Here is a 57,671-nt window from a genome sequence, read left to right as displayed (position 1 = left end):
ACAAGAGAATAAAAATCGTTTCGTAATTTTTCCGATCAAACATCATGATATTTGGGAGTTTTACAAATCAATGGAAGCTAGTTTTTGGACTGCTGAGGAAATTGACTTATCTCAGGATTTAAATGACTGGAATAATAAACTGAATGATGATGAAAGATATTTTATCAAACATATTCTTGCATTTTTTGCTGCTTCTGATGGAATTGTAAATGAAAACTTGGCTGAGAATTTTGTGAATGAAGTACAATATGCTGAAGCTAAATTTTTCTATGGTTTCCAAATCATGATGGAAAATATTCATAGTGAAACCTATTCATTATTGATCGATACTTATGTAAAAGACGAAGCGGAGAAAGATGATTTGTTTAATGCATTGGAAGTTTTTCCTGCTATTAAGAAAAAAGCAGACTGGGCACTACAATGGATAGAGTCTGATTCATTTGCTGAGCGTTTAATTGCTTTTGCAGCCGTGGAAGGGATTTTCTTTTCAGGAGCATTTTGTTCTATTTATTGGTTAAAGAAACGTGGTTTAATGCCAGGATTGACATTTTCTAATGAATTGATTTCTCGTGACGAAGGTGTTCACTGTGATTTTGCAGTGCATTTACACAACCATCACTTGGTAAACAAAGTGCCAAAAGAAAGAATTAGAAGCATTATCGTAGATGCTTTAAATATAGAAAGAGAATTTATTACAGAATCACTTCCAGTAAGCTTAATAGGAATGAATGCTGTATTAATGACACAATATTTAGAATTTGTTGCAGATCGATTATTAGTTGAATTGGGATGTAACAGAGAATATAACACTACAAATCCATTTGATTTTATGGATATGATTTCGCTTCAAGGAAAAACTAATTTCTTCGAAAAGAAAGTAGCGGAATACCAAAAATCAGGAGTTATGAATACTGATGGCGATGCTCAAAAAATATCTTTTGACGCTGACTTTTAGTGGTCTTGTCGTAAAAGTGACTAGTCAATAATACTAAGTTGGCTTTCATAGCGAATAAGATTAACAAAAACTTTGAGTTTTCCTGCCTTCCAATTGTTCGTGGAAGGGCAATAAACATATTTTAAAGCATAAAAAACTTTGTGCCTTAGCGCCTTCCGATGTATTTTGGAAATGGCAAAAAACAGATGCTGAAATGATTTCAGCATTAACAAATAACAAAAAACAGTGAAGGGATTCTCTGTTTTAAAACCAATAAAAATTATGTACGTAGTAAAAAGAGACGGCCGCAAAGAGCCAGTAATGTTCGACAAAATCACAGATAGAATTAAAAAACTATGCTATGGTTTGAATGATTTGGTGGATGCTGTGAAAGTGGCAATGCGAGTAATTGAAGGACTTTACGATGGAGTTTCTACGTCAGAATTAGATAATTTAGCAGCTGAAACAGCAGCTTCGATGACTATTGCACATCCAGATTATGCACAATTGGCAGCGAGAATTGCAATTTCAAATTTGCATTCGAATACAACAAAATCATTTTCGGAAACAATGACCGAAATGTTTGAATATGTGAATCCAAGAAATGGACAATACGCTCCATTAATTGCTGATGATGTTTACAAAGTAATTCAAGAAAATGCTGAGTTTTTAGACTCACATATCATTTATAATAGAGATTTTAACTACGATTATTTCGGATTTAAAACATTAGAACGTTCTTATTTGCTAAAGATAAATGGGAAAATTGTAGAGAGACCACAACATATGTTAATGCGTGTTTCTGTTGGGATTCACTTAGATGATTTAGAGTCGGTTTTAGAAACGTATGACTTAATGTCTAAGAAATTCTTTACGCATGCAACACCAACATTGTTTAACTCAGGAACTCCAAAACCTCAGATGTCCTCTTGTTTCCTATTAGCGATGCAAGATGATAGTATTGATGGAATTTACGATACACTCAAACAAACGGCAAAAATCTCGCAATCAGCGGGTGGAGTAGGGCTTTCTATTCATAATGTTCGCGCAACAGGATCTTACATTCGTGGTACAAACGGAACGTCAAACGGAATTGTTCCTATGTTGAGAGTGTTTAACGATACGGCTCGTTACGTAGATCAAGGTGGAGGAAAACGTAAAGGTAGTTTTGCTATTTATATCGAAACTTGGCATGCGGATATCTTTGACTTCTTAGACTTAAAGAAAAATACAGGAAAAGAAGAGATGCGTGCAAGAGATTTATTCTTTGCCATGTGGACTTCTGATTTGTTTATGAAAAGAGTTCAGGAAGACGGGAATTGGACATTGATGTGTCCAAACGAATGTCCTGGATTGTATGATGTGTACGGTGAAGAATTTGAGAAAATGTACACTGATTATGAAAAAGCAGGTAAAGGAAGAAAAACAATTAAAGCACATGAATTGTGGGAGAAAATTCTAGAATCTCAAATCGAGACTGGAACTCCTTATATGTTATACAAAGATGCAGCTAACCGTAAATCAAATCAAAAGAATTTAGGGACAATACGTTCTTCTAACTTGTGTACTGAAATTATGGAGTACACATCTGCTGATGAGGTAGCGGTTTGTAATCTTGCATCACTTTCATTACCAATGTTTGTTGAAAATGGTAAATTTGATCACCAAGCATTTTATAATGTAACAAAACGTGTGACGAAAAACTTGAATAAAGTTATCGATAGAAATTACTATCCAGTAAAAGAAGCTGAAAATTCTAACATGCGTCACAGACCAATTGGTCTTGGAGTACAAGGACTAGCAGATGCTTTTATTATGTTGCGATTGCCTTTTACATCGGATGAAGCTAAAAAGCTGAATCAAGAAATTTTTGAAACCTTATACTTTGCTGCTGTAACCGCCTCTATGGAAATGGCAAAAGTAGAAGGGCCATATTCAACATTTAAAGGATCGCCAATCTCTCAAGGAGAATTTCAACATAATCTTTGGAATATTAAAGACGAAGAATTGTCAGGCCGTTGGGACTGGGCATCATTGAGAAAAGAAGTAATGGAGCACGGAGTTCGTAATTCATTATTAGTTGCGCCAATGCCTACTGCTTCGACTTCTCAAATTTTAGGAAACAACGAAGCTTTCGAACCATATACTTCTAATATTTACACACGTCGTGTATTGTCTGGGGAATTCATTGTAGTAAACAAGCATTTATTGCATGATTTAGTGGAACTTGGTTTGTGGAACGAAACCTTAAAACAAGAATTAATGAGAAATAATGGTTCTGTTCAAGATCTAAATATTCCTCAAAACTTGAAAGAATTATACAAAACAGTATGGGAAATGTCGATGAAAGACATTATCGATATGTCTCGTCAACGTGGGTATTTTGTAGATCAATCGCAATCATTGAACTTGTTTATGCAAAACGCCAATTATTCGAAACTAACTTCTATGCACTTTTATGCATGGCAGTCTGGACTGAAAACTGGAATGTATTACTTGAGAACAAAAGCGGCTGTTGATGCAATTAAGTTCACATTGAACAATGATAAAAAAGCAGAACCAATCGAAGTAATGTCTATACCTGCTCCGGCATTGGCTCCAGCAGCGGTAGAGATGAGTGCCGAAGAGTACAGAGCAATGATCGAATTAGCTAAAAACGCTGGTCCAGACGATTGCGAAATGTGTGGTTCTTGATTTAATCAATGAGAAGAATGAAGCAATAACATTGTCAATAATATTTAAAAACAGCTATCAATTATTTGGTAGCTGTTTTTTTTTTTACTTTACTTATTTTAGTGTTTGGAGCTATTTCCTGCTTTCCGTTATAATCTTTTTATTTTAAAGAAAAAATAAAAAGGATTTTCACTTCAATCAGGGCTATGAATATAGTTGTTAAAATTGTTTTTAACGACCAATAGCTACCTCGTAATAATGAATGTTTCAATAAATATTTTAAGATTAAATCCTTATATTTGAATAGGTTAATGTGTCGTTTGTTCTTTTTAGTCTCCACGAAAAACTGATAATATGAAAAATACTTCCTTTGCAATTACAGCAGACTTACTCGCTAGTCGTGGTCAACGTTTTCTTAATTTTTGTTTTGATTTAGTATTTCTGTATATTATAATACTGAGCATAGGAACATCAATTATTCTGATCGCTGAAGTGGCAAACGAATTTACTGTATCTGCCTGGGTCGAAAATCTCTCAAATGGTGAAATCGCCTTTTATAGTGTATTAATTATGCTACTCTATTATAGTCTAACGGAAATTTATTTCTCGAGAACTATCGCGCAACTGATTACCAAAACGGTTGTGGTTAATAAGGATGGTACAAAACCCGATATTAAAATGTTAGTGATTCGCAGTCTTTGTCGGTTTATTCCATTCGAACCTTTTTCTTTTTTAGGAACAAATCCACGTGGTTGGCATGATACTTTTTCAAATACCTATGTGGTCAAAAAGAAGAAACTAGCTAAAAACGTACGGGTTTTTAATGATCAAGAAGAATTTGCACAATCAATATAATAAAGAACCCTAGTAGGGATGAAGTACTAGGGTTTTGTTATGGTATTTAATTATAGAGTTGCTGTATTATGAACTGCTACTCGCATTTGCTTAGCAGCTTTAACCATTTCGATTAATGCTTTTTTAGTTTCGTCCCAATGGCGGGTTTTTAAACCACAATCAGGATTTACCCACAATTGATCTATCGGGATAACTGCCGCCGCTTTTTCTAATAAATCTACCATTTCCTGACTTGAAGGAACACGTGGTGAGTGTATGTCATAAACTCCAGGTCCTATTTCGTTCGGATATTTGAAATCAGCAAAAGCATCTAGTAATTCCATTTGGGAACGAGAACATTCAATTGTAATTACATCGGCATCCATGTCTGCAATGTTCTGAATAATGTCATTAAATTCGCTATAGCACATGTGTGTATGGATTTGTGTATCATCACTCACACCACTTGCTGAAATTCTAAAAGCTCTAATCGCCCATTCTAAGTAAGTAGCCCATTCTTCTTTACGTAATGGCAACCCTTCTCTAATGGCAGGTTCGTCAATTTGGATGATTTTAATTCCTGCTTTTTCAAGATCGACCACTTCATCACGAATCGCTAATGCAATTTGCGTGCAGGTTACGGATCTTGGTTGATCATTACGAACAAACGACCATTGCAAGATCGTCACTGGTCCAGTAAGCATTCCTTTAACCCATTTTGAAGTCACTGATTGTGCAAACTGCGCCCATTTTACGGTCATAGGATTTGGTCTAGAAACATCTCCGTAAATAACGGGTGGTTTTACACAACGGCTACCATAACTTTGCACCCAACCATTTTTTGTAAAGGCAAATCCGTCTAATTGTTCTCCAAAGTATTCTACCATGTCATTGCGTTCGAACTCACCATGAACTAAAACATCTATTCCAGACTCTTCTTGAAAACGAATTGTTTCCTCCGTTTCTTTTTGTAATAAAGCGTCGTATTCTATCGGAGACAATTCGCCTTTTTTAAACTTAGCTCTCCAGCTTCGAACTTCAGGAGTTTGAGGAAAAGAACCAATAGTTGTTGTAGGAAATAATGGTAGTTTCAAGGCGTCTATTTGTTGTTGACGACGAATGGAAAACGGACTATTTCTCTTAGAGTCTTTCTCAACAATCGCAGCAACTCTGTTTTTTACAGCATCATTATGAATTATGGTCGCTTTTTTTCTATTTATATTAGCCAGGGTATTTTCCTCGAAAAGAGCTTGGTCGTTCTCTGTAATTTCATTTGTAGCAAGGTTGCGAAGTGTTACTACTTCGTCTATTTTTTGTTTGGCGAAAGCCAGCCATTGCTTAATTTCAGGCGTGAGCGTTTCTTCATTAGTTTCTAAGTCCAAATCGCAGGGTGAATGAATTAAAGAACAGGATGGTGCAATCCAAACACGATCAGTTCCTAAAGCGTCAGTTGCTTTCTGAATTAATGTTAATGAGTTTTTAAAATCATTTTTCCATATATTTCTCCCGTCAACAACTCCTAGAGAAAGGATCGTGTTTTTAGTTAATAAGTTGGATTCTAAAATATCGTCCAACTGCAAAGGACAACGCACTAAATCTATGTGAAAAGCGTGGACGGGAAGGGATAAGGCTGTAGCCAAATTTTCGCCAAAGCAATCAAAATAATTCGCAAGTATGATTTTGAGGTTAGGAAACTTCTCGTTGATTTGAGTGTAAGTTTGTACTAAAGCTGCGCGCTCAACATCAGAAAGGTTTAAAGCTAAAAATGGCTCGTCAAACTGAATGTATGCCACGTTCTGGTCTTGCAGTTTTTGCAAAATGTCAAAATAAACAGGAAGTAATTTATCGATAAGGTCAATTCGGTGAAACCCTTCCTGTTTTTCTTTTCCTAAAAGTAAGTAAGAAACCGGGCCTATGATTACCGGTTTTGTTTCATATCCCGCTACTTTAGCTTCTTTATACTCGTCAATTATTTTTTCTGACAACAAACTGAATTCTTGGTTTTTTGTAAATTCAGGAACGATGTAATGGTAATTCGTATCAAACCATTTGGTCATTTCCATGGCAACAACATCTTGACCTCCTTTTTGAGCGCCTCGAGCCATAGCAAAATATAGGTCGAGAACCAAATTCTCTTTGGCGAAAGCAGCATACTGTTCTGGGATAACACCAAGGGTTAGCGATAAATCAAGTACTTGATCATAAAAAGAAAAGTCGTTTGACGGAATTAAATCGATTCCGGCTTCCCTCTGTATCGCCCAGTTTTCTTTACGAATGTTTTTTCCAATTGCTATAAGTTCCTCTGCTGTAATATTACCTGACCAGTATAGTTCACTCGCTTTTTTTAACTCTCTGTTGCTGCCTATTCTTGGATAACCTAAGTTGTTTGTTTTCATTTTTTTAGTATTTATTTCTAGGCAAAGTTATTTGGTTAGTATTTAATACTATAATTTGTTAATTAATTAAGTAATAATAACTACGTTTACGTGGATAAACAGAGTTTTATTTTGCGCAGTGTTTTAAAAAATAACTTTAACAGTAATTTATCCTATGGAAAATTTAGATTCAACCGACATACAAATCCTTAAGCACCTTCAAGAAGACGCACATATTAACATAAAAGACTTGGCGAGCAAGTTGTTTTTGACATCCACTCCTGTTTATGAACGTATAAAAAGATTGGAAAGAGAAGGTTACATTATGAAATATGTTGCTTTGCTAAATAAAGAAAAAATGAATTTAGGAATGATTGTTTTTTGCAACGTGCGCTTAAAAGAGCACGCTCGCAACGTAGGAAGCAATTTTGTGAAAGACATTGTGGCACTTCCTGAAATCATTGAGTCTTATAATATTGCTGGAGATTATGATTTTATGTTGAAAATATTAGTCAAAGACATGGCTAGTTATCAGGACTTCGTAATGAATAAATTATCAACTATTGAAAACATAGGAAATACCCAAACGATTTTTGTAATGGGCGAAATTAAACACAGTACGGCTTTGAATTTTTAGAAACAGACTAAAGAAGGTATAAAAAAAAGGAGGTAATATGTGTCTCCTTTTAAATTAGTATTCTACTGTAAATATTACAACGTTGTAAAAGGATTTATATCATTATTAATCGCTTCAATGGATTGTCCTGTTTTTACATTTGTGAGTTTCACATCAAGTAAGCCTTTATGAGTTGTAGCAATTTTTAGATTGTTTGGGAATGTTTTCCAGTCTTCCCAACTGGTTTCAAAGCCGCCTACTGGAATAATGCTAACCCACATTCTCCATGCTTTTGGAATATAATTTTCATCCACTAACCAAACATACGAATCTCCAGGAGTACTGCCGCCAGAAGCGTAAGTAACCATCAGGGCTTCTCGATTGTCTTGCATGACAATGCTTCGAGTGGTTCCGGCGTCGCGTAGTTTGAACGGAGCAATAAGCCAGAATGAATCATTATTAAAGTAATCATTCGCTGTTTTTATAGCTTCTGTTTTATCAGTATCGTTTAGTTTTTTGTCATTTTTATAAGCAACGCCTTCGAAAGTTTGATTGTTATAAATTACTTTTTTATCACCCCATTGCACTTGAACTAAGTTGCGTTTTTTGTCCCAAAGATAATGGTGATTTCCCATGAACGTAAAAGCAACTGCAGCGGTAGAATCCCATGCTTTTTGATTAATAGCGTCCTGGATTTTATCAGTAAGTGCTTCGGCTTTTATTCCTTTTTCTCCTTGCGGTAGTGGTTTACTAGTGTAATATAAAAATGCTGCCAGCGTGATGACTATAATAAGAAAAATTGAAACAATTATTTTGAGGACCTTTTTCATTAATTGAATTGTTTTGTGATAGTTTTATCAAAAGTAATAAAATAAGATCATTGCTTTAGAATAACTACTGACTTGTTAGTTCATAATGTTTGATATGTAAAGACTAGTTTTTGCGTTCCAAATTTTGTTTTCATATATCGTTTTAGAAATCAAGCGAAAGCTATTTTATGTTATCGCTATTTCTTTATCTTTGAAAAATAATGCAATTATTCAAATTCGAAAAATACAGTATGAACTGGGAACAACTTTTATCACTAAAACGCCAAGGCGACACAAGCAAAAGATTACGTATTGAACAAGACGATACCCGTTTGGGGTTTGAAGTAGATTATGATCGTATTATTTTCTCTGCGGCCTTTAGAAGCTTACAGGATAAAACACAGGTAATTCCGCTTTCTAAAACTGATTTTGTGCATACTCGATTAACGCACAGTTTAGAAGTTTCGGTGGTGGGGCGTTCTCTAGGGCGTTTAGTTGGAAAAAAGATCATTGAGAAATATCCACATTTAAAAGAAGTGCATGGCTTTCACATGAATGATTTTGGTGCTATTGTAGCAGCTGCTTCGCTCGCACACGACATCGGGAATCCACCTTTTGGACATTCGGGTGAAAAAGCGATTGGTGAGTATTTTTCTATTGGAAAGGGAAAAAAATACCAAGATAAATTGTCGAAAAAACAATGGCAGGATTTAATTGATTTTGAAGGAAATGCAAATGGATTTTCAGTGTTGACAGCAAGTCGACCTGGAATTGAGGGTGGTCTTCGAATCTCTTACGCTACTCTTGGGGCTTTTATGAAGTACCCAAAAGAGAGCTTGCCTAAAAAACCAACTAAAAACATAGCAGATAAAAAATACGGTTTCTTTCAAACGGACAAAAAGTTCTTTGAAGAAGCTGCAAAAGATATGGGATTAATCCCAAATAAATCCGGAAGCGACATTGGTTTTGAAAGGCATCCGCTTGCTTATTTAGTAGAAGCTGCAGATGATATTTGCTATACTATTATTGATTTTGAAGACGGAATTAATCTTGGTTTAGTCTCGGAAGATTTTGCTTTGGAATACCTAATTAAGTTGGTAAAAGACAGCATTGATAGCTCAAAATATAAAACGTTAACTACAAAGGAAGACCGTATCAGTTATTTACGTGCTTTGGCAATTGGCAGTTTAATTAATGATGCGGTAAAAGTTTTTATCGAAAATGAAGAAGCAATTTTAAATGGGAAATTTCCTTTTGCTTTAACGGATAAAAGTAAGTACAAAGCACAAATGGATGATATCATTAGTATTAGTGTGAATAATATCTATCAGAGTCGGGAAGTAATCGAGAAAGAGATTGTAGGCTATCAGATTATTCAAACATTATTGGATAAATTTATTACGGCTTACGATAATACATATAATGGAAATGCGTCTAATTATGACAATCTAATTCTAAAATTACTACCGGAGAAACACCAATTTGAAAAAGAAGATTTGTATGAAAGATTGCTGCATATCTGTCATTTTGTTTCTTTACTAACAGACGGAAATGCCTTGGAGTTATTTGAAACAATCAACGGCAAGAAAAAGGATTAACTAACCTAGAAATTGTAAACGAGTCCTACACCTAAAACTTGTTTTAATTGTGTTTTTGGACCTACAGTGACTTGTTCTCCGTCAATATTATCTTTGGCTTTAATATCATCGTCATAGATGACGCGGACGCCTATATTAGTTTTAACATAAGCATTTACCTTTAATTCAATAGACATGTCATAATCAATATCAATATTACCAAATCTATTTATATAGTCTGAGTACATGCTCAGTCGATTTTCCATAGTGACGTTTTTCATGATTTCCTTTTTATAAAAACCAGTCAATAAAAAACCAAGTTCCATTTTTAACTTTTCTCCTTCAATGATTAAGTTTCCGTCTGCATCATAAACGGCTTTTTTAACACCAAAAGAACCTTTGTCAGCTAATCGTTGGTCTAAAACCATTGTAGTTTTGCCAGTAAAAGGAGACAAGTAAAGTAATCTTTGTTTGTCTTTTGATGCATATTCTGCTCCCATTCCTAGAAAGATATAAGCGGGCGCGAAAGTTCTTGAAATGGCGATATCTTTATTAGGGTACGAATAACCATCTGTGAATTGGGTAGCGAAATTAAATTTAGCGGTATGGAACCAGTGGGAGGATTTGTCTTGTCGATATCCTAAAGCTGAGTTAAGCTGAAAAACATCCTCTGATTTTCTCAACTCGATTCCATCTTGTTTGTTTAAGCCGTAACGTACAATCAGTTCACTGGTCCAATTGTAGTTTTCTGTAGTGTAAACACGATTAAACTTCCCTTTAAGAAGTCCAGAAATAGAACTGGTTCCTCCAGCATTCCAATTGACAAAAGCAATTTCCGAAATATCAAAACCGATGCTGTTTTTTTTAACCCAATTAGAAATGGAATCTGGTGCTATTTTCTTAGGGACATCTATCGTCGTAATGATTTTCTGGGAATTCATATTTACAGAAAGAAGTAGGATAAAAAGTAGGAGGATCGAAGAAGATAATTTCATTATAGGCTCAAAGTTTTTAGTGATGCAAAATAATTATTATTATTCAATTGAAAAAAGTATTTCTAAACTTTTAACGTCTATATTGTTATATTGTTGTTGTTGTTCAACAGTTCCATGTTCTATGAACTCATCAACAATGCCTAATAATTGTATTTTTACATTGTAATTATTTCTAGCGGCAAACTCTAGAATTGCACTTCCAAAACCTCCATTTGTAGCTCCGTCTTCGATTGTAATAATCTTTTTGAAGGTGCTTGAAATAGAATGTAATTTTTTTTCATCCAAGGGCTTTACGAATGCAAAATCATAATGGGCGATATTTTTTGGATTGTTTATATTGGTTATAGCCAAAGAAACGTTTTTACCTATCGGACCATTTGACAACACCGCAATTTCAGTGCCATGTTTTAAGCAATTGGCTCGACCTATTTCAATTTTTTCATAATTACCAAAGTATTTTGATTGCCAATCCGGAAGTACACCTCGACCACGTGGATAGCGGATAGCTATAGGGTGGTTTAAACCTAATTGAGCGGTGTAAAGTATGTTTTGCAGCCCTATTTCATTCAGGGGCGAGTATATGATCATATTGGGAACACAACGCAGGTAAGCCAAGTCGAAAGCGCCGTGATGTGTTGCTCCGTCTTCGCCCACAAGTCCGGCTCTGTCTAAACAAAAGATTACAGGCAAGTTTTGCAAGGCTACATCGTGAATTACTTGGTCATAGGCTCTTTGTAAAAAAGTGGAGTAGATGTTGCAAAAAACCATCATTCCCTGTGTCGCCATTCCAGCAGCAAAGGTAACGGCATGCTGCTCTGCAATTCCAACGTCAAATGCACGCTCAGGCAAAGCTTCCATCATAAATTTTAAGGAACTTCCTGAAGGCATAGCTGGAGTAATTCCTATAATTTTTTTGTTTTTTCGGGCTAGATCTAATATGGTTAAACCAAAGACATCTTGGTATTTAGGAGGAAGGTTTTCTTCTAGTTTTTTATGGATTTCTCCAGTAGTAGCATCAAATTTTCCTGGCGCATGGTATTTAACTTGATCTTCTTCTGCTTGTTTTAGGCCTTTCCCTTTTGTGGTAATAACATGCAGGAATTTAGGTCCTTTTATCTTTTGTAAACGTTTGAGTTCTTTGATTACAGCAAAAATATCATGTCCGTCAATAGGACCAGAGTAGTCGATATTTAAGGATTTGATCATATTATTTTGCCTCGGATTTTTCCCTGTTTTTACTGCTGTGAGATAGTTTTTCAAAGCGCCAACACTCGGGTCAATACCGATAGCGTTGTCGTTTAAGATTACTAGTAAATTTGCGTCAGTGACTCCGGCATGATTTAGTCCTTCAAATGCCATTCCAGAAGCAATTGAGGCGTCGCCAATAACTGCAATGTGTTGTTTGTCAAAATCTCCTTTCAAATTCGAAGCAATTGCCATTCCCAAAGCAGCAGAAATAGAAGTAGAGGAGTGGCCCACGCCAAAAGTGTCATATATACTCTCGCTTCTTTTTGGGAAACCAGATATGCCGTTTAATTGTCTGTTAGTGTGGAAATTGTCTCTCCTTCCTGTTAGAATTTTATGTCCGTAAGCCTGATGGCCTACATCCCAAATCAATAAATCATCGGGCGTATTAAAAACATAATGTAAAGCAATAGTTAGTTCTACAACACCTAAACTAGCGCCGAGATGTCCTTCTTTTACAGAAACCACATCGATGATAAAATTGCGTAATTCTTGAGCTAGCTGAGGGAGCTGAGTCTGCTCAAGTTGACGTAAATCATTGGGATTATTGATGTTTAAAAGTATATTTTCAGGCATAAAGCAAATGTACGAATTGAAATTGTATTTTTACAATCGATAAAATAAGTTGTTTCGCAAAGATTCATAAAAAAAAAGAAGGTCCACCAAGATTTTAAAATTTGCAAATTCACGTTAAATACTATGATAAACCCTTTTACCGACGAGTATTTTATGAAGAAAGCTTTGCAAGAAGCTGAGATGGCTTTTGAAAAAGGCGAAATTCCTGTGGGAGCTATAATTGTTGTTAATAACACTGTAATTGCACGAAGTCATAATCTAACAGAATTGTTAAACGACGTTACCGCTCATGCGGAAATGCAAGCGATTACCGCTGCGGCTAATTATTTAGGTGGAAAATACTTAAAAGATTGTGCGCTTTATGTCACACTGGAACCTTGCCAAATGTGTGCCGGCGCCTTGTATTGGAGTCAGATATCGAAAATGGTTTTTGGAGCAAGCGATGAGCACCGTGGTTACCAGAAATTGGGTACGCAACTACATCCAAAAACGGTTGTGAAAAGAGGTGTTTTGGCCCATGAAGCTTCAGAATTGATGCGACGTTTTTTTGCTGAGAAACGAAAATAACTGATTTTTAGGTACCGCTAATGGGTGATCCAAAAATACCAACTGCTAGTTCTGTCCAAATGAGAATGAGAATTATCAGTAAGCTTAAGCAGATTGCAATTCGGTATTTCGATTTAGGAATTTTTCTTAATGTCAACTCGCACAGAAGTCCAGCACCAAGAAGTAATACTCCTGCTGCAACAAAATCAAACGGAGTCCAATTTACTTCGGTTGTAAACTGCATCGCAGTTAAGGGAATTAGCAAAAGAATTGTAGTCGCGATAATGATATAACCTTTATTTTTCATGTAGATATGTTTTTTAGCCCTGATGGGAGCGGCATCCTTTTCTTGTCTCTTTTGTTTTGAGACAAGAAAAGATATAGTGTACAGCAGGAATTAGCTCCATAAAAATAGAACTTTTCCCTGAAAAAAAAGCCAAAAAAAAACTCCTCAATTTCTTGAGGAGTTTCTGATTTATTCTTTTATAACATTTCCCGTTTTGTCGTAGAAATGATATTCTAAATACGTGTAAGCGTCACGCGGTATGATTTTTACCCATTTTTTATGTTCAAAATACCATTTTGAACGTAATGATGGAAAACCTTTTGTAAGGTATGCTGCTACAAAGGGGTGTACGTTAAGTACAACATCTTTGTTAGTTTTTAAAATTCTTTCTAAATCAGAATTGATTCTGTCGATAATTAAGATTGGCGCTTCAATTTCGCCATTCACATCGTTTGGATCTTCTTCTCTAGTTTTAATGTTTACTTCAGGTCTTACCCTTTGTCTTGTAATTTGAACTAGTCCAAATTTACTAGGAGGTAAGATCTTGTGTTTCGCTTTATCATCGCTCATTTCTTCTCTCAAGAAGTCGAACAATATTTTACGGTTTTCAGGATTAGACAAGTCGATAAAATCAATAACGATAATACCACCCATATCACGTAGACGCAATTGTCTGGCGATCTCGGCGGCGGCAATCATGTTAACTTCCATGGCAGTATCTTCCTGGTTAGATGCCTTATTAGAACGGTTTCCGCTGTTAACGTCAATGACGTGTAAGGCTTCAGTATGTTCGATAATAAGATAAGCACCTTTACTCATGGACACTGTTTTCCCGAATGAAGTCTTGATTTGTCTCTCTATGTTGTATTTCTCAAAAATAGGCGTATCATTTGATTGATAAAACTTAACTATTGATTGTTTTGAAGGTGCAATTTCTTGCAAATAATCCTTCGTTTGGTTGTACAACTCTTCATCATCAATTTGTATACTAGTGAAAGTATCATTAAAAACGTCTCTTAAAATAGAGGAAGCTCTGTTGAGTTCTCCTAAAATTTTTGACGGATGATGAGCGGTCGGTAATTTTTTACACATTGCATCCCATCTGCTAAGCAGGTTCTGCATGTCTTTTTCTAATTCGGCTGTATTTTTGCCTTCGGCTACTGTGCGAACAATAACACCAAATCCTTTTGGCTTGATGGATTGTACAAGTTTTTTAAGTCTGTCTTTTTCTTTCTTGTCTTCTATTTTTTGAGAAATAGACACACGGTCAGAAAACGGAACTAAAACAATAAATCTTCCGGCAAGAGAAAGCTCAGCGCTAATTCTGGGTCCTTTGGTAGATATTGGTTCTTTTACAACTTGTACTAAGATCGACTGATTTGCATTTATTACATCTGTAATGATGCCATCTTTGTCTATCTCTTTATCAAACTGAAAGTTTTTTAGGGAGAAATCTTTTATTTTACCTGCGCTTACAAGTTTTATGAATTTCAGTTGGGAAGTTAAGTTAGGGCCTAAATCGTGATAATGTAAAAAGGCGTCTTTTTCGAAGCCTACATTTACAAAAGCAGCGTTAAGTCCGGCAACTGGTTTTCTTATTTTGGCGATAAAGATATCACCTACTTGAAAGTTGCTTTTTTCTTCTTCCTTGTGTAATTCAATTAGTTTTCCATCTTTTAATAAGGCAAAATCTACAAAATCAGAACTAGATCGAATGATTAATTCTTTATTCACGTTGTAAATTTTTATCCGAACTTTTTAGTTTTCAGTTTTCGGTTTTCAGTTTTCAGTTTTGCAACTAACAACTCATAACTCATAACTCATAACTGAATTGTAAGGATGGATTAAACAATAATTTAACAGGTATTGTACCCGGGGAAAATATCAGTTTGCAGTCTCTGTATTCAGTTTGCAGTGGGACTGCTTACTGCGACTGTGAACTGCTGACTGAATTTTCAATTTCAATGAACTTTTAAAAAAGAAAAAGTAGTTAAAAACTACTTTTTCTTCTTGTGACGGTTAGCTCTCGCTCTTTTTTTACGTTTGTGAGTTGCTACCTTATGTCTCTTTCTTTTTTTACCACTTGGCATATCTTGTCGATTTTATGATTAATTAATATTTTATTTTGCTTCGTTATTGATCTTTACTCCTTCAACAAAAACTTTTGCTGGTTTGAATGCAGGTATATTATGTGCAGGAATTTTTATTGTCGTATTTTTTGAAATATTTCTTCCAGTTTTTTCAGCTCTAGTTTTTACAATAAAACTTCCGAAACCTCTTAAATAAACATTGTCTCCAGTCTCTAATGAATTTTTAACTTCATTCATAAAAGTCTCTACTGTTGCTTGAACATCACCTTTTTCAAGACCTAATTTTTCTGAAATTTTTGCTACGATATCTGCTTTCGTCATTTTCTTTCCTTATTTATTATATTGTAATCATTTTTTTGAGTGTGCAAATATATGAATTTAAAAAACAATTATTCAAGCTAATTCATTAAAATTTAATCACATAAACTTTTACTTTTGTCAACAAATATTTAATAATGAAATTTTCTAATTTGCTTATAAAGTGGTATTTACAAAATAAAAGAGATTTGCCATGGAGAAGCACTACAAATCCATACCATATTTGGCTCTCCGAAATCATGCTTCAGCAGACTCGTGTGGCTCAAGGAACACCTTATTTTTTGTCTTTTACTGCCGCATTTCCCACCGTTTTTGATCTCGCTGCGGCGAGTGAAGAACAAGTTCTAAAACTCTGGCAAGGACTTGGGTATTATTCGCGTGCTAGGAACTTACATAAAACAGCGCATTATGTGGCTGAAGAATTATCAGGCGTTTTTCCTGCTACATATAATGAGCTATTAAAATTAAAAGGAGTGGGAGAATATACTGCCGCCGCCATCGCTTCTTTCTCCTATAATGAAGTGGTTCCAGTAGTAGACGGAAATGTGTTCCGGGTTCTTTCTCGTTATTTTGATGTAGAAACTGATATTGCTTTGGCTTCCGCCAAAAAGGAATTCGCTGCTCTTGCTTTCGAATTAATGCCAAAAGACAATCCAGCTACTTTTAACCAAGCGATTATGGAATTTGGCGCTTTGCAATGCGTTCCTAAAAGTCCGAACTGCGGCTTATGTGTATTTAATGATAGTTGTGCTGCTTTGCAGAAGAACAAAGTAGACCAGTTGCCAGTGAAGTCTAAGAAGGTAAAAGTGCGCAATCGTTACTTTAATTACTTGGTGGTTGCTGACGAAAATGAAAATACTGTGATTCAAAAGCGAACGGCAAAGGGAATTTGGCATAACTTATATGAGTTCCCTTTGATAGAGACAGAGAAAGAAGAAGGGTTTGATCATGTCGCGGAGCAAATTCAAAAGGATTTTTATACAGATGATGAAGTTGTGAGTATTATGGCTTGCAATGAGAAAAGTATCGTTCATAAATTGTCGCACCAACATTTACACATCAAGTTTTGGAAAGTAAATGTAAAAGGAGTTATTGAGAATGGAATAAATAATGAAACTTTAAAGTCGTTTCCATTCCCCATCGTGATTCATAATTTTATTGAAAAGGAATAAAAAAAAGATTTAAAAAAAATGTACCTTTGAGTTCAATAGACACTTAACACAATGAATGGAACGCTAAATAAGGTTATGCTGATTGGACACCTGGGTGATGAAATAAAAATGCATTATTTTGATGGGGGTAACTGTATAGGTAGGTTTCAGTTAGCTACTAATGAAGTCTATATTAACAAAACTACTAACGAAAAAATCACTTCTACGGAGTGGCATAACTTAGTTGTGCGGAATAAAGCGGCCGAAATCTGTGAAAAACATTTGTCGAAAGGCGATAAAATATATATAGAAGGACGTATTAAATCACGCCAATGGCAGGCAGAGGATGGAACGACAAAACATACAACCGAAATTCAAGTTACAGAGTTTACTTTTTTATCAACTAAAAAATCTGCTGAAAACAACAAACAAATTCTCAGTTCAGAATCCGCAAAAAACACTAACTTTGACGCTCAAAATAATGGTTTGCCTATCAATGATTTACCATTCTGATTGTTTAACTAATCTTTTTTAATTTGGACCCAGAGCCCAGTTTGAATTTCGCATATACATTAGATACAAATCTAGTGTTTGGTTTTATTGGAATATTTGTATTGCTTTTTTGCTCTGCACTAGTTTCCGGTGCCGAAGTAGCCTTGTTTTCCTTGTCACAAAAAGACATTGACGAAACAATACAATCTGATGATTCTAAAGGTAAAATTATTGCCGATCTGATAAACAGACCCAAAAAACTTCTGGCTACAATTCTTGTAGCTAATAATTTTATTAATATCGGAGTAGTAATTTTATTTTCATTTATTGGAAAAGACTTATTTGCTGCGATTAGCTCCCCTGTTTTAAAGTTCACCGTCGAAGTAATTGTGGTTACCTTTTTATTATTGTTGTTTGGCGAAGTGCTGCCAAAAGTATATGCCAGTCGAAATAATATTAAGTTTGCAAAAAAGATCGCTTACCCAATTGCGATACTCGATAAATTGCTTTCACCTATTAGTATTCCTATGCGGGAATCAACCATTTATTTGCACAATAAATTAGGGAAACAGAAAACAAATTTTTCAGTTGATCAGCTTTCACAGGCATTAGAACTTACTTCATCAGATGAAACCTCTTTAGAAGAACAAAAAATATTGATGGGTATCGTGACTTTTGGTAATACAGATACCAAGCAGGTTATGAGTCCAAGAATTGATATTTTTGCTTTGGAAATAACGGAATCATTCTCAGAAATTTATTCTAAAATTATCGAAAAAGGATATTCTAGAATTCCAGTTTATCGTGACAATATTGACCAGATAGAAGGTGTTTTGTTTGTTAAGGATTTATTGCGCCATCTTGATGAGGAAGATTTTGATTGGAACGCTTTAATTAGGGAGCCTTTTTTTGTTCCTGAGAATAAAAAACTAGATAACCTATTAAAGGACTTTCAAAGCATGAAAAGTCATCTAGCGATTGTTGTCGATGAATATGGCGGAACTTCTGGTTTGATTTCTTTGGAAGACGTAATAGAAGAAATTGTTGGAGATATTAGTGATGAATTTGATGATGAAAATGTTACGTTCACTAAAATTGATGAAAAAAACTATCTTTTTGAGGGTAAAATAAACCTGAAAGATTTCTACAGAATTATAGATGTAGATGAGGAAATTTTTGAAGTAAGAAAAGGCGAAGCTGAAACCTTGGCTGGATTCATTCTTGAAATATCAGGGAATTTCCCAATGAAAGGACAAAAAATCTCTTATGAAAATTGCTTGTTCACGATTGAGACCGTGGATAAAAAACGTATAAAACAGATAAAAGTAACGGTTGATGTTTAATTTGGATCGCGATATAAAAAGATACTTTGCTATAATATTACTTGTATTTATGGGATTGTTCCTGTTTTCAAGTTGCAAGGAGGATGTTTTTCCAAAGCCAGCTAGTTATTTGCGATTGGATTATCCAGTTGCAAATTATGCCAACTTTGAAAACGAATGTCCTTTTACATTCGAAATGAATTCAGAAGCTATTATTAAAGGAGAAAAAGATTGCGGATTCACGATTACGTATCCAAAGATGAAAGCAACCATTTATCTAACCTATAAGCCTGTAACTAATAATATCAATACTTTGTTGCGGGATGCTCAAAAATTAACATACGAGCACGTTATAAAGGCCGATGATATACTAGAACAACCTTATTTGAATCCATCTAAAAAAGTGTACGGTATGTTTTATCAGGTAGATGGGAACGCAGCAACCAATTCACAGTTTTATGCGACAGATAGCACGAAGCATTTTGTTACTGGTTCTGTTTATTTTTATGCTAAACCTAATTTTGACTCTATTATGCCTGCGGTGAGTTATATAAAAAATGATATGCAGCGCTTGATGGAAACGTTGAAGTGGAAGTGATACTTGAAATCATTCGTTAGATAAAATTTCATAAAAAAAGGATTCACCGTGGTGAATCCTTTTTTTATGGGGGAAGTCGTTGTACTTACGATTTCATATCCGAAACAGTATAGGTTTTTCCATCACCACTTGCTAAAACTACTTTAGTTAAGCTTTCTGGATTTTGTACCGTTTTATCAAAAGTTACTGTTGCTGATTTTGTTTCAAAATCTACTGTAGCATTTTGTACTCCCTCAAGGTTTGTTAAATCTTCTTGAATTGTTTTAGCACAACCTACTGCGCAAGTCATTCCTGCGACAGAAAAGTTAGCAGTTTGTAAGTTTTCAGCAGCAATTTCTTTTTTTACTTTTGGAGCTTCTGTTTCTGTTTGCGCCGTTTCTTTTGGAGCTTCTTCAGTGTTTTTTTTACAGCTTACAAACGAAAGTCCAGCTAGTGCAATTACCGCCAATGATTTTGTAATGTTCATTATGATTTGATTTTTAGTGATTTAACTAAATATTTAATTAGGAACAAAATTACTTAAAAAAGCAGAGCTAATTCATAAAATTATTACAATTTTGGGGTAAAATAGCAATTATGGAATCGAGGCAATTAAAATGGATTTATTTATTGGGACTTTCTTTGGTTTGGGGGAGTTCATTTATTTTAATTAAAAAAGGATTGCTTGGGTTGTCAGCGATACAAGTTGGTTCCTTGCGAATTGTTTTTGCTGGAATTTTTTTATTGTTGATTGGTTTTAAAAGTTTGTTTAAAATTCCAAGAGAAAAATGGAAATTCATAGCGATGACTTCTGTTTTCGGGACCTTTGTTCCGGCTTTTCTTTTTGCTTTAGCACAAACTGAAATTGACAGTTCTGTAAGTTCTATTTTAAACTCCTTAACACCATTAAATACATTAATCTTAGGTGCGTTGGTTTTTGGTGTTAGTTTTGAAAGAAGACAAGTCTGGGGTGTTTTTATTGGACTCGTGGGGAGTTTACTTTTAGTTTTTAATGGCGCAATGAATCATCCAGATCAGAATTATTATTATGCTTTATTAATTGTTATTGCTTCGATTTGTTATGCCGTGAATGTCAACTTAATTAAAAAATTCCTGTCTGATTTGAGTCCGCTTAGTATTACAACGGGGAACTTCCTGGTATTGCTTTTTCCTTCTCTTATTATATTGTATTTAAGTGGTTTCTCTGAAGCTATACATGTTGAAAAAGTGCAAAACGCGGTTCTGTTTATCATGATTTTAGGTGTTGTGGGAACTGGAATTGCTAATATTCTTTTCTTTAAGCTAATTCAAATGTCATCGCCTGTTTTTGCGACTTCGGTGACCTATTTGATTCCGGTAGTGGCGTTCTTCTGGGGATTATTAGATCATGAAATGCTTACTCCGGTACAGTTTTTTGGTGCTTTTATTATTTTAATCGGAGTGTATTTATCTGCTAAGAAATCGACTGTCGCTAAATAAAAGGAGTGGAGTGATCGTTTGAACTGACTCATATATAAACAACAAAGGCTGTCTTTTCAGGCAGCCTTTGTTTGTTATTTCAGGATTTGATTATTTAAAATCTGCATCTGTAACACCTTCATTGATTTTTACATCATCAATTTTAATATCTAATTCAAAACCTACATTCTGGATGATATTAAAAGGAACTTTAACGCCTTTAACTGCTCTATAGTCACCATAGTTAGTTACTTGAGTAATTGATTTATCTCCTTGTTCTATAGTCTTAGAATCAGCTAGTTTTAAACCGCTAGTTACGTCATAATAAAGTGTGGTTTTTCCGTCTTTAATAGCATAAGTATCTTTGCCATTAATGCTTTCAATACCATTAAGGACTACTCCTTCTTTTTTAGCCAGTTGCAACTCGTCAAATAAGATGGCACTACTTTTCATTTCAGTTAACTCTTTTCCTTCAAAGTCTTTTCGTTGTCCTTGTTGTAGCACATAAGCGCTAGTTTCATTAACTACTTGTTTCATTAGGCTCATTGTTCCCATCGCAAGTTCTACACTTAACTTCCCTTTTGCATCTGCTTTTGATGTAAAGGTTAAAGGTGATGGTGCTTGAGGAATTACTGTTGATCCTACCATAGAGATTGTTTTTACTGCTTTCACCGCTTTTTCACCACCTATTGCAACGATGTAATTGTCTAATATGCTTTTGATGGTTACACCTGCTTGAACGTCTTTTTTGAAAACTGGTTTTTCAATTGACTTACCATATTTATCGAAATAAAACATTGGCATTTTTAGGTTTTCCAATGCTGGAGCAACCTCAGATCCTTTACCTACAACAAGTATTCTTAAGTTGTCAGCTAAGAAAAAGCGGTTAGCTACGCTTTTAACATCTTCTACTGTAACTGCATTTATGCTTTTAATATAATTTTCGTAAAAATCAGATGGTAGATTTTGTGTTTCTGTATTTAAGGCATAACGCGCTACTGTAGCGGGTTTTTGAATTTGCATTACAAAGTTTCCTATGTATTTTGCTTTTGCATTCTTCAAATCGTCAGCAGAAACTAATTCTGTACGGATTCTCTTTAGTTCGCTTAAAATTTGAACTACAGCGCTATCTGTAACTGCATTTCTAACTGAGGATGAAGAGCGAAATTTCTCTACATATTTACCAAAACCTATATTAGAATAAGCTCCGTATGTCCAAGCGTGTTTCTCGCGTAAGTTTAAAAACAATCTTCCTTCTCCACCGCCACCAAGAATTTGGTTTGCTAAAATTGCAGCAAAAAATTGCTTGTCAGTAAGTTTTAAATTAACTGTGTTAACAACAGAAATTTCAGACTGAACTGCGTTTGGCATATCCACAAAATTAATCTGTGTTTGTGTTACGTTTTTAGGGTCAGGATAGCTAACTTGAGGAGCGATGCCTTTGGCCCAAGAGCCAAAAAGCTTTTCGACCATTTTTTTTACGTCTTTGGTTTTCACATCTCCTACAACAACTAGGTATGCATTTCCTGGAACGAAATTAGTTTTGTAGTTTGAAACTACATCTTTTAAAGTTACTTTTTCAAGGCTTTCAGCGCTAACAAACTCGCCTGAAGGATGGTTCGCTCCAAAGGCCAACACATTTTCAACTCGTCCAGCCACTGCAGTAACGCTTTTTTCTTGTGATTTTATTCCCTCTAAAGATTTCTCTTTTATCTTATCAAATTCTTCTTGAGTGAAAACAGTGTTCAATGCACCGTCAGCCATTAATTCTAGAATTCTTCCAGAATATTTAGACAATCCGCTGGCAGAGGCGCCATTTGCATCAAAACCGATATTTGCACCTAAGAAATCAACTTCTTCATTAAAAGCATCTTTTGATGTTTTTGTGGTTCCGCTACCTATAAGCTGGCTGGCCATTGCAGCAACTCCTTTTTTGTCTCCTTCAGTATAAGGCATATTGTCAAGGCTTAGTCGGTAAGAAACCCTTGGCAACTTATGATTCTCTACAACCAATACTTTTAGACCATTCTTAAGTTCAAAATTATTGGATTTACCAATTTTAATTGTTGGTGGAGCGGAAGCCGTTGGTTGTGGGATTACTTGTGCTTGCAAGACTATAGTCAAAAACAGACTTGATAGTATGTATATTGTTTTTTTCATGTTTGTTCTGTATTATTTAGTGGCTTTATCAGCTGATGGAACATAATCTAAAACTAATCTTTGGTTTGGATTTAGATATTTTTTTGCAACAGTTCTAATTTCTTCTGGAGTAATAGTACGGTACATATCAATTTCTGTATTGATTAAGTTTACGTCCTTGAACAGCATGTGGAATGTAGCAAGATTTTCTGCAACTCCTTCAATAGTTGCATTGCTGTTTACATATTGATTCTCGTACTTGTTTAGAAGTTTCTGTAATTCCTTATCCGATATCAGTTCGGTTTGTAATCTTACAATTTCAGAATCGATTTCAGCAAGTAAGTTTTCAGATGTGTTAGGAGCTTGAGGTAATCCATAAAGGATGTACGTTCCATAATCTTCTTGACTGTAGTTGAACGCGCCAATTTGTAAGGCCACTTTCTTCTCGTCTACTATTTTTTTATACAATCTCGAGCTTTTACCATCACTTAAAATTGTTGAAATAAAATCTAAAACTCTAGCGTCGCGAGTTTTCATAGACGGAGTTCTGTAAGCAGCTACAAGCATTGGAATTTGAATGTTAGAGTCTTCAAATTTTCCTTTGATAGTTTCGGTAATGGGTTGCTCTACAAAAGTTTCTCTTTTAATATCAGCTCCTTTTTTTATAGGGCCAAAGTATTTTTGGATCCATTCTTTGGCTTGAGCGTTCTCAAAATCTCCCGCTACTACGAGAACAGCATTGTTGGGAACATAAAACTTCTTATTGAAGGCTTGAAATTCTTCTAGTTTTGCTGCGTCTAAATGCTCCAAAGATCCAATAGTTGTCCAGCGATAAGGATGGTTAGAGAACATTCTTTTCTTTACCTCTGGAATCATTTGTCCGTAAGGGCTGTTGTCATAACGCATTCTTTTCTCTTCTTTGACAACTTCATTTTGAGTGTCAACACCTATTTGGCTAATCACTGGATGCAGCAATCTCTCGGCTTCCATCCATAATCCTAGTTCAAGATTGTTAGACGGGAATACTTCGTAGTAATACGTGCGGTCTTCGGTGGTGTTGGCGTTGTTTGTTCCTCCGTTTCCGGTTACAATTTTAAACCATTCGCCGCGCTTGATGTTCTCAGTTCCTTCAAATAATAAATGTTCGAAAAAATGGGCGAAACCAGTTCTTTCTGGATTTTCATTTTTTGCACCTACATGGTACATTACTGATGTAATTACAACTGGGGCCGAAGGATCATTTTGTAAAATAACATGTAGACCATTGTCTAATGTGTATTCTTCGAAAGCTACTTTTTGTGCAGAAACGGCTCCGCCAAGTAATAGCGTGGCGCTTAATGCCATTATTGATTTTTTCATAGGTAGTTAATAGATTAATTTAATGTATAGGTCGTTCAATCAAATATATTGTTACAACTAAAATAATTTATTTTATAAGAATTTACGTCTGTATTTAAGAAAAATGAGAGTTAATCATTTGTTAGCAGCGTTAATTTTTCGAAAAAAACAAAAAAGGCTCTTCATTAAATTTATTGATGAAGAGCCTTTATAAGTGTGACATTGTCTGCAACGAATACCTTTATTTTATCGAAGGTCTGTCTGTGGGTCTGCCGTATTTATCGAAATAAAATAGGGGGATATTTAGTTTTTCAAGTCCCGGAATAACATCTGCTCCTTTTCCTGCAATTATAATTCGGGTATTATCGATCAAGAAATATTTATTGGCTGCTTTGAGAATGTCTTTAGCTGTTACTGCGGTTATTCTTTTGATGTAGTTTTCATAAAAATCGGGTGCCAACTCTTCGGTTTCTACATTTAAGGCATAACGTGCAATAGTGTTTGGTTTTTCGACCTGCATTACAAAACGGCCAATGTATCCTGCTTTTACCTCTTTTAATAAGTCTTCGGATACTTTTTCGGTTCTGATTCTTTTAATTTCTTTTATAAATTCAACTACTGCGCTGTCAGTTGCGGTGGTTCTTATCGATGAATTCGATTTTAATTTCGAAACATATTTTCCTGCTCCTATACTTGTATTGGCACCATAAGTCCAGCCGTGTTCCTCTCTTAAATTCATATTTAAATAGCTGTTGTAATCTCCTCCTAGTATAAAGGTGGCGATTGCGGCTGGAAAAAAGTCTTCATCAGCCATTTTTAAATCTATAGTATTGACTAATGATATTTCCGACTGAACAGCGTTAGGAACGTCTATAAAATTAATTTGTGTAAAAGGAACGTTTTGTGGTGCCGTATAGTTTGTTATTGGGGTGTTTGCTCTTTTCCAAGATCCAAAAAGTTTTTCAACGATAGGTTTTACTTCTTTGTATTTAATGTCTCCAATAATTACTAAATAAGTATTCTCTGGCGCGAAATGTGCAGTGTAATTCGCTTTTACATCAGCAAGGGTCACATTGTTAAGTGTTTCTTGGGTGATGTATTCTCCCGCAGGATGATCGATCCCGAAAGCTAAAGTATTAACAACTCTATTAGCAATGGCACTTACGTTTTTTTCCTGCGATTTTATAGCTTCTAGCAGTTTTGCTTTTTCTTTGTCGAATTCTTCCTGAGTAAAGTTAGGGTATAGTGCGCCATAAGTTAACAGTTGAAGTACTCTGCCTGAATATTTAGAAAGCGCACTTGCGGAAGCGCCATGTGAATTAAAATTTATATTGGCACCCAGGAAATCTACTTCTTCATTAAAATCGTCTTTGGTGATTTTAAGGTTTCCGCTTCCAATTAAGTTGCTACAAAGTTCGTCAACTCCCTTTTTACTGTCTTCTGCAAATGGGGGATTGTCTATAGTCAGATTGAAAGTGACCCGCGGTAATTTATGATTTTCGACAATCATTACTTTCAGTCCATTTGCTAAGGCAAAGGTTTGTGGTTTTTTAAGGTTGACAACTGGTGGTTTTCCAGGTTTCGGTTGGCTGCGATTTTCTGCTTGCATAATTCCTGTTACAAATAATAGGATGAATAGAATATTTTTTTTCTTAATTCTGAGTTGTATCTAAAGTAGGGATGTAGTCCAATACCAATCTCTGATTCGGATTCAGGTATTTTTTTGCTACTTCCCTTATTTCTTCTCTTGTAATAGAGTGATACAATTCAATCTCAGTATTAATTAAATTGATGTCGCCATAGAGTAAATAATACTTTGCGAGGTTCTCAGCAATTCCTTCCACGGTAGAGTTTTTGTTCACATATTGGTTCTCAAACTGATTTTGCAATTTGTGATAATCTTTGTCAGATATCAATTCCGTTTGAATTTTTACAATTTCCTCATCGATTTCGTGCAAGAGATCTTCGGCAGTATGCGTTCCCATTGGTAAGCCATATAGAATGTACATTCCGAAATCTTCCTGGCTAAAACCTACGGCACCTATTTGCAGTGCTATCTTTTTTTCGTCTACGATTTTTTTGTATAATTTCGAACTCTTACCATCACTTAAATACGATGATATAAAGTCAAGAACCCTAGCATCTCTTGTTTTCATCGAAGGAGTTCTGTATGAAGCGACCACCATTGGTATTTGAATGTTCGGATCTTCGTAGGTAGCTTTAATCGTTTCCGTTATCGGCTCTTCTACAAAAGTTTGTTTTTTTAGCGCTTCACCTTTTTCTATTGGACTAAAATAGTTTCGGATCCATTCTTTAGCTTGATTTTTTTCGAAATCTCCAGCGACAACTAGTACAGCGTTATTTGGGGTATAGAATTTTTTGTGAAATGCTTTGAAATCTTCAAGTGTGGCTGTGTCTAAATGTTCCATGGATCCAATAGTCGACCAACGATACGGATGATTTTTAAACATGTTTTCTTTAACGATGGATAAAATTTTGCCGTAAGGCTGGTTGTCGTAACGAGAATTTTTCTCTTCTTTTATAACTCCGTTTTGGGTGTCGACCCCAATTTGGTTAATAACGGGATGCATCAATCTTTCGGATTCCATCCACAGTGCTAGTTCTAAATTATTAGAAGGGAATACCTCATAATAATAGGTGCGATCATCAGATGTATTGGCATTATTAACTCCACCATTAGAAGTTACAATTTTAAACCATTCCCCTCTTTTGATGTTTTTAGTTCCTTCAAATAATAGGTGTTCGAAAAAGTGAGCAAAACCAGTTTTTTCTGGATTTTCATCTTTCGAACCTACATGATACATTACCGAAGCGGTTACCACAGGAGCTGAAGAGTCATGGTGCAGGATAACATGCATGCCATTATCAAGATTGTATTCTTCAAAAGCTATTTTTTGGGCAGTGGCGACTCCGCCAAGGAGTAGGGAGTTCGTAATTCCCATTATTGATTTTTCCATAAATATGAATAAAAATGCATTTAGAATTAAAGAAAACGCAGATTATTGTGGCTTCAAAAATACCTTTTTTTAATGATGTACGTTTAAGAAGCTGTTTTTATTACAAAATGAGAGTGTTTTTGTGCTGGTAATTCCTTCAAAATAAGATATAAAGTAAAGAAAATTTAATTTTAGTTTTAGAGGGTTGTGAGATAAAAATTAAATTGTATATTTGCAACCTTAAAAATCAATAAATCAATTTGGTATGTATGCAATCGTAGAGATAGCAGGGCAACAATTTAAAGTAAGCAAAGACTTAAAGGTTTACGTTCATCGTTTGGCTAATGAAGAAGGTTCAAAAGTTTCTTTTGACAAAGTTCTTTTATTAGACGACAATGGATCAATCACTTTAGGCGCCCCAGCTATAGAAGGTGCTTCAGTAGAAGCTAAAGTGTTACAACACTTAAAAGGAGATAAAGTTATCGTTTTCAAAAAGAAAAGAAGAAAAGGATACAAAAAGAGAAATGGTCACAGACAATATCTTACTCAAATTGTAATTGAAGGTATTACTGGTTTAGGAGCTCCAAAAAAGGCAGCAACTAAAAAAGCGGTAGCAGAAGAAAGTACTGAAGAAGCTCCGGCTGCTAAAGTAAAAAAAGCTCCTAAAGCTAAAAAAGAAGATACTAAAGAATAATAACAATATTAAACTAATACGTCATGGCTCACAAGAAAGGTGTCGGTAGTTCCAAGAATGGTAGAGAATCAGAATCAAAACGTTTAGGTGTTAAGATTTTTGGTGGACAAGCTGCTATCGCAGGGAACATCATCGTAAGACAAAGAGGTTCAAAACACAATCCAGGTGAAAATGTTTACATCAGTAAAGATCACACCCTACACGCAAGAGTAGATGGAGTTGTACACTTCCAAAAGAAAAGAGATAACAAATCTTATGTATCTATACTTCCATTTGAAGTTGAAGCATAATTGATTTTCTCAATTTATTAAAAAACCCAATCGCATTGCGATTGGGTTTTTTGTTTTTCCACTACTTTCTGAATGTTATGACTAAGTGGAGCGGTGCTAACTAAATTAGAAAATTAAGGTTCAAAATAGGCTTTGTCATTTCTACAGGATTGGGCTAATTACATAAAGTAATTTTATTCGAAAGAGAAAAGAATCTTAATTCACGGTACCGCTTAAAACTAAAAACCCGTCTCGAAATAAATCGGGACGGGTTTTTAAGGTATGATAGCGATAGGAAATACTATGAGTTATTCGTTAGAACGCATTTCTCTACTCTCGCGACCTCCTCTATTGTTTCTACTGCCAGGAGGGTTTTTCATTCCGGAGAAGTTTTGAATTTTATAAGTTAAAGAAAACATGCCGTAGCGCTTCAAAATGGTATTTTCGTCATCACGAATCGTTGTCGCTGTAATAGTTCGTGAGCTGCTCTGATTTTGATTTAAAACATCATAAACTTTTACTTTGGCGGTAAAGCTCTTGTTGTAAAAACTGTAGGACAAACTAGTATTCCATAAGTAGAAATCTTTCTTAAAATCAGAAGATAGTCTTGAATTGTAAGTGTAGCCGAAATCATTTCCCCAAATCCAGTTTTGTGGCCAGTAAGTGGTTGTTTGAATGTTCATTCTGTGTACAACATTCGAGCTAGATTTAATTAAGTAATTTTCATATTGAGTTTCGCTATAGCTGAAATTATAGGATGGTGCAATAGTGAAAAACTCTCCATAATCATAGTTCAGATAGATTCTAGGTCCGGCTGACATTGATGTGGCGTCATAAAGTACGCTGTTAGTAAATCCTTTGGAGGTGTTTACGTTAGTGTTTAAGGCTATTCCATAACGCAACAAATTAGATTCCTGTTTGATGGATTTATTCCAGCTTCCGCCTGCCGAAATAGAATAGGTTCCTGATATGTTTTCATAAGTAGTTGTTCGTTTTCTGTTTTCATCATATATTGACGATGATATAATATCACTAGCATAGAAATCACTATTTATATAAATACTATAACCAGAACGACTGGGGAAATCAAAATTTCTATAATTGATTCGGGCGCTGTGTTTCTCGTTTAATTTTAAATCAGGGTTTCCTATAATGGTATTCAAAGGGTTTGCAAGGTTAGCTATAGGAAGTAGTTCAGTAGAGGATGGTAGTGAAACCGAATAATTATATCTGGTGGTAAGTACTTTAGAACGATCCATGCGGTATCTAATTTGTGCACTTAACTCTGGCAATATGTATCTTTTGTTTAAATCAGTCGATTGATTTAAGTAATTCGAGTGATTGTCATATTGAACAATTGAAGACGAAGAATTGATGTCTACTGTGAACTTGTTTTTTTCAAAACGAAGTCCCGCCTTTGGAGCAATGCTATTTTGTGTCGAAGTAGTATAATTAGATTGCAGGTCATTAAGATCTGAAAAAGCTTGATCTAGTGTGTTGAAATTATATGTTTTAACCTCATTTGTCGAATTTTTAAAGTTGTATTCCACTCCTATTTTAAAGCGAAGCGAATCTGTTACTGGTTCTGTATATTCAATTTCGGCCGAATAAGTGTCATTTGTGCTGTCAGTAAGATTGTTTTGATTTCTATTGTCACTCGTTTGTGTGGCGTAATAGATGGTCTCCGAATTGGTAAATCCATTCGAATTTGTTTTTGTATTGCTGTTGTTCAATACAACACTTAGGTTTCTTGCTTTTTTATCGAAAGATTTATTGAAGTTTATGGAGTTTCCAAAGGTATTTGATTCATTTTGACTACTTGATTTTGATTTTGAGTCGTTCTTTAAAGTTCCGTTTTCTTCGATAGACGTACTTTCTGATTCGGAAAAGTTATCTGATTTACTAGTTGAAAATTTTGGTGCAGCAAAGACTCGGATACTAGGATTTACTTTGTATTCAAGTTCGAAATTTGCTTTGTTGCTGGTGTTTTCGTTTTTTGTTTTCGATTGAGATTCCGTAGTGAAATTTCCAGTAGGCAGGAAGTTTATAGCTTTAGATTTGTATAAATTGTCGGTTTCAGTATTCGAAAAATTGTAATTTCCAGAAGCTTGCATGCCTTTAATCCATTCATCAGAATAGTTTAATCCTACTAAGTTTGATTTTGTTATTCCGCGGCCTGTGCTTCCAGTGGTGCCGCCTCTACTGTTTCTACCACCGCCCATATTGTCAAAAACTTCATCCATAGAAAAACCGGGAGCGTTGATGTTATTGGAGGATCCTAAAATACTTATTTTTCTGTTTTTATTAAAAAAGTTTACTACAAAACTAGATTCATAACGCTCGTCAGTACCATAGCCGCCAAGAAACTTGCCAAAATAGCCTTTGTTTTTATCTTCATCTATAGTCAGGTTGATGCTCGCATTATCAGAAGTCGATTCGGTTTTAGCGTATTCTTCTTTTTTTGTTTTAAAATCAGAAACCTGTATTTTGTTAATAATTTCAGCCGGTAAGTTTTTCAAAGCCATTGCGCCATCGCGATCAAAAAATGGTTTCCCATTTACTAAAACTTGATTTACTTCTTTTCCGTTTACAGTGATTTTTCCATCGCTGTCTACTTCAAATCCAGGTAGTCCTTTTAATAAAGTTTCCACGTTTGAATCTGGGCGAACTTTAAACAAAGATGCTTTAAACTCAATAGTATCATTTTTAATTCGAATAGGAGGTTCCTGTCCTTTTATGGTAACTCCTTCCAGAGCGTTAGTGGATTCTAGAAGATAGATTGTGCTGAAATCTTTATTGGCATTTATGTTTTTTAGTTCTTCGGTGAAGGTTTGAAACCCCATATAAGTTACTTTCAGCGAAACTGGGTTGTCTTGTTTTTTTGCTGCAAACATAAAATCTCCATTTTTATCTGTCAAAGTGTATTCCAGCATGGTTGAATCTTTCACGGTGGTGAAATAAACCGTCGCCGACTCGAGCGGTAGGTTGTCGTTGCTTCCCAATATTTTACCCTTTATGGTATAATTTTCTTGAGCTGATACATAAAATGAAAAACCTAAAATGAATAGTAATGCGTAATATTTTGACATGATAAAATGAATTTAGTAAACGTTAAGATGCCAAATGATTAGAAAGGTTTAAAAGGAAATGTTAAATTTTAACTTATTATTTGTTTTTGTATGGAATTCGTGGTCGTTATTCTGGTTTGCATGAAGGATGGAAGTGTAAATCCTTTATGTTTTTTCTTTAAAAACATAAAGATTGTAGCGCACAGCCTGACCTGCTGTAACTTTAGTGGAAGCGGGACATGCTCAAAAACAAAAAACCCTCGCTCCCGAAATTTCGGGACTGCAAGGGTTTTCCTAAAATATATAATAAGATTGCTTCGTTCCTGGCAATTACTTAGTATCTGTAGTATTCTGGTTTGAATGGACCTGTAACTTCAACTCCGATGTAAGCCGCTTGATCATCACGTAAGGTCTCCAATTCAACTCCTAATTTAGCAAGGTGCAACATAGCCACTTTTTCATCTAGGTGTTTTGGCAACATGTAAACGTCATTATCGTAGTTTGCACTGTTTTTCCACAATTCGATTTGAGCTAAAGTTTGGTTAGTAAATGAGTTACTCATTACAAAGCTTGGGTGACCTGTAGCGCAACCAAGGTTTACTAAACGACCTTCCGCCAAAAGGATGATGTCTTTACCATCGATAGTATATTTATCCACCTGTGGTTTGATTTCAATTTTAGAAGCGCCGTGGTTTTCGTTCAACCAAGCAACTGCAATTTCGTTATCAAAATGTCCGATGTTACAAACGATAGTTTTATCTTTCATTTGCTCAAAGTGAGAACCTAGAACGATATCTTTATTTCCTGTAGTTGTGATGATGATATCAGCATTTCCAACAACAGTGTCTAATTTTTTAACTTCAAAACCGTCCATTGCAGCTTGTAAAGCACAAATTGGATCAATTTCAGTAACTGTAACAATAGATCCAGCACCTCTAAAAGAAGCAGCAGTTCCTTTTCCTACATCTCCGTATCCACATACAACCACTCTTTTACCAGCAAGCATAATATCAGTTGCACGACGAACCGCATCAACTGCAGATTCTTTACAGCCGTATTTGTTGTCAAATTTCGATTTAGTAACCGAGTCATTAACGTTGATTGCAGGCATTGGTAAAGTTCCCGCTTTTACTCTTTCGTAAAGTCTATGAACTCCAGTTGTAGTCTCTTCAGATAAACCTTTGATTCCAGCAACTAATTCTGGGTAACGGTCAATAACCATGTTAGTCAAATCTCCACCGTCATCAAGAATCATGTTCAATGGTTTTCTATCTTCACCAAAGAATAATGTTTGCTCGATACACCAGTCAAAATCCTCTTCGTTTAGACCTTTCCAAGCGTAAACTTGAATTCCAGCAGCAGCAATTGCAGCAGCAGCTTGATCTTGAGTTGAGAAAATGTTACAAGATGACCAAGTAACTTCAGCACCAAGAGCGATTAAAGTCTCGATTAAAACTGCAGTTTGGATTGTCATGTGTAAACATCCAGCAATACGAGAACCAGCAAGTGGTTGTTCGTCTTTATATTCAGCACGAAGTGCCATTAAACCTGGCATTTCAGCTTCAGCTAATTCAATTTCTTTTCTTCCCCAGGCCGCTAGAGAGATATCTTTTACTTTGAAAGCCACAAAAGGCATAGTTGTAGTACTCATTTATAGTATATTTGTAATTGTAATTTTTTTGCAAATTTACGGAATAACTTATGATTATAAAAACATTCCTGCCTATTTATGAATTGTTTAGGACTGTAATCTTTTATAAATCAGTAAAATAATAATTAAAATACCCTTTAGCTTCATTTTCAGGAGCTAATCCTGCTTTGCACTGTATCTTTTATAAAGCTTCCAGCCTTCAAAAGGCTTCCAGCTTTATAAAAGGATGCCTCCCGAAGCTTTGGGGCAATCTGGGTTCAAATCAAGTACACAACATGCCTTTACTCAAAACGATACACTTTAATTCTTCGACACAAATTCTTGTTTGGAAAATCACCGAATCTTATACTGAGCTATTCGAGACAGTAGTCCTAAATGACAAAAACAGCATTCGTCTTGCCGGAATGAAATCAGAGATGCATCAGCGTGGTTTTTTAAGTGTTCGAAAACTATTACAAACTGCTGGCTACACTGATTTAGATTTGTATTATGATGCATTTGGGAAACCGCATCTCAAGGATAATAAATACATTTCGATTACCCATTCTCATGATTTTTCGGCTATTATTATTAGTGACGCCACCGTAGGAATTGATATTGAGTTGCAACGAGATAAGATCATTCGCATCGCTGATAAATTTTGCGATTCAGAAAATCAATTTTTATCTCGAAGTTTCGAAGCTGAAAATAAAGAAGAATACATTCGCAAGCTAACTGTGATTTGGGGGATTAAAGAAGCCATTTTCAAAATTCGAAATGAGAAAGGAATCAGTTTTAAAGACCATATTAAAGTTGGAGATTTTGAGTTGCAGGATAGTTTAGGTCAAGCCGAACTGCATTTTGATAGCATAATCAAAGAATTCAAAATTTATTTTGAAGAGATCGATAATTTCACCTTGGTTTATGCATTCGAAAAGGATTAATCCTTAGTCCGGCTTTCGAAAATATTCATATATAGAAAAGTTTGCATTTTTCTAGCTCTACGTTTTAGAATATCTACATTCTCACCTTCAAAAAGTTCGTCCAAAGTGGCAAACCATAGATTTAGCCAAATGCCAAAAATATTTGGCGTAATGCTATGATTAAAACGTTTGTCGACTGCATTGTGCGCTATAATGGGATTTCCAGTATAGTTTTTTGTGCCAAATAAATTCATTTCCCAGAAGTTAGTCAGCTTCTCTAAATGTTCCTCCCAGTCAGTAATAGTCTCATTAAAGAAAAAACCGATTTCCTGATCTGATCTAATTTTGTCATAAAAAGTAGTGACTAGGAGTTTTACATCTTCTCGGTTTTCAATTAGTTTCTTCATTATATAATTATGGCGTTGATGAAAATTAATAGAGCACTTAGTAATACGCTGGCAATAGTAAGGTTAAAAATAACTTTATGCTTCATTTGTGCCAAAATCGAAGTGTTTACAAGCATGCAAAGTACAACAATTAGGGCAAGTTGTATCATTTGAGCTACGCTCGTTCCGTTTTTTAAAATGTTCATGGCAGCAACTGCTCCTAGACAACTTTGTCCAATGATGATTAATGTTGCGTAGCCAATAAAGTTGTTGTCAAAATCTGCAAGTGTTTTTGTGTAAAGTGTCATAATAGTTGAATTTTATGTTGGGACAAATTTACCACCACATAGATTCAATGTTTTATGACATACATCATAAAGGAGTAATTAGCTATTTTTAAACTTTTGCTAAAGCTTCAAATTTCAGTATCAACGATATACTTTTCGATTGATAATTTTCAATTCTCCTTTTTTCTCCAATGTTTTAATTGTTCGAATAACCGTTTCGACCCGAAGTCCTGTTAAATCTCCCATTTGTTGTCGAGTCAAATCGATAGCATAGCCATTATTGTCTTTTTTGAAATTTAAATAACTGATCGAATAATCAAATAACTGTAGAAGACGGTGCTCAGAGTCGTGTGTCGAAATCTCGGCTGCCATAACCGATTTGTAATGCAAACGATGCGCTAGAATTTCGATTATGCTGATGGAAACTTTAGGATTTTCTGATATTAGCTTCAAGAAATTAACTTTCGAAATGCAAAGTATTTCAGAATCTTCAACAGCTTCGGCATTGGCGGGATAGGTTCTATCTAGAAAAAGTGGTGGCTCGCCAAAACTCTGATTCGCATAAAATATACCTTGGATAAATTCCCTGCCATCATCATTGTAATTATTCATTTTTACCGCTCCCGAAACAATCTGATAGTAATGCGTAGCGAGATGGTCTTTTTCAAAAATGATTTCCAACTTCTTGTAATGCTTTCGCACAACATTGTATTTTTCAAGTAAGGCTATTTCGATCATAGTTTAATTTCTGAGGTGTTTTACAGTGCTAGAGCAAAGATATTCTTTGGTAAAGTAAGGCTCATTTTCAAAAAACTGCTATTTTTACGCTTATTATGGAAAATAAAGATAGGAATATATACAATCAAATAGTACAGTCAAAGTTAGAAAATAGAAAGCTATTGGCTATTCTTCTCGATCCTGATAAAATTATTTGGGAAAATTTAGACCATCTTATTCTAAAAATCAATCAATCTCCAGCATCACATATTTTCATTGGCGGAAGCCTCGTTGAAAGTAATATTATAGACGAATTGATTCTAAAAATAAAACAAAACAGCCCGTTACCAATCGTACTTTTTCCAGGAAATCCATCACAAATTTCGAAAGAAGCCGATGGAATCTTGTTTCTGTCTTTACTATCTGGGAGAAACCCTGATTATTTGATAGAACATCAGGTAAAAGCTGCTCCAATTTTAAAAAAATCCCAAATCGAAATCATTTCTACCGGCTATATTTTAATAGAAAGCGGAAAAGAAACAGCTGTAGAAAGAGTAAGTAAAACAAGGCCTATTGATAGGAATAATTTTGATTTGGCGCTAGCAACAGCTCAAGCCGGCGAAATGCTAGGTAATAAATTAATTTATTTAGAAGCGGGAAGTGGTGCTCAAAAAGCAGTTCCCTTAGAGATGGTTGCCTTAATTTCTAAAAATATAGATATACCGTTAATAGTTGGCGGCGGAATTGTAGATTTGTCTGGTATTACAAATGCTTATGACGCTGGAGCAGATTTAGTAGTTATAGGAACTGCATTTGAAAACGATACTAATTTTTTTAACGGCTGTACCTCATTGCGGGAATTGGCTAATGTGAATTCTTAAATTAAAGAGCAAGAAATGGTAGATTTTTTTCTAGACGCATATAAAAACGCTTCGCTTACCCAAATTATATTGGAGTTTATTGTTTTTGTTTTCGGGATTTTGAGTGTTTGGTTTGCTAAAAAAGAGAATATTTGGGTTTTCCCTACAGGATTGATAGCGACGATTGTTTCGGTGTATTTACTTTTTACTGTAGGTTATCTAGGAGATATGATGATTAATGCTTATTTTTCTATTATGAGTATTTATGGCTGGTACAAGTGGTCTAAAAAAGAAAATGATACCGAAGAATTACCTATTACAAGAACAGATACAAAGGAAAAGGCCATTGGTTTACTACTATTTATACTAACTATTTTTATAGTTTATGGGATCTATAAATACTTTGATTACGAGATTCACCGTGAGAATTATTTTGATATTATTGCCTCTGGAATATTTTTTACAGGAATGTGGTTTATGGCCAATAAGAAAATAGAAAATTGGACACTATGGATAATCGGTGATATAATTGTGACGCCTTTGTACGCTTATCGTGGACTAGGAATCTTATCTTTACAATATTTAATTTTTACAATAATGGCTATTTCAGCCTATTTAGAATGGAGAAAAATCTTAAACAATCGCAGTCTGCAATTATAAAAATCGCCTTGTTCGGTCCTGAAAGCACCGGTAAAACGACCTTGGCAATACAACTCGCTGCACATTACAATACGGTTTGGGCGCCCGAGTTTGCCCGGGATTATCTCCAAGAAAAATGGGATAAGTCTCAGCTTATTTGTGATATTAATGATATGCTACCTATTGCTTACGGTCAAGTACAATTAGAAAATAAAAAGTTGGCTGTGGCCAATAAATACCTTTTCTGCGATACTAATTTAATGGTGACAAAGGTATTCTCTGAAGTCTATTATAACTATTGCGACCCTTTACTTGATAAAGCCGCTCAGGAACATGAATACGATTTGTTTTTTCTGACGGATATTGACGTGCCTTGGAAAAAGGACGATTTAAGAGATAGACCCGAAGGTAGGGAAACCGTTTTTGAAGTTTTTAAACAAGCTTTAATTGAGGCTGAAAAACCTTTTATTACGCTTTCAGGAGATAAGGACCTCCGACTCGAAAAAGCAATTTCTATTATTGATGATTTGGCAAAAGCTAAAGAAATTGGATTGTCGTCTGTAGATTTTGTTCAAATTTATGAGTATGGACTTTCGATAGATACAATTGGCAAGCAATTGCAATTGATAAAAAATGGAGTTCCCAAAGTAACTTTAGTAAAGCCTGCCACTTTAAACAATGGAATTCTAAAATTATCCGAAGTAGAGCTGCTCGAGAAAGTAGCTTATTTTGATAAAAAGAAAGAGACATTGAGTCTACTTAAATTTGTTCCTGCATCTGGAGCTGCGACTAGAATGTTCAAGTTTTTAATTGCCTTTTTGAATGAATTTGATATTAAAAATGAGACAATCAATGCCTATATCAATCGCAAAAAAGACAATGAATTGTCACTTTTTATTATTGCGATGGAGAAGTTTCCGTTTTTCGAGGGAATTGATGCAAAGCTGAGAGAAGAATTTCCTGAATTTGATATCTTGGATTCGAATTATAAAAATTATTATTTTATAAAATTCTTATTGTCATCGGAGTATTTTGATTTTGCCAATAAACCCAAAGGTGTTTTACCGTTTCATAAATATGCGACCACTATTGCGACACCCATTGAAAAACATTTGTATGAATGTGGTTCGTATTCTTGTTCTAATGGTGATTCTCATTTGCATTTTACAGTTTCAGAAGGTCATCAAAGTCAATTTGAAGAGATTGTAAATTCGATAAAAACGAAGGTGGAGGAGGAATCTAAGACCAAAATAACGGTTTCCTATTCGTATCAAAGTAAGAGCAGCGATACGCTTGCTGTTGATATGGAAAATAAGCTGGTAAAAGATGAGGTGGGTCAATTGGTTTTCAGACCTGGCGGACACGGTGCACTGATCGAAAATTTAAATAATTTAGATGCTGATGTTATTTTTATAAAAAATATTGATAATGTTCTAAATGAAAACAACGAACAAATCGGGATTTATAAAAAAGCTTTAGCAGGAATTCTAATCGAATTGCAAACGCAGGTTTTTAGTTATTTGAGACTATTAGAAATAAATCCGATAACAGAGGAGCAAGTAGAGGAGATTCGGATTTTCTTAGAAGTAAAATTAAATGTAGAATTCAATCCTGATTTCGACATTTTGCCATTGGATAGTAAAATTGAATTTGTAAAAAACATCTTAAACAGACCCATTCGCGTTTGCGGAATGGTGAAGAACGAAGGCGAGCCAGGCGGTGGACCTTTTTGGGTGCGAAATGAGAATAATAAGATTTCATTGCAAATTGTAGAATCCTCGCAAGTAGATTTAGAGAACGAAGATCAAGCCAAGATTCTTGCTAATTCCACTCATTTTAATCCGGTTGACTTAGTATGCGGAATAAAAAACTATAAAAATGAAAAGTTTGATTTAAAACAGTTTGTAGATTATAATAGCGGTTTCGTTGTTGGAAAAAACATGTCCGGAAAAAGTATAAAAGCCTATGAATTGCCTGGTTTGTGGAATGGAGCTATGGCAAACTGGTTGACTGTTTTTGTAGAAGTACCCCTGATTACTTTTAATCCTGTAAAAATGGTAAACGACTTATTGAAACCAGCACATCAAGCAAAATAACGGGTATAAAATAATCTCAAAAGTTTGAGACAGACGAAATGGAAATACATAAAATTATAGCAGAGTTGCAGTTTAAGGCCGTTAGAAGTAGTGGTGCTGGCGGGCAAAATGTAAATAAGGTTTCGTCAAAAGTCGTTTTGAGTTTTGACCTGCTAAAATCTCAAGCTTTATCTGAAGAGGAGAAGTTGTTGCTAGAAACAAATTTAGCTTCAAGATTAACGTCGGATTTAGTTTTAATCTTAAACTGTGACGAAGATCGTAGCCAAATTAGAAATAAAGATATTGTGATCAAACGCTTTTTGGATGTGATCAAGAAGGGATTGGAAGTTCCGAAAATTAGAAAAGCGACTAAGATTCCCAAATCGGCTATTCGAAAACGGATTAAGAATAAAAAGAACATCTCTCAAATCAAGCAGAACAGACAAAAACCTAAACTCGATTAATTTTATTTTTTTGGGTGGAAATTTCAAAATTCTTTTCTAAATTTGCACCGTCTCAAAGGGGTGCTTTAATCTGAATTTATTTCAGAACAAGGCTGAGATCATACCCAACGAACCTGAGCAAGTAATGTTGCTAAGGGAAAAAACGACACAATTGTAGAGTGCACGCTATTATTTTGTCGTAGGAAACAATCAATTTATTAATTAAACAAAAAGAATAATTCCCCCTTTTATTCGTAATCTTATTTACGGATGAAAACTATATTAAAAATTCAAAATTCAAATTCAATAATTCAAAAATCAAAAAGCTTCGCACTAGCTAATGATTCGAATTTGAAATCTAAATTCCAGAATCTTTTCTCTTCAATCTTTATTCTCTTCTCTTTTCTCTCTTTCGCACAAGTAAAAGACACCACACAAGTCAATCAGCTCGATGAGGTTTTGGTTTCGGCAGTTCGTGTTACTACAAAAACGCCTGTTAGTTTTAGCAACTTGGACAAGAAAGATATTAAATCGCGCAACCTGGGACAAGATATTCCTATTTTAATGAATTATTTGCCCTCAGTTGTCACTACTTCTGATGCTGGAAACGGAATAGGATATACTGGAATTCGGGTTCGTGGTAGCGATGCTACTCGTGTAAATGTAACTATCAACGGGATTCCTTACAATGATTCAGAAAGTCATGGAACTTTTTGGGTAAACATGCCTGACTTTGCTTCTTCAATCGAAAGTTTGCAGCTGCAGCGCGGTGTAGGGACATCGACAAATGGAGCAGGAGCCTTTGGCGCTAGTTTAAATATGCTAACTGATTCTTATTCGAAAGAAAGTTCGGGAGAAATTTCTAATTCTTTTGGAAGTTTCAACACCAGAAAACATACCGTTAAATTTAGTACGGGATTGATGAATGATCATTTTGAGTTGGCAGGACGAGTATCTACCTTAAAGTCTGATGGATATATTGACAGAGCTTTTTCTGATTTGAAATCTTATTTCTTACAAGGAACTTATGTGGGAGAAACTACCTTGATAAAAGCACTAGCTTTTGGAGGTACTGAGAAAACGTATCAGTCTTGGAATGGATTAGAAGATCTTGATAAGCTAGAAAATGACCGAACATTCAATACTTCTGGAATGTACACGGATGAGTTTGGGAACGCTCGTTTTTATGAAAATGAAACCGATAATTACCAGCAGGACCACTATCAGTTGCATTGGAGTGAAAAAGTATCAAAGAATTGGAGCACGAATCTGGCTTTTCATTATACTAAAGGAAAGGGTTTTTATGAAAGTTACAAGGAAAATCAAAAATTTTCGAATTATGGATTAACTCCAATTGTCATTAATGGAGCTACTATTAACAGAACAGATTTGATTAGACAAAAATGGTTAGACAATGATTTTTATGGAACTACTTTTTCTGCTAATTATAAAAGTGAAAAGCTGGATGTAATTTTTGGAGGAGGTTACAATAAATATGAAGGTTATCATTTTGGGAAAATTATTTGGGCACGTTATGCTTCTCAAAGTGAATTAGATGATCGTTATTATGATGATTCTGCTTCAAAGACGGATGGGAATATTTTTGCGAAAGCCAATTTCCAAATTACAGAAAGAGTTAGTTTGTTTGGAGACTTACAGCTTCGAAATGTACATTATAAAGCCAACAGCGCCGAAGCAGGCGTAGTTAACGACAATTTTAATTTTTTTAATCCAAAAGCGGGATTGAATTTCGAATTAAACACGAATAACACCTTGTACTTTTCTTATGCTCAAGCTAATCGTGAGCCTAATAGAACTGATTATGAAAACGGAAGTCCGAGGCCAGAGAAACTAAATGATTTTGAACTTGGATTGCGTCATGCTACTAAAAAAGTAAAATTTAACGCTAATGTGTATTACATGGCATATAAAGACCAGTTGATTCTTACTGGAGCGATTGACGATGTAGGCGCGCCGGTTCGTGAAAATAGCGGCGACAGTTACCGCCTAGGTCTTGAGGTAGATGCTACGATTGCAGTATTGGATAATTTATTTATTAGACCAAATGCGACCCTAAGCACGAATAAAAACAAAGATTTTTTCTTTACTAGAGATGGAGTATTGACTGCTTTAGGGAATACCAATATTGCTTATTCTCCAGATGTTATTGTAGGTAACGCCATTACTTTTATACCGGTGAATAATTTTCAAGTATCGTTTTTGTCTAAGTTTGTCGGCGAGCAATATATGGGGAATATAGATTCTGAAGGTTCAAAATTGGAATCGTATTTTGTGAATGATTTGAATGCGACTTATGAAATTAAACCTAAGTCAGTATTCAAAGCAATAATGTTTTCTGTATTAGTGAATAATATTTTTGATTACAAGTACATTTCCAACGGCTATTTCTATACCTATGATGATTACTCTAATCCGCCAGCAATTACAACGATTGAAGGAGCGGGTTACTACCCACAAGCGGGAATTAATTTTCTAGCGGGAATGACATTGAAGTTTTAATTTTCGATGATGTAGAATTTTAAAGGCCTGAAAGCATTTGCTTTCAGGCCTTTTTTAATAGACAGTTAGTAGGTAATCCGCGCTTTTACTTGTTAAATATATGTTAAATCTATAAGTTATTTCGTTAATAATGTTTTTTTTTTTTTTTTTTGATATTTACCTTGGTTAACCAGAAAATATTTATAAATTTAAACCAATTTAATTATGAAAAAATTATTATTTACCGCTATGGCAGTTGTGGCGTTTAGTAGAGTTGCAATGGCAAATACTGTTGAAGTGAAAGAGTTGACAACTCTCAAAAATGAGATTAAAGTTGTGATTATTCAGCAAGAAGAAAACTCATGTCAAGCCGCTGCTATTGCCTATTATGAACAAGTAATGGAAAATAGAGGGGGAGGTGAAGATACATTATTACTTAGTTCTTTAATGTATAATTGTCTTAATTAGTTTTTAGAGATAAAACGAGCTTCAAGTTTAATTACTTGAAGCTCTAAATTTAATATAACTATGAAATATTTTTTCTTTAGTTTACTTTTCACGAGTTTAGTTTACTCACAACAGAGCATTATAGTCCAATATGATTTTCAAACTTCATTTTTAATTAAAGAAAACACGAAGGAAGCTGCACAAAAACTATTGGAAGAGACTATTGCATTGGCCAATAATCAAAAATTCGAGTTAATTTTTAGTAAAAAAAGAGCTAGTTTTAAACTCATTGACCAGTTAAGCATTGGGGCTGATACTAAATTAATAAATATAACCCAATTAGCGTTTACATCGCCAGATGTATATTCTGATTTAGAAGCTAAAACTCAAATTACGGCACAAAATGATGGCACTCTTATAGAGAGTAAAATAACCGATTCAAATTGGGAAGTTACTCCAGAATCAAAAACCATAGGAGCTTATTTATGTTACAAAGCTATTTTTAATAAGCCATTTGTAAATAGGTATGGCGAAAATAAAATTAATAAAATAGTAGCTTGGTTTGCACCAAATTTGCCCTACAGTATAGGTCCTAAATATTTCTGCGGATTGCCAGGACTAATTTTGGAAGTTACAGAATATGATAAGACATATTTAGCTTCTAAAATAGAATTGATGGATGAAATAATTGATTTAAAATTTCCTAAAGGAAAAACAGTAGCAAAAGAAGATTATGATAAAAAACTAGAATCCAGCGCGGGAGGTATATACCTAGCTAAAAAAAGAGAAAAGGAGAAAGACAAACAATAAAAATGTATTGTTAAGTTATTTACAAACTCCAAATTATCTTTCATGTATGTTCAAAACCTTGCTAGTTTTTCTGTTAACAACTCTTTCTTACTCCCAAGTTCACACCATAACCGGTGTAGTTTCTGACGATACCAATAAACCTCTCGAATCAGCCAATGTGATTGCCAAACCTTTGCAAGAAAAAGCAAGTTTGAAGTTTGCCATTGCCGATAACAAAGGTCGTTACCGCTTAGAATTAGAAAAAGAGGTAAAGTACGAAATCACCGTTTCCTATATCAGCTTTATTGAAGAAGTATTTATCCTAGAGCCAAATGCTAGCGTTTTAACTCATGATTTCAAGTTGAAACCTTCAGGCGAACAACTCAAGGAGATCGTGATCAAGCACGAGTTTAAACCTATTTTAATAAAGAAAGATACTTTAATTTTTGATGTGAAAAGCTTTGCTAATGGGAACGAACGCAAGATGAAAGAAATTCTGGAAAAACTTCCAGGCGTTGAGGTAGATAAAAACGGTGGCGTAACGGTACAAGGAAAGAAAGTGACTAGGATGCTGGTCGAAGGAAAGTCATTTTTTGGTGGAGGTTCTAAACTGGCAGTCGAGAATATTCCCGCTGACGCACTCGATAAGATTGAAGTAATCGACAATTTTAACGAAGTAGGTTTTATGAAACAGGTCTCGGATAGTGATGATCTGGCAATGAACGTTAAGCTAAAAGTAGATAAGAAAAAATTCGTTTTTGGAGATGTTGAGGCTGGTGCTGAGGTGGGTAATGCGGATAACGGTTTCTACTTGGGACATGCCGCCTTGTTTTATTATGCGCCAAAGACAAATTTGAGTGTTATAGCTGATATGAATAATATAGGGAAGCGAATGTTTACTTATAGTGATTTAATGCGTTTTGGAGGCGGAATGAGTTCTTTTCTTTCTGGTAGGAAATCGTTGACTAATTTGTATTCGTTCGCCAATGACAATGCGGATGTGGTTGAGAACAGATCTCAGTTTGGAGCCGTAAATTTCAGTTATGATGCCTCACCAAAGTTAGCCATTTCAGGTTTTGGTATTTTTTCTAAAGTGATTACCGCATCAAGAACGGAAAGTGCCAACGAATATTTGAATAACAGCAGTATCGCTTTCGAAAATAAATTACAAGAAGCAAGCAATCAATCCGTTTTAGGAATAGGAAATATAAAATTAGATTATTCGCCTACTAAAAAAGAAAAATGGTATTACAATGCGCAATATCAATCGAGCACGAACGATTTGATAAGCACCATCAACTCCATTACAAACATCAATTCCAGTCTTTTTGAAACAATCTCTAAAGCAGATAATACTTCGGTCAAGCAATATGTAGAGTGGCATAAAAGTTACAACCCGCATCATACCACTACGCTTGTAGTCAATCAGGCCTACGACAACAATAAGCCTCAAAATAATTGGTTTGCAGATCAGCCATTTTTATCGGGATTAATTCCTCTAGAAGACGATTTGACTTATACTGTAACTCAGGTCAAGAAAGTAAAAACGAATAGTGTGGATGCCCTGTTTAAGCATTATTGGATTATTAATGATTTTAATCATCTCTATACTAATGTTGGAAATAATTTTAGTACTTCACATTTAGAAACTGCTAGCAAGCAGCTCATAACTGATGGGTCTATTAATGATTTTACTTCAGCTGGATTTGGTAATAATGTGAAATACCAGTTAAATGATGCGTATGTAGGTATAGAATACAAGTTCAGGGTTGGTAAATTGACGAGTAAACCTGGATTGTATTTGCATTGGTATCGTTTATTGACTACTCAAAGCGCCATTGAGAACACATTGTCTAAAACATTATTTCAACCGCAATGGGATATTGATTACGAATTCAATAAATCAGAGACTTTAAGGTTAATGTATAAACTAGAAAATGGTTTCCCTGAAGTGAGTCAATTAGCAAATCAATTCAGCTTACAAAATTATAATTTGGTTTATAAAGGAAATGCGCTTTTGCAAAACGAAAAATACCATTCTGCGAGTTTGATATATTCAAAGATGAATATGTATCGCGGAGTGAATTGGAATGGGATGCTCCGATACAATAAAAAAGTAAATACCATTAGAAATGAGATTCAACTTGACGGAATAAACCAATTTAGTACTCCTGTATTAACAGATAATCCGGAAACAACTTATAGCGCTAACGGATCTTTTACAAAAAGAATATACCGTTTTAGTCTCAGGCTAAATTCACGTTTGAGTTGGTTTAATTATTCTCAAACGTTGAATTCTGTAACGACAACTAATGACAGGACGAGTCAAAATGTTGGAATTTTGTTTAAAACGGCCTACAGGAAATGGCCGGATTTTAGTGTTGGTTATAACAAAGGCTACAATCAGTTTTCGGGTATTACAAAATCAAATTTTCAGACGGATGCCTTAACTGCTGCTGGCGATATCACTTTTTTTAAATTTTGGACCTATAAGTTTGAATATGAAAATTTGAAAAACACGAATAACAACAATCAAAGTAATTTCTATGATATAGCTAATACTTCATTGCGCTATCAAAAGAAAAACAGCCCGTTCGGTTTTGAACTTTCGATTAATAATCTATTCGACAATAACGTCAAAAACGATTATTCTTTTTCAGATTACTTAATAAGCGAGAGAAAAACATTTATACTACCTAGAGTATTTATGTTTTCAATCAGTTATAAGTTATAGTCATTAATTATAAACACGCAAATTAGTTCCATTTACTTCCACGCGATATTGTTTCATGGGATATTGTGATCCGCCTTGACTTAAGCCTGTAAACAGGCTGTACTCTTCATTATCGCAAGGGCAAACCGCATTAATTCCTTTTATAGTCATAGTAGAACAGCTGCTTAATACTTGATTAGGGCACGCTGCGTCGAATGCATTATAGCCATTACCGCTGTTGAAAACAATAATGCCTCTTGCTCCTTCTCCAGGAATATAAACAGCATTGCTCACAAACTTAAGATCAGAATAAGCCGGTAAGTTCATGTTGATGTCTATAGTGAAAGAATAGTTAGGTAGATAAGGATTTTTGTTGTTAAAATTACTGTCGCTACAGCCTAAAAAAAGGATGGAAATAAAGGATAGAAGTAGGATTTTTTTCATTATTTAAAATAAATTGAAAGTATTAGCGAAACAAATTTAATTTATTTAACTTTGAATTAAATATGATTAACATTTAATTATAGACTAAAAAAAATAAAAGTATCTTTGAGAAAAGAAATCCCGTCCTGATGGGATTTTTTCTATTTACATAAATGATGAAACTATGAGCGCAATATCTTATTACACGGCAGAAGGATTAAAAAAATTGAGAGAGGAATTAGATTATTTGAAAAGCGTGATGCGTCCAAAAGCGTCTGCTGATATAGCTGAGGCAAGAGATAAAGGAGATTTGTCTGAAAATGCAGAGTATGATGCTGCAAAAGAAGCACAAGGAATGTTAGAGATGAGAATAGCTAAGTTAGAGGAAGTTCACTCTAATGCCCGACTAATTGATGAAACACACCTTGATGTTTCTAAGGTTTTGGTTTTATCGAATGTAAAAATCAAAAACCAATCTAATGGAATGGAATTGAAATACAGGCTTGTTGCTGAAAGTGAAGCCGATCTAAAAACAGGTAAAATATCAGTAACCTCTCCCATTGGAAAAGGATTATTAGGTAAAAAAGTAGGCGATATTGCCGAAATTACTGTGCCAAATGGCGTGCTTAAATTTGAAATCATGGAGATTTCCCGCGACTAAGGGAGTGATCAGTGTTCAGTAATCGGTGATCAGTCGCCGTTTTTAGTTATAATTAAACAACAATCTAAATCCGCATCAACTTTTAGTTGGAGGGTCCTGATAGCTGTCGGGAGAATTTATAAAGTCTTAAAAAAATGAGTTCAATATTCACTAAAATCGTAAACGGAGAAATTCCTTGTTATAAAATAGCGGAAGACGATAATTATTTGGCTTTTTTGGATGTAAATCCAAATGCAAAAGGGCATACACTTTGTATCCCTAAGTTTGAAGTCGATAAGATTTTTGACATGGACGAAGCCCATTATTTGGGATTAATGCATTTTTCAAGAAAAATTGCCATCGCTTTAGAAAAAACAGTGCCTTGTAAAAGAGTAGGAATGGCTGTCGTGGGACTTGAAGTTCCCCATGCACATGTTCATTTGATTCCTTTAAATGAAATGGATGAAATGCGCTTTCAAAACAAAGTAACTTTGACCAAAGAAGAATTTGAAACTTTAGCTTTAAATATCGGATCTAAGATGTAATTTAGTTAATAATGAAATAAATTGGTATGATTTTCGTTTAAAAGGGATAAGTGTAAGCTTATTCCTTTTTTACTTTTATGACTATTTTTGTTTATGATTCGAATCAAATTTTTAGTTTTTTCTCTACTTTTTTCTCTCTTCAGTATTGGACAAGCTCCCGCGTCGTACACTTCCATTGATACAAGAATGTCTGAAATCCCAAAACATTTAACGTCATCAACAAGTTCTATTGCTAATTATATCAATTCTAATTTTAAAACAGATGATGATAAAATAAGGGCAATTTATTATTGGACAGCATCAAATATCAGCTATAATGTGGATAATATGTATGCTGTTGCTACCACCGAATCTATAGGCAATAAAATCATTAAGACTTTAAAAAGTAGAACTGGTACCTGCGGTGATTATGCAGCAGTATTTACTGATGTCGCTAATAAAGTGGGCGTAAATACTGTCATTATAAGTGGATATACAAAACAAAATGGAAAGGTAGATGCTCTTTCGCACGTTTGGTGCGCTTCTTTTATAGGAAATAAATGGTATTTATTTGACCCAACTTGGGCGTCTGGCTATGTTGATAAAGGGAGGTTTTATAAAAAAATGGAAGACACTTATTTTAAAGTCAGCCCAAGCACAATGATTGCGACACATATGCCATTTGATTATTTGTGGCAATTTCTAAATTTCCCCATTACAAATCAAGAATTTTATGCTGGAATTTCACAGATTGATAAATCCAAAAAGCGATTTGATTTTCAAGCTGAAATTGCAAATTATAATCAATTAGCTGAGGTGGATCAACTACTAAGTGCTACGGACCGTATTGAAAAAAATGGGGTGAAAAATGAGTTGATTAAAAAAGCAATAGCTTACAATAGAAAGAAAGTAGACTATTTAAAAGAGTCTAAATCCATAGCAGATTTAAATTATATCATTAATTTATACCAAGAAGGAGTAACAGAATTAAATGTTTTTATAAATTATAGAAACAAACAGTTCAAGCCCTTAAATTCAGATGCTGAGATAAAAAAAATGATAATTAGTCCAAATAATAAACTGGAATATTGTCAAGAGTTATTGAATAATTTAGAGCGTGTTGGCGCATCAAACACATCAAACATAAATAAAATAAAAAAGTCACTTCAGGAAACGGTTCGTATGGCGAGACAGCATGAAGCGTTTATATATAACTATTTAAGTAAGCCTATAAAAGCTAGAGAATCTCTGTTTTACACATCAATTTAGCTGCTTACATTATTTTGCTTTTTTGAAGGCTAATTTGCATAGTCGTTCCTTTTCCTATTTCAGAATTTAAGACTTTGATTTTGCCTTTATGATATTCCTCCACAATTCTTTTAGTTAAGGAAAGTCCGAGTCCCCAACCTCTCTTTTTTGTCGTAAAACCAGGTTCAAAAACACTTTTGAATTGGCTCTTCTGGATTCCGTTCCCGCTATCAGTCACATTAATTTTTACGGACTCATGGTCTGGTTCTATTTTTATAGCGAGTTTACCTCGCCCTTTCATAGCATCGATAGCGTTTTTTACTAGGTTTTCAATGGTCCAACTGTGTAAGGTAGGATTAAGCATAACGTAGATTGGTGATTTTGGACCTTCGAAAGTAAATTCAATTTGTTTCGAAAATCGGGATTGAAGGTAATTGTAAGATTGCAAGGTCTCTTCAACAATGTCTTTGTTTTCTAGTATGGGTTCTGATCCAATTTTCGAAAAACGATCTGTAATAGTTTGCAATCGATCAATGTCTTTTTCAATTTCGATAGTTGTGGATTCATCGACATTTTCCGATTTCAATATTTCGACCCAGCCAATTAAAGAGGAAAGTGGTGTGCCTATTTGATGGGCTGTTTCTTTGGCCATTCCCGCCCAAAGTTTGTTTTGAGTTGCGATTTTAGTACTTCGATAAAAATAATAGACTAAACCAGAAAACAACACGATTATGAGGAGTAATGCAATTGGGTAATATTTTAATTTATTCAACAACGCCGAATTACCATAATATAAATTTTGAAATTTCTCCGGAGCATATTCAATTACTATGGGATCATTTTCTTTTTTTAAATCTGATAAAAATGCGACTGCTTTAGCATTGTCTTTTACAATTACTTCGTCGACATTAACAGTGTTTATAATACTGTCATTCTCGGTAAGGATAATAGGGATTGAGGTGTTGTTGCTAAAAATTTGCAAAGGAAGTTCAACATCAGTGTTTTCGCCTGCATTTATGAGTGTTTTTTGAGCTTTTGCCCAAAGATTCATTTTTAATCTTTCTTCGTTCTTAAATATTTGAAAAAAGGTATAGGTGTTCCAAAGGATCAGGGAGATTATTAAAAAAGAAGCGAAAATAATAAACCAACGAGTCGTATTTTTTCTTTCAGAAAACTGCATAAAAAAGATTTTGAGGTATAAATATAACGAAATATAAACACTATTATTTTAGTTGTTTGTACAAAGGAAAATTTTTCATGTCAAGGTTCTTTTTTTAGAATCAAATTAATAGTAGATGCTCCTTATAAATTTAATCCATTTACTTACTTTTGTAATTCGAAAAGCTAAATAAGGAAAACAAAAAAGTATGATTAGTATTGATCCAAAAAGTATAACAACAGCTAAATTGCAGGGATATCTTCAAGGTTCGATAGGGCCTAGACCTATAGCTTTTGCTAGTACTGTTGATAAAAATGGAAACCCAAATTTATCCCCGTTCAGCTTTTTTAATGTTTTTAGTGCTAATCCACCTGTTCTCGTTTTCTCTCCTGCAAGACGGGTTCGAGATAATACGGTCAAACATACTTTACTTAATTGTGAAGCAACGGCAGAGGTGGTTATAAACGTCGTGAATTTTGACATGGTACAGCAAACCTCACTCGCAAGCACAGAATATGCTGAGGGTGTAGATGAGTTTTTAAAATCAGGTTTTACGGCAATCGAGTCTGAAGTTGTAAAACCATTCAGAGTAAAAGAGTCTCCAGTACAATTTGAATGCAAAGTGAGCCAGATAATTCCATTAGGAAATGAAGGCGGAGCCGGAAATTTAATTCTTTGCGAAGTAGTGCGAATTCACATTAACGAAGCTATTTTGGATGCTGAGGGAGCGATTGATCAGCATAAAATCGATTTGGTTTCTAGATTAGGCGGAAACTGGTATTCTCGATCAAATCAAGGTTTGTTTGAAGTGCCTAAGCCATTGTCAACACTAGGAATTGGAGTAGATCTAATACCGTTGCACGTTAAGGAAAGTCATGTTTTTGATGGGAATGATTTAGGGAAATTAGGAAACATAGAAGCCTTGCCTACGCCAGAAGAAGTTAGTATATTTGTCAAACAAAACTTTTCTGTAAAAGGAGTTTTAAGTGCTGATGACCAGGATAAGCTGCATTTAGAAGCTAAAAAGTATCTGGATGAAAATGATGTTCTTTCCGCTTGGAAAGTGCTTCTGGCAGAAAAATAAGATTAAATAACAATTAAAATAAGGAAGATGGAAGTTACAGGAAAAATTAAAGTGGTTAATCCAGAGCAACAAATTAGTGCCGCATTTAAAAAGAGAGAATTAGTTGTTACTACAGAAGAGCAATATCCTCAACATATTATGATTGAGTTTACTCAAGATAAATGTGACTTATTAAACAATTATTCGATTGGTGAACCAGTAAAAGTTTCTATCAATTTAAGAGGTAGAGAATGGGTTAATCCACAAGGAGAAACTAAATATTTCAATAGCATACAAGGATGGAGAATTGAGAAAGCAGGAGCTGAGCCTCAAGCGCCATCAGCACCTATGCCTACTGCTCAAACTTTTGCTCCGGCAACAAACTTAAATGAAGACGAACCAGACGATTTGCCTTTTTAATTTATAGAATAGCATAAAAAAAGCCTTGAGATTCAAGGCTTTTTTTGTTTTATAGAGTTTAGAAATTCGGTTTTATAAGAATTCCCAAGCCGTTAGTGGCGCCAAACTGAGGGTAGATAAAGGCAGCGTTGCTTTTCTTTCGGCCAAATTTAATTGACTGAAAAGGGTTGTAATTAGTGACTAAAATTCCGGATAGAATTCCAATTCCCGCTCCTGCTAATACGTCAGAGGAATAATGTTTGTTGTTTGCAATTCTAAGGATTCCTGTAGCAGTAGCAAATACAAATCCGCTACTGGCATACCAAAAATTTGAATCTTTGTATTCTTGAAATAATAAGGCAGCATTGGTAAAGGCAACAGCGGTATGACCCGAAGGGAAACTAAGCTTGTCAGAATGATCAGGTCTTTCTTCTTTTACCAGGTTTTTAGTGATTTGAACTACAGCCACAGCTAACGCATTAGCAACAAAAATATCTACTGTTTGATGTAAAACGGTGTTTTTAGGTTTGAAACCAATATATCTACCAGCATATATTTGAGCTATTGGTACCAAAGGTGTAAAATTATCAATTTTCGAATTAAAGTCAGTTCCAAAAAAAGTATTAGATCTTTCCTGGATACTAGAGTTTGGACTAGAATTTAATAAAAAGACGCCACTAGTTAAGAGTACTGTTGGTGCAATAAAGGTTTTGTAGGATAGTTTTTTATTAATGTCTAAACTATCAATTTTTTGACCATACATTTGCGGAACAAACAAAGCTAGTAGGAAAATTATAGATAATTTTTTCATTTTAAAAACATTCAAATCAATACGTTGTTCCAAATTTAATAGTTAGTTTTATATTTAAGTCTAGAATCATGTTTTATTTATCAAAAGAGTTGTATTTCCCGCCAGTTTCTGAAACTAAGTCACACGGTATCATAGCAATTGGGGGTGATTTATCTTCAAATCGCCTGTTGCTAGCTTATAAAAGCGGGATATTTCCCTGGTTTGAAGATGGTGAACCCATTACTTGGTGGTCTCCAAATCCCAGAATGGTTTTGTTTCTGGATGAGTTGGTTATTTCAAAAAGTATGCGAAATATACTCAATAGAAATACTTTCGCCGTTACCTTCAATCAAAATTTTAGAGACGTAATGGCTAACTGTCAACAAATAAAACGCGACGGTCAAAACGGAACTTGGATTACTAATGATATGATTGAGGCGTATTGTAAGCTCAACGAAATGGGAGTAGCAAAATCAATTGAAGTGTGGCAAAATGACGAGTTAGTCGGTGGTTTGTATGGCATTGATTTAGGAAATGTTTTCTGTGGTGAAAGTATGTTTTCTAAAGTTTCAAATGCTTCCAAAGTGGCCTTTGTCACTTTGGTAAAACAGCTGCAACGAAATAATTATAAGTTGCTAGATTGTCAAGTCTACAACCCACATTTAGAAAGTCTGGGATGTCGCGAAATAGATAGATCCGACTTTATGAAGATTCTTCAAAATAGTAATTAGGGCCTAATCCAGCTGTTCGTTGCAAGTCCTCCTTCAAAAATCTTTTTTTCTAAAGCCATAAAAGGAGCTTCCTGCGGTTGCTCTTTTCTGTCTAGAAAAAATAGTTTTTTTCAGTCCGGGCTTTCCACTATCATCTGGGGCAAAGAAACGTAAAGTTCAAGAAACTCCACTTAAAATATCGCAACATTAGTTAGCAACACTTTTAAATCCGCCTTAATCAGTATAATCCGCGTGCCATTTTTTTAATCCAAAAAATTAAAAAGTAAGCTTCACAAACCTCCACTACGAAATTTTATATAAAACCAATTCATTACCCAAATTCTCATGCGCCATCATCGTGCCTGTCATTTCAAGTCAATATCCGTAATCGAATCTTGTAGACATTCAGTCTACCAAACCAAACCCATGGATTTTTAGGCAATAGTGGTTAGGTAGGGTAGTTCGCCCACTGCATCTAAGATGCAGAACATGGTTTACTATTTGCTCGTCCAGCAGTCGGCAATATGGTCGTTAATCATTCCTGTGGCTTGCATGTGTGCATAAACAACTGTTGAGCCTACAAATTTAAAGCCGCGCTTTTTTAAATCTTTGCTAATCGCATCAGAAAGTGGAGTAGTAGCAGGGACATCTTTGAGTGTTTTTGGGTTGTTGATGATGGGTTTTCCTGCTGTGAATGCCCAAATATATTTAGAAAAACTACCAAATTCTTCCTGTACTTTCATAAAAGCAATCGCATTTGAAACAGCGGAGCGCACTTTTAGTTTATTGCGAATAATTCCAGCGTCTAGAATTAGTTCTTGAATTTTTTCTTCAGAATAATTTGCTATTTTTTCATAGTCGAAATTGTCAAAAGCTTTTCTGAAATTTTCTCTTTTGTTTAAGATTGTAATCCAGCTCAGTCCAGCCTGAAAAGTTTCAAGTATTAAAAACTCAAATAAAGTTGGGTCGTCATATACGGGGACTCCCCATTCTTTATCATGGTATTCTTTATAGAGTTCGCTAGACAAACACCAGCCACATCTTATTTTAGTTTCCATATTATTAGATTTAGTAGAGCGTATTTTTTATGATTTTGGATTTTGTAATGTTACTGATAAAGTAATTAGCAGTCAAATTTAGTGTTTTATGTTAATTGATACTTATTTATGTTTGTAATCAAGGGAAAGCTGTATTTTTATGTTTTTAAAATATCAATTTAATATTGTTAATTTTTTATATCTATTTCGTTAATGAAAAACTTACTTACAATTTTTATGATGGCTACATCGATTCTAGCAACACATGCTCAAGACAAATCTGACAATCCGCTTTTGCAAAAGTGGAAGGGCCCATATGGCGGTGTTCCCGCTTTTAATGAATATAAGATTGCTGATATTAAACCAGCATTTGATGTTGCAATAAAAGAAAGACTTGCTGAAATTGATGCAATCGCTAATAACCCCAAGCCACCCACTTTTGAGAATACTATCGCGCAAATGGAGCGTTCCGGAAAAACATTTAGACGGGTTTCTACGGTGTACGGTATATTTTCATCAAATTTAAACAGTCCTGAATTTGTGCCTATTCAATCTGAAGTAGGACCTATGTTAGCCTCGCTTTCTAATAAAATTTATCAGAATAAAAAGTTATTCGAAAGAATTGAAACGCTGTATAACTCAGCACAAAAATCAAAGTTGACTAAAGAACAGCAACGCCTTATCTGGTTAAATTACACCAATTTTGTCAAAGAAGGTGCGAATTTAGATGCAGCAAGCAAGGAGAAAGTAAGTGAGATTAACACCAAATTAGCGACACTATTTTCACGTTTCAGTCAGAATTTATTAGCTGAAGAAAATAGTCAATATGTGGTGTTAAATTCAGAAGCTGATTTTGATGGTTTACCGGAAGGTTTGAGGAAAGCGGCTATGGCTCAAGCCAAAGAAAGAAAGCTTGCTGTAATGGGTTGTATTGGGAACACACGTTCGTTTGTCGATCCGTTTTTAACGTTTTCTACTCAAAGAGAATTGCGTGCGAAAGTATGGAAGATGTTTGTGAATAGGGGAGATAACGAAGATGAGTTTGATAATAAATCTACCTTGGTTGAAATACTACAACTGCGTGCTAAAAAAGCAAATTTAATGGGTTTTCCCACTTTTGCACATTGGAATTTAACCAATAAAATGGCCAAAAAACCAGAACGTACATTGGAATTAATGGAGTCAGTGTGGGAGCCGGCAGTGGCACAAGTTAAAAAAGATGTTGCAGCGATGCAAAGTATGGTAGATCAGGAAGGCGGTAATTTTAAAATTGCTCCATGGGATTATCGATTTTACAGTGAGAAAGTGCGTAAAGAGAAGTATGATCTAGATCAAAATGAAGTAAAAGAATACCTTCAATTAGAGAAACTAAGAGAAGGAATGTTTTGGGTTGCTGGCGAATTATTTGATATGCAATTTAGTCCAATAAATAATGTTCCTGTGTATCATCCAGATGTTCGCGTATGGGAAGTATCTAATAAAACGACCGGGAAGCAGATTGGGTTATGGTATTTTGATCCCTATGCCCGCAAAGGGAAGCGTTCTGGAGCATGGATGAATGCATATAGAAATCAAGAGAAGTTAGATGGTGAAGTGTTAACTATTGTTTCTAACAACAGTAATTTTATTAAAGGAGCAGATAATGAGCCGGTTTTAATTTCGTGGTCAGATGCAACTACATTATTCCATGAATTTGGACATGCTTTACACGGTTTAAGTTCTAATGTCACCTATCCAACATTAGCTGGAACTGCGGTAGCAAGAGATTATGTAGAATTTCCATCACAGATATTAGAGCGTTGGTTAGAAACTCCAGAAGTACTAAATAGATTTGCTTTGCATTATAAAACGAATGAGCCTATTCCTCAAAAACTAGTGGAGCGTATAGGACAAGCTTCTACTTTTAATGAAGGGTTTTCAACAGTAGAAACTTTATCGAGCTCATTAATTGATATGAAATTACATTTAGCGGGTGATGTAGTTATTGATCCAGTAGCGTTTGAGAAAGAAACATTAGCTAAACTTAATATGCCGTCGGAGATTGTAATGCGTCATCGCATACCGCAGTTTGGACATATATTTTCTAGTGATGGATATGCTGCAGGATATTATAGTTATTTGTGGTCTGACGTTATAAGTGCTGATGCTTACGGTGCTTTCACAGAAAGTGAAGGTCCGTATGATAAAAAAGTAGCGAAGAGATTGTTTGACACTGTTTTTAGTGTTGGTAATACTACGGATCAAGAAGAGGCATACAGAGCTTTTAGAGGTCGGGATCCAAAATCGGATGCTTTGATGGAAGCGAGAGGTTTTGCTTCTCCTTCGAAAAAGAAATAAAAAATATAGGACATAAAAAAAAGAGCGATTTGAATTTCAAATCGCTCTTTTTATATGTTTAAAGTTGAACTAGGGATTATCCTAAAGCAGCTCTTTTGAAACCTGTAACGATAAGATCTTTATCTAAAGATTTAACATAAGCAGCAACGCTTAGTTTGTTGTCTTTAATGTAATCTTGGTTTACTAATGTGTTATCTTTAAAGAAACGAGCTAATTTACCTTTAGCGATGTTATCTAACATTCCTTCTGGTTTTCCTTCTTGACGAAGTAAATCTTTAGCAATTTCGATTTCTTTTTCGATAGTTACTGCATCAACACCAGCTTCGTTCAAAGCGATAGGAGACATAGCAGCAGCTTGCATAGCAACGTTTCTAGAAACTTCGTCAGCACCAGCAGGAGCAGCAGATAAAGCTACTAAAGTAGCAATTTTGTTTCCAGAGTGGATGTAAGATCCTACGAATGCACCTTCTAATTTCTCAAAAGTTCTGATTTCTAATTTTTCTCCGATAACTCCAGTTTGCTCGATAAGTTTATCAGCAATAGTAATTCCGTTGAAATCTGAAGCTAAAAATGCTTCTTTAGAATCGTAGTTTAATGCTTGATTAGCCATTTCAGTAGCCATCTTTACAAAGCTTTCATTCATACCTACGAAGTCAGTCTCACAGTTTAGTGTGATAACAACACCAGTAGTTTTGTCAGCATTAACAACAGCGATTGCAGCTCCTTCAGTAGATTCTCTATCTGAACGGTTTGCAGCTACTTTTTGTCCTTTTTTACGTAGGTTTTCGATTGCTAATTCAAAATCACCATCAGCTTCCACTAATGCTTTTTTACAATCCATCATTCCAGCACCTGTAGCTGTTCTTAATTTATTTACGTCTGCAGCAGTTATTGTTGCCATGTTGTGTATTTTTTATAAGGTTAAAAGTAAAAATTCCAACTCTTAAATCCCAAACTCCAACTTAATCAAATTATAAACGGTAGGTTTCTAATTTTTTTTGGGGAATTTGGAATTTAAAATTTGGAATTTAAATAATGTTTTATTCTTCAGTTGCTGGAGCCGCTGTTTCAGCAGCCGGAGCTGCAGTTTCAGTTGCTACTGCTTCAGTTGCTGCAGGAGCCGCTTTTTCAGTTGCTTCTTCTTTATCAGAACCTCTATCAGAAAGTCCTTCAGTGATTGCAGCTGTAACTAAAGTTAAAATTTTATCGATTGATTTAGAAGCATCATCATTTGATGGAATTACGAACTCTACTTCACGAGGATCAGAGTTAGTATCAACCATTGCAAAAACTGGAATGTTTAATTTTTGAGCTTCTTTTATTGCGATGTGTTCAGCTTTGATATCTACTACAAATAATGCAGCTGGTAATCTTGACATATCAGAAATTGAACCTAAATTTTTCTCTAATTTAGCACGAAGACGATCAACTTGTAAACGCTCTTTCTTAGAAAGGGTCATGAAAGTACCATCTTTCTTCATTTTATCAATAGTTGCCATTTTTTTAACAGCTTTACGGATAGTTACGAAGTTAGTTAGCATTCCACCAGGCCATCTTTCAGTGATGTAAGGCATGTTTGCAGCTTTTGCTTTTT

At 34.8% G+C, this 57,671-nt stretch carries 52 protein-coding genes (2 of these 52 cut by a window edge); 29 read left to right on the top strand and 23 right to left on the bottom strand.

From position 1 onward, the window contains the following. The 3 genes from E0F98_RS02315 to E0F98_RS02305 form a co-directional block, all read left to right on the top strand. Positions 1–955: the 3' portion of a ribonucleotide-diphosphate reductase subunit beta gene (locus E0F98_RS02315; protein WP_132108796.1), read on the top strand. It extends 23 nt beyond the left edge of the window; 955 of the gene's 978 nt are visible here — the last part of the coding sequence; the start codon falls outside the window, past its left edge; it ends in the stop codon at positions 953–955. A gap of 261 nt (positions 956–1,216) precedes the next feature. Next, positions 1,217–3,628, top strand: coding sequence for a ribonucleoside-diphosphate reductase subunit alpha (locus E0F98_RS02310; protein WP_132108794.1), 2,412 nt, complete (start codon positions 1,217–1,219; stop codon positions 3,626–3,628). Between the two features lie 333 nt (positions 3,629–3,961). Then, complete coding sequence (locus E0F98_RS02305; protein ID WP_132108792.1) at positions 3,962–4,462, top strand: RDD family protein; 501 nt, start codon at positions 3,962–3,964, stop codon at positions 4,460–4,462. Positions 4,463–4,512: 50 nt separating this feature from the next. On the opposite strand, the gene metE is transcribed toward E0F98_RS02305, so the two are convergent. After that, positions 4,513–6,837 carry a 5-methyltetrahydropteroyltriglutamate--homocysteine S-methyltransferase gene (gene metE, locus E0F98_RS02300; protein WP_132108790.1) on the bottom strand — a complete coding sequence of 775 codons (2,325 nt, stop codon included), beginning with the start codon at positions 6,835–6,837 and terminating at the stop codon, positions 4,513–4,515. A 154-nt stretch (positions 6,838–6,991) separates the two neighbouring features. Between metE and E0F98_RS02295 the strand changes: the two genes are divergently transcribed. Continuing rightward, the gene (locus E0F98_RS02295; RefSeq protein WP_132108788.1) at positions 6,992–7,453 is read left to right on the top strand and encodes an Lrp/AsnC family transcriptional regulator; all 462 of its coding nucleotides are present in this window, start codon (positions 6,992–6,994) and stop codon (positions 7,451–7,453) included. 74 nt (positions 7,454–7,527) lie between these two features. Here E0F98_RS02295 and E0F98_RS02290 read toward each other — a convergent pair whose 3' ends face one another. After that, entirely contained in the window at positions 7,528–8,262 is a 735-nt protein-coding gene (locus tag E0F98_RS02290; protein WP_132108786.1) for a hypothetical protein, read from the bottom strand. Positions 8,263–8,492: 230 nt separating this feature from the next. Here E0F98_RS02290 and E0F98_RS02285 point away from each other — a divergent pair, with 230 nt between their 5' ends. After that, on the top strand, positions 8,493–9,839 hold the full coding sequence (locus E0F98_RS02285) for a deoxyguanosinetriphosphate triphosphohydrolase (RefSeq protein ID WP_132109333.1): 1,347 nt from the start codon (positions 8,493–8,495) through the stop codon (positions 9,837–9,839). A gap of 5 nt (positions 9,840–9,844) precedes the next feature. Here E0F98_RS02285 and E0F98_RS02280 read toward each other — a convergent pair whose 3' ends face one another. Beyond that, entirely contained in the window at positions 9,845–10,813 is a 969-nt protein-coding gene (locus E0F98_RS02280; RefSeq protein WP_132108784.1) for a DUF3078 domain-containing protein, read from the bottom strand. A 39-nt stretch (positions 10,814–10,852) separates the two neighbouring features. Continuing rightward, a complete protein-coding gene (locus E0F98_RS02275; protein ID WP_132108782.1) occupies positions 10,853–12,634 on the bottom strand; it encodes a 1-deoxy-D-xylulose-5-phosphate synthase in 1,782 nt (593 codons plus the stop codon). A 123-nt stretch (positions 12,635–12,757) separates the two neighbouring features. Here E0F98_RS02275 and E0F98_RS02270 point away from each other — a divergent pair, with 123 nt between their 5' ends. Continuing rightward, entirely contained in the window at positions 12,758–13,201 is a 444-nt protein-coding gene (locus E0F98_RS02270) for a nucleoside deaminase (protein ID WP_132108780.1), read from the top strand. Between the two features lie 7 nt (positions 13,202–13,208). Here E0F98_RS02270 and E0F98_RS02265 read toward each other — a convergent pair whose 3' ends face one another. The 3 genes from E0F98_RS02265 to E0F98_RS02255 all read right to left on the bottom strand — a co-directional run bounded on the left by E0F98_RS02265 (position 13,209) and on the right by E0F98_RS02255 (position 15,877). Further along, entirely contained in the window at positions 13,209–13,487 is a 279-nt protein-coding gene (locus tag E0F98_RS02265) for a hypothetical protein (RefSeq protein WP_132108778.1), read from the bottom strand. A 168-nt stretch (positions 13,488–13,655) separates the two neighbouring features. Beyond that, positions 13,656–15,200, bottom strand: coding sequence for an Rne/Rng family ribonuclease (locus tag E0F98_RS02260; protein ID WP_132108776.1), 1,545 nt, complete (start codon positions 15,198–15,200; stop codon positions 13,656–13,658). A gap of 386 nt (positions 15,201–15,586) precedes the next feature. After that, positions 15,587–15,877 (bottom strand): HU family DNA-binding protein, encoded by a 291-nt coding sequence (locus E0F98_RS02255; protein ID WP_016989051.1) that lies wholly within the window; start codon positions 15,875–15,877, stop codon positions 15,587–15,589. A 134-nt stretch (positions 15,878–16,011) separates the two neighbouring features. Here E0F98_RS02255 and mutY point away from each other — a divergent pair, with 134 nt between their 5' ends. From mutY to gldD, 4 genes are read left to right on the top strand one after another with little or no spacing between them, the layout of a single operon-like run. Further along, complete coding sequence (gene mutY, locus E0F98_RS02250; protein WP_132108774.1) at positions 16,012–17,046, top strand: A/G-specific adenine glycosylase; 1,035 nt, start codon at positions 16,012–16,014, stop codon at positions 17,044–17,046. A 51-nt stretch (positions 17,047–17,097) separates the two neighbouring features. Next, positions 17,098–17,538 carry a single-stranded DNA-binding protein gene (locus E0F98_RS02245; protein ID WP_132108772.1) on the top strand — a complete coding sequence of 147 codons (441 nt, stop codon included), beginning with the start codon at positions 17,098–17,100 and terminating at the stop codon, positions 17,536–17,538. A gap of 23 nt (positions 17,539–17,561) precedes the next feature. Further along, positions 17,562–18,860: a gliding motility-associated protein GldE gene (locus tag E0F98_RS02240; protein WP_132108770.1), complete on the top strand. Its 1,299-nt coding sequence runs from the start codon at positions 17,562–17,564 to the stop codon at positions 18,858–18,860. A gap of 49 nt (positions 18,861–18,909) precedes the next feature. Beyond that, positions 18,910–19,437, top strand: coding sequence for a gliding motility lipoprotein GldD (gene gldD, locus E0F98_RS02235; protein WP_132109332.1), 528 nt, complete (start codon positions 18,910–18,912; stop codon positions 19,435–19,437). A gap of 85 nt (positions 19,438–19,522) precedes the next feature. On the opposite strand, the gene E0F98_RS02230 is transcribed toward gldD, so the two are convergent. Then, positions 19,523–19,903: a heavy-metal-associated domain-containing protein gene (locus tag E0F98_RS02230; protein WP_132108768.1), complete on the bottom strand. Its 381-nt coding sequence runs from the start codon at positions 19,901–19,903 to the stop codon at positions 19,523–19,525. A gap of 110 nt (positions 19,904–20,013) precedes the next feature. Here E0F98_RS02230 and E0F98_RS02225 point away from each other — a divergent pair, with 110 nt between their 5' ends. Beyond that, positions 20,014–20,895, top strand: a complete 882-nt coding sequence (locus E0F98_RS02225) for a DMT family transporter (protein ID WP_132108766.1) — start codon at positions 20,014–20,016, stop codon at positions 20,893–20,895. A gap of 90 nt (positions 20,896–20,985) precedes the next feature. Here the strand turns inward: E0F98_RS02225 and E0F98_RS02220 are convergent, their stop codons facing one another. From E0F98_RS02220 to E0F98_RS02205, 4 genes are all read right to left on the bottom strand, one after another. Beyond that, a complete protein-coding gene (locus tag E0F98_RS02220; protein WP_132108764.1) occupies positions 20,986–23,034 on the bottom strand; it encodes a M16 family metallopeptidase in 2,049 nt (682 codons plus the stop codon). A 12-nt stretch (positions 23,035–23,046) separates the two neighbouring features. Continuing rightward, the gene (locus tag E0F98_RS02215) at positions 23,047–24,372 is read right to left on the bottom strand and encodes a M16 family metallopeptidase (RefSeq protein ID WP_132108762.1); all 1,326 of its coding nucleotides are present in this window, start codon (positions 24,370–24,372) and stop codon (positions 23,047–23,049) included. Positions 24,373–24,592: 220 nt separating this feature from the next. After that, on the bottom strand, positions 24,593–25,960 hold the full coding sequence (locus E0F98_RS02210) for a M16 family metallopeptidase (RefSeq protein WP_132108760.1): 1,368 nt from the start codon (positions 25,958–25,960) through the stop codon (positions 24,593–24,595). 43 nt (positions 25,961–26,003) lie between these two features. Then, a complete protein-coding gene (locus E0F98_RS02205; RefSeq protein ID WP_132108758.1) occupies positions 26,004–27,329 on the bottom strand; it encodes a M16 family metallopeptidase in 1,326 nt (441 codons plus the stop codon). 244 nt (positions 27,330–27,573) lie between these two features. Here E0F98_RS02205 and rplU point away from each other — a divergent pair, with 244 nt between their 5' ends. Together rplU and rpmA are read left to right on the top strand one after the other, a co-directional pair. Beyond that, positions 27,574–28,002, top strand: a complete 429-nt coding sequence (rplU, locus tag E0F98_RS02200) for a 50S ribosomal protein L21 (protein WP_132108756.1) — start codon at positions 27,574–27,576, stop codon at positions 28,000–28,002. A 23-nt stretch (positions 28,003–28,025) separates the two neighbouring features. Next, positions 28,026–28,292, top strand: coding sequence for a 50S ribosomal protein L27 (gene rpmA, locus E0F98_RS02195; RefSeq protein ID WP_066333538.1), 267 nt, complete (start codon positions 28,026–28,028; stop codon positions 28,290–28,292). Between the two features lie 287 nt (positions 28,293–28,579). On the opposite strand, the gene E0F98_RS02190 is transcribed toward rpmA, so the two are convergent. After that, complete coding sequence (locus E0F98_RS02190; protein ID WP_132108754.1) at positions 28,580–31,360, bottom strand: outer membrane beta-barrel protein; 2,781 nt, start codon at positions 31,358–31,360, stop codon at positions 28,580–28,582. A 313-nt stretch (positions 31,361–31,673) separates the two neighbouring features. After that, complete coding sequence (ahcY, locus tag E0F98_RS02185; protein WP_132108752.1) at positions 31,674–32,990, bottom strand: adenosylhomocysteinase; 1,317 nt, start codon at positions 32,988–32,990, stop codon at positions 31,674–31,676. A 275-nt stretch (positions 32,991–33,265) separates the two neighbouring features. On the opposite strand from ahcY, the gene E0F98_RS02180 reads away from it, so the two are divergent. Then, entirely contained in the window at positions 33,266–33,913 is a 648-nt protein-coding gene (locus E0F98_RS02180; protein WP_132108750.1) for a 4'-phosphopantetheinyl transferase family protein, read from the top strand. Here E0F98_RS02180 and E0F98_RS02175 read toward each other — a convergent pair. The 3 genes from E0F98_RS02175 to E0F98_RS02165 all read right to left on the bottom strand — a co-directional run bounded on the left by E0F98_RS02175 (position 33,910) and on the right by E0F98_RS02165 (position 35,303). Next, a complete protein-coding gene (locus E0F98_RS02175; protein WP_132108748.1) occupies positions 33,910–34,299 on the bottom strand; it encodes a group III truncated hemoglobin in 390 nt (129 codons plus the stop codon). The genes E0F98_RS02180 and E0F98_RS02175 overlap by 4 nt on opposite strands. Further along, positions 34,299–34,586 (bottom strand): hypothetical protein, encoded by a 288-nt coding sequence (locus tag E0F98_RS02170; protein ID WP_132108747.1) that lies wholly within the window; start codon positions 34,584–34,586, stop codon positions 34,299–34,301. Before E0F98_RS02170 ends, E0F98_RS02175 begins: the two co-directional genes overlap by 1 nt. Before the next feature lie 120 nt (positions 34,587–34,706). Beyond that, entirely contained in the window at positions 34,707–35,303 is a 597-nt protein-coding gene (locus E0F98_RS02165; protein ID WP_132108745.1) for a Crp/Fnr family transcriptional regulator, read from the bottom strand. Positions 35,304–35,398: 95 nt separating this feature from the next. Between E0F98_RS02165 and E0F98_RS02160 the strand changes: the two genes are divergently transcribed. The 8 genes from E0F98_RS02160 to E0F98_RS02125 all read left to right on the top strand — a co-directional run bounded on the left by E0F98_RS02160 (position 35,399) and on the right by E0F98_RS02125 (position 45,768). Further along, positions 35,399–36,163, top strand: a complete 765-nt coding sequence (locus tag E0F98_RS02160; RefSeq protein WP_132108743.1) for a geranylgeranylglyceryl/heptaprenylglyceryl phosphate synthase — start codon at positions 35,399–35,401, stop codon at positions 36,161–36,163. A gap of 15 nt (positions 36,164–36,178) precedes the next feature. Further along, on the top strand, positions 36,179–36,802 hold the full coding sequence (pnuC, locus tag E0F98_RS02155; protein WP_132108741.1) for a nicotinamide riboside transporter PnuC: 624 nt from the start codon (positions 36,179–36,181) through the stop codon (positions 36,800–36,802). Then, positions 36,763–38,877 carry a DUF4301 family protein gene (locus E0F98_RS02150; protein ID WP_132108739.1) on the top strand — a complete coding sequence of 705 codons (2,115 nt, stop codon included), beginning with the start codon at positions 36,763–36,765 and terminating at the stop codon, positions 38,875–38,877. Before pnuC ends, E0F98_RS02150 begins: the two co-directional genes overlap by 40 nt. A 38-nt stretch (positions 38,878–38,915) precedes the next feature. Then, a complete protein-coding gene (gene arfB / locus E0F98_RS02145; RefSeq protein WP_132108737.1) occupies positions 38,916–39,320 on the top strand; it encodes an alternative ribosome rescue aminoacyl-tRNA hydrolase ArfB in 405 nt (134 codons plus the stop codon). Between the two features lie 249 nt (positions 39,321–39,569). After that, positions 39,570–41,819 (top strand): TonB-dependent receptor, encoded by a 2,250-nt coding sequence (locus E0F98_RS02140; protein WP_132108735.1) that lies wholly within the window; start codon positions 39,570–39,572, stop codon positions 41,817–41,819. Between the two features lie 204 nt (positions 41,820–42,023). After that, positions 42,024–42,266: a hypothetical protein gene (locus tag E0F98_RS02135; protein ID WP_132108733.1), complete on the top strand. Its 243-nt coding sequence runs from the start codon at positions 42,024–42,026 to the stop codon at positions 42,264–42,266. A gap of 60 nt (positions 42,267–42,326) precedes the next feature. Next, the gene (locus E0F98_RS02130) at positions 42,327–43,055 is read left to right on the top strand and encodes a GLPGLI family protein (protein ID WP_132108731.1); all 729 of its coding nucleotides are present in this window, start codon (positions 42,327–42,329) and stop codon (positions 43,053–43,055) included. Between the two features lie 46 nt (positions 43,056–43,101). Next, a complete protein-coding gene (locus E0F98_RS02125) occupies positions 43,102–45,768 on the top strand; it encodes a carboxypeptidase-like regulatory domain-containing protein (protein ID WP_132108729.1) in 2,667 nt (888 codons plus the stop codon). Between the two features lie 3 nt (positions 45,769–45,771). Here the strand turns inward: E0F98_RS02125 and E0F98_RS02120 are convergent, their stop codons facing one another. After that, positions 45,772–46,191, bottom strand: a complete 420-nt coding sequence (locus E0F98_RS02120; protein ID WP_132108728.1) for a Rieske (2Fe-2S) protein — start codon at positions 46,189–46,191, stop codon at positions 45,772–45,774. A 163-nt stretch (positions 46,192–46,354) separates the two neighbouring features. Here E0F98_RS02120 and greA point away from each other — a divergent pair, with 163 nt between their 5' ends. The 3 genes from greA to E0F98_RS02105 all read left to right on the top strand — a co-directional run bounded on the left by greA (position 46,355) and on the right by E0F98_RS02105 (position 48,603). Beyond that, positions 46,355–46,831, top strand: coding sequence for a transcription elongation factor GreA (gene greA, locus E0F98_RS02115; protein WP_132108726.1), 477 nt, complete (start codon positions 46,355–46,357; stop codon positions 46,829–46,831). A 134-nt stretch (positions 46,832–46,965) separates the two neighbouring features. Further along, positions 46,966–47,355, top strand: a complete 390-nt coding sequence (locus E0F98_RS02110; RefSeq protein WP_132108724.1) for an HIT family protein — start codon at positions 46,966–46,968, stop codon at positions 47,353–47,355. 186 nt (positions 47,356–47,541) lie between these two features. Continuing rightward, positions 47,542–48,603, top strand: a complete 1,062-nt coding sequence (locus tag E0F98_RS02105; RefSeq protein ID WP_165929268.1) for a transglutaminase domain-containing protein — start codon at positions 47,542–47,544, stop codon at positions 48,601–48,603. A gap of 4 nt (positions 48,604–48,607) precedes the next feature. Here the strand turns inward: E0F98_RS02105 and E0F98_RS02100 are convergent, their stop codons facing one another. Continuing rightward, positions 48,608–49,762: a sensor histidine kinase gene (locus tag E0F98_RS02100; protein ID WP_132108720.1), complete on the bottom strand. Its 1,155-nt coding sequence runs from the start codon at positions 49,760–49,762 to the stop codon at positions 48,608–48,610. Positions 49,763–49,949: 187 nt separating this feature from the next. On the opposite strand from E0F98_RS02100, the gene E0F98_RS02095 reads away from it, so the two are divergent. Both E0F98_RS02095 and E0F98_RS02090 read left to right on the top strand, forming a co-directional pair. After that, positions 49,950–50,825, top strand: coding sequence for a flavin reductase family protein (locus E0F98_RS02095; RefSeq protein ID WP_132108718.1), 876 nt, complete (start codon positions 49,950–49,952; stop codon positions 50,823–50,825). Between the two features lie 27 nt (positions 50,826–50,852). Then, the gene (locus E0F98_RS02090; RefSeq protein WP_132108716.1) at positions 50,853–51,224 is read left to right on the top strand and encodes a DUF3127 domain-containing protein; all 372 of its coding nucleotides are present in this window, start codon (positions 50,853–50,855) and stop codon (positions 51,222–51,224) included. A 58-nt stretch (positions 51,225–51,282) separates the two neighbouring features. Here E0F98_RS02090 and E0F98_RS02085 read toward each other — a convergent pair whose 3' ends face one another. Continuing rightward, on the bottom strand, positions 51,283–52,014 hold the full coding sequence (locus E0F98_RS02085) for a phosphatase PAP2 family protein (protein ID WP_132108714.1): 732 nt from the start codon (positions 52,012–52,014) through the stop codon (positions 51,283–51,285). A 68-nt stretch (positions 52,015–52,082) separates the two neighbouring features. On the opposite strand from E0F98_RS02085, the gene aat reads away from it, so the two are divergent. After that, positions 52,083–52,724, top strand: coding sequence for a leucyl/phenylalanyl-tRNA--protein transferase (aat, locus tag E0F98_RS02080; protein WP_132108712.1), 642 nt, complete (start codon positions 52,083–52,085; stop codon positions 52,722–52,724). A gap of 476 nt (positions 52,725–53,200) precedes the next feature. Here aat and E0F98_RS02075 read toward each other — a convergent pair whose 3' ends face one another. After that, positions 53,201–53,761, bottom strand: a complete 561-nt coding sequence (locus tag E0F98_RS02075) for a DNA-3-methyladenine glycosylase I (RefSeq protein ID WP_132108710.1) — start codon at positions 53,759–53,761, stop codon at positions 53,201–53,203. A gap of 192 nt (positions 53,762–53,953) precedes the next feature. Between E0F98_RS02075 and E0F98_RS02070 the strand changes: the two genes are divergently transcribed. Continuing rightward, positions 53,954–56,077 (top strand): M3 family metallopeptidase, encoded by a 2,124-nt coding sequence (locus E0F98_RS02070; RefSeq protein WP_132108708.1) that lies wholly within the window; start codon positions 53,954–53,956, stop codon positions 56,075–56,077. A gap of 76 nt (positions 56,078–56,153) precedes the next feature. On the opposite strand, the gene tsf is transcribed toward E0F98_RS02070, so the two are convergent. Both tsf and rpsB read right to left on the bottom strand, forming a co-directional pair. Then, entirely contained in the window at positions 56,154–56,978 is an 825-nt protein-coding gene (tsf, locus tag E0F98_RS02065; protein ID WP_132108706.1) for a translation elongation factor Ts, read from the bottom strand. A gap of 139 nt (positions 56,979–57,117) precedes the next feature. Next, positions 57,118–57,671: the 3' portion of a 30S ribosomal protein S2 gene (gene rpsB, locus E0F98_RS02060; protein WP_132108704.1), read on the bottom strand. 247 nt of this gene lie beyond the right edge of the window; 554 of the gene's 801 nt are visible here — the last part of the coding sequence; its start codon lies off the right edge, out of view; it ends in the stop codon at positions 57,118–57,120.

The sequence above is a fragment of the Flavobacterium hiemivividum genome (genome assembly GCF_004349145.1).
GTDB lineage: Bacteria > Bacteroidota > Bacteroidia > Flavobacteriales > Flavobacteriaceae > Flavobacterium > Flavobacterium hiemivividum.
Note: the sequence above shows the minus strand (reverse complement) of the source record. Positions and strands in the feature narration are given on the sequence as shown.

Coding starts and splice junctions, on each gene's coding strand:
- E0F98_RS02310 (WP_132108794.1), top strand. CDS start 1,217: ATGTACGTAGTAAAAAGAGACGGCCGCAAAGAGCCAGTAATGTTCGAC.
- E0F98_RS02305 (WP_132108792.1), top strand. CDS start 3,962: ATGAAAAATACTTCCTTTGCAATTACAGCAGACTTACTCGCTAGTCGT.
- metE (WP_132108790.1), bottom strand. CDS start 6,837: ATGAAAACAAACAACTTAGGTTATCCAAGAATAGGCAGCAACAGAGAG.
- E0F98_RS02295 (WP_132108788.1), top strand. CDS start 6,992: ATGGAAAATTTAGATTCAACCGACATACAAATCCTTAAGCACCTTCAA.
- E0F98_RS02290 (WP_132108786.1), bottom strand. CDS start 8,262: ATGAAAAAGGTCCTCAAAATAATTGTTTCAATTTTTCTTATTATAGTC.
- E0F98_RS02285 (WP_132109333.1), top strand. CDS start 8,493: ATGAACTGGGAACAACTTTTATCACTAAAACGCCAAGGCGACACAAGC.
- E0F98_RS02280 (WP_132108784.1), bottom strand. CDS start 10,813: ATGAAATTATCTTCTTCGATCCTCCTACTTTTTATCCTACTTCTTTCT.
- E0F98_RS02275 (WP_132108782.1), bottom strand. CDS start 12,634: ATGCCTGAAAATATACTTTTAAACATCAATAATCCCAATGATTTACGT.
- E0F98_RS02270 (WP_132108780.1), top strand. CDS start 12,758: ATGATAAACCCTTTTACCGACGAGTATTTTATGAAGAAAGCTTTGCAA.
- E0F98_RS02265 (WP_132108778.1), bottom strand. CDS start 13,487: ATGAAAAATAAAGGTTATATCATTATCGCGACTACAATTCTTTTGCTA.
- E0F98_RS02255 (WP_016989051.1), bottom strand. CDS start 15,877: ATGACGAAAGCAGATATCGTAGCAAAAATTTCAGAAAAATTAGGTCTT.
- mutY (WP_132108774.1), top strand. CDS start 16,012: ATGAAATTTTCTAATTTGCTTATAAAGTGGTATTTACAAAATAAAAGA.
- E0F98_RS02245 (WP_132108772.1), top strand. CDS start 17,098: ATGAATGGAACGCTAAATAAGGTTATGCTGATTGGACACCTGGGTGAT.
- gldD (WP_132109332.1), top strand. CDS start 18,910: ATGGGATTGTTCCTGTTTTCAAGTTGCAAGGAGGATGTTTTTCCAAAG.
- E0F98_RS02230 (WP_132108768.1), bottom strand. CDS start 19,903: ATGAACATTACAAAATCATTGGCGGTAATTGCACTAGCTGGACTTTCG.
- E0F98_RS02225 (WP_132108766.1), top strand. CDS start 20,014: ATGGAATCGAGGCAATTAAAATGGATTTATTTATTGGGACTTTCTTTG.
- E0F98_RS02220 (WP_132108764.1), bottom strand. CDS start 23,034: ATGAAAAAAACAATATACATACTATCAAGTCTGTTTTTGACTATAGTC.
- E0F98_RS02215 (WP_132108762.1), bottom strand. CDS start 24,372: ATGAAAAAATCAATAATGGCATTAAGCGCCACGCTATTACTTGGCGGA.
- E0F98_RS02210 (WP_132108760.1), bottom strand. CDS start 25,960: ATGCAAGCAGAAAATCGCAGCCAACCGAAACCTGGAAAACCACCAGTT.
- E0F98_RS02205 (WP_132108758.1), bottom strand. CDS start 27,329: ATGGAAAAATCAATAATGGGAATTACGAACTCCCTACTCCTTGGCGGA.
- rplU (WP_132108756.1), top strand. CDS start 27,574: ATGTATGCAATCGTAGAGATAGCAGGGCAACAATTTAAAGTAAGCAAA.
- rpmA (WP_066333538.1), top strand. CDS start 28,026: ATGGCTCACAAGAAAGGTGTCGGTAGTTCCAAGAATGGTAGAGAATCA.
- E0F98_RS02190 (WP_132108754.1), bottom strand. CDS start 31,360: ATGTCAAAATATTACGCATTACTATTCATTTTAGGTTTTTCATTTTAT.
- ahcY (WP_132108752.1), bottom strand. CDS start 32,990: ATGAGTACTACAACTATGCCTTTTGTGGCTTTCAAAGTAAAAGATATC.
- E0F98_RS02180 (WP_132108750.1), top strand. CDS start 33,266: ATGCCTTTACTCAAAACGATACACTTTAATTCTTCGACACAAATTCTT.
- E0F98_RS02175 (WP_132108748.1), bottom strand. CDS start 34,299: ATGAAGAAACTAATTGAAAACCGAGAAGATGTAAAACTCCTAGTCACT.
- E0F98_RS02170 (WP_132108747.1), bottom strand. CDS start 34,586: ATGACACTTTACACAAAAACACTTGCAGATTTTGACAACAACTTTATT.
- E0F98_RS02165 (WP_132108745.1), bottom strand. CDS start 35,303: ATGATCGAAATAGCCTTACTTGAAAAATACAATGTTGTGCGAAAGCAT.
- E0F98_RS02160 (WP_132108743.1), top strand. CDS start 35,399: ATGGAAAATAAAGATAGGAATATATACAATCAAATAGTACAGTCAAAG.
- pnuC (WP_132108741.1), top strand. CDS start 36,179: ATGGTAGATTTTTTTCTAGACGCATATAAAAACGCTTCGCTTACCCAA.
- E0F98_RS02150 (WP_132108739.1), top strand. CDS start 36,763: ATGGAGAAAAATCTTAAACAATCGCAGTCTGCAATTATAAAAATCGCC.
- arfB (WP_132108737.1), top strand. CDS start 38,916: ATGGAAATACATAAAATTATAGCAGAGTTGCAGTTTAAGGCCGTTAGA.
- E0F98_RS02140 (WP_132108735.1), top strand. CDS start 39,570: ATGAAAACTATATTAAAAATTCAAAATTCAAATTCAATAATTCAAAAA.
- E0F98_RS02135 (WP_132108733.1), top strand. CDS start 42,024: ATGAAAAAATTATTATTTACCGCTATGGCAGTTGTGGCGTTTAGTAGA.
- E0F98_RS02130 (WP_132108731.1), top strand. CDS start 42,327: ATGAAATATTTTTTCTTTAGTTTACTTTTCACGAGTTTAGTTTACTCA.
- E0F98_RS02125 (WP_132108729.1), top strand. CDS start 43,102: ATGTTCAAAACCTTGCTAGTTTTTCTGTTAACAACTCTTTCTTACTCC.
- E0F98_RS02120 (WP_132108728.1), bottom strand. CDS start 46,191: ATGAAAAAAATCCTACTTCTATCCTTTATTTCCATCCTTTTTTTAGGC.
- greA (WP_132108726.1), top strand. CDS start 46,355: ATGAGCGCAATATCTTATTACACGGCAGAAGGATTAAAAAAATTGAGA.
- E0F98_RS02110 (WP_132108724.1), top strand. CDS start 46,966: ATGAGTTCAATATTCACTAAAATCGTAAACGGAGAAATTCCTTGTTAT.
- E0F98_RS02105 (WP_165929268.1), top strand. CDS start 47,542: ATGTCTGAAATCCCAAAACATTTAACGTCATCAACAAGTTCTATTGCT.
- E0F98_RS02100 (WP_132108720.1), bottom strand. CDS start 49,762: ATGCAGTTTTCTGAAAGAAAAAATACGACTCGTTGGTTTATTATTTTC.
- E0F98_RS02095 (WP_132108718.1), top strand. CDS start 49,950: ATGATTAGTATTGATCCAAAAAGTATAACAACAGCTAAATTGCAGGGA.
- E0F98_RS02090 (WP_132108716.1), top strand. CDS start 50,853: ATGGAAGTTACAGGAAAAATTAAAGTGGTTAATCCAGAGCAACAAATT.
- E0F98_RS02085 (WP_132108714.1), bottom strand. CDS start 52,014: ATGAAAAAATTATCTATAATTTTCCTACTAGCTTTGTTTGTTCCGCAA.
- aat (WP_132108712.1), top strand. CDS start 52,083: ATGTTTTATTTATCAAAAGAGTTGTATTTCCCGCCAGTTTCTGAAACT.
- E0F98_RS02075 (WP_132108710.1), bottom strand. CDS start 53,761: ATGGAAACTAAAATAAGATGTGGCTGGTGTTTGTCTAGCGAACTCTAT.
- E0F98_RS02070 (WP_132108708.1), top strand. CDS start 53,954: ATGAAAAACTTACTTACAATTTTTATGATGGCTACATCGATTCTAGCA.
- tsf (WP_132108706.1), bottom strand. CDS start 56,978: ATGGCAACAATAACTGCTGCAGACGTAAATAAATTAAGAACAGCTACA.